The 57,671-nt window shown below is 49.7% G+C and carries 52 protein-coding genes and 2 pseudogenes (2 of these 54 only partly in view); 29 read left to right on the top strand and 25 right to left on the bottom strand.

Going from position 1 to position 57,671, the window contains the following annotated elements; all coding sequences use genetic code 11:
* The 3 genes in view from EO763_RS12055 to EO763_RS12045 are tightly spaced (at most 45 nt apart) and all read left to right on the top strand, a layout consistent with a single transcriptional unit that may run on beyond the window.
* Positions 1-863 carry the 3' portion of a ubiquitin-activating E1 FCCH domain-containing protein gene (locus tag EO763_RS12055; RefSeq protein ID WP_161529084.1) on the top strand. 556 nt of this gene lie to the left of the window's left edge, so only the last 863 of its 1,419 coding nucleotides appear in the window; its start codon lies off the left edge, out of view; the stop codon is at positions 861-863.
* A gap of 1 nt (position 864) precedes the next feature.
* Positions 865-1,569: a hypothetical protein gene (locus tag EO763_RS12050; protein WP_161529083.1), complete on the top strand. Its 705-nt coding sequence runs from the start codon at positions 865-867 to the stop codon at positions 1,567-1,569.
* Between the two features lie 45 nt (positions 1,570-1,614).
* The gene (locus EO763_RS12045; RefSeq protein WP_161529082.1) at positions 1,615-2,241 is read left to right on the top strand and encodes a hypothetical protein; all 627 of its coding nucleotides are present in this window, start codon (positions 1,615-1,617) and stop codon (positions 2,239-2,241) included.
* A gap of 29 nt (positions 2,242-2,270) precedes the next feature.
* On the opposite strand, the gene EO763_RS23615 is transcribed toward EO763_RS12045, so the two are convergent.
* Positions 2,271-2,549, bottom strand: a complete 279-nt coding sequence (locus tag EO763_RS23615) for an Arc family DNA-binding protein (protein WP_244321985.1) — start codon at positions 2,547-2,549, stop codon at positions 2,271-2,273.
* A gap of 110 nt (positions 2,550-2,659) precedes the next feature.
* Here EO763_RS23615 and EO763_RS12035 point away from each other — a divergent pair, with 110 nt between their 5' ends.
* From EO763_RS12035 to EO763_RS12020, 4 genes are all read left to right on the top strand, one after another.
* A complete protein-coding gene (locus EO763_RS12035; protein WP_161529081.1) occupies positions 2,660-2,833 on the top strand; it encodes an Arc family DNA-binding protein in 174 nt (57 codons plus the stop codon).
* Positions 2,823-3,722 carry a phage antirepressor N-terminal domain-containing protein gene (locus EO763_RS12030; RefSeq protein WP_244321984.1) on the top strand — a complete coding sequence of 300 codons (900 nt, stop codon included), beginning with the start codon at positions 2,823-2,825 and terminating at the stop codon, positions 3,720-3,722. Before EO763_RS12035 ends, EO763_RS12030 begins: the two co-directional genes overlap by 11 nt.
* Positions 3,723-3,999: 277 nt before the next feature.
* Positions 4,000-5,283 carry a tail fiber protein gene (locus tag EO763_RS12025; RefSeq protein ID WP_244321983.1) on the top strand — a complete coding sequence of 428 codons (1,284 nt, stop codon included), beginning with the start codon at positions 4,000-4,002 and terminating at the stop codon, positions 5,281-5,283.
* The gene (locus EO763_RS12020) at positions 5,283-5,897 is read left to right on the top strand and encodes a tail fiber assembly protein (protein WP_161529079.1); all 615 of its coding nucleotides are present in this window, start codon (positions 5,283-5,285) and stop codon (positions 5,895-5,897) included. The genes EO763_RS12025 and EO763_RS12020 overlap by 1 nt, the downstream gene beginning before the upstream one ends.
* Here the strand turns inward: EO763_RS12020 and EO763_RS12015 are convergent, their stop codons facing one another.
* The gene (locus tag EO763_RS12015) at positions 5,898-6,119 is read right to left on the bottom strand and encodes a hypothetical protein (RefSeq protein ID WP_161529078.1); all 222 of its coding nucleotides are present in this window, start codon (positions 6,117-6,119) and stop codon (positions 5,898-5,900) included.
* A 578-nt stretch (positions 6,120-6,697) separates the two neighbouring features.
* Between EO763_RS12015 and cspE the strand changes: the two genes are divergently transcribed.
* Together cspE and EO763_RS23295 are read left to right on the top strand one after the other, a co-directional pair.
* Complete coding sequence (gene cspE / locus EO763_RS12010) at positions 6,698-6,910, top strand: transcription antiterminator/RNA stability regulator CspE (protein WP_005967874.1); 213 nt, start codon at positions 6,698-6,700, stop codon at positions 6,908-6,910.
* A gap of 480 nt (positions 6,911-7,390) precedes the next feature.
* Positions 7,391-7,540 carry a hypothetical protein gene (locus tag EO763_RS23295; protein WP_167521825.1) on the top strand — a complete coding sequence of 50 codons (150 nt, stop codon included), beginning with the start codon at positions 7,391-7,393 and terminating at the stop codon, positions 7,538-7,540.
* A 42-nt stretch (positions 7,541-7,582) separates the two neighbouring features.
* On the opposite strand, the gene EO763_RS12005 is transcribed toward EO763_RS23295, so the two are convergent.
* Complete coding sequence (locus tag EO763_RS12005) at positions 7,583-8,065, bottom strand: cupin domain-containing protein (protein WP_161529077.1); 483 nt, start codon at positions 8,063-8,065, stop codon at positions 7,583-7,585.
* Positions 8,066-8,519: 454 nt separating this feature from the next.
* On the opposite strand from EO763_RS12005, the gene EO763_RS12000 reads away from it, so the two are divergent.
* Positions 8,520-9,215: an extensin-like domain-containing protein gene (locus EO763_RS12000; protein WP_161529076.1), complete on the top strand. Its 696-nt coding sequence runs from the start codon at positions 8,520-8,522 to the stop codon at positions 9,213-9,215.
* Positions 9,216-9,234: 19 nt separating this feature from the next.
* Here EO763_RS12000 and EO763_RS11995 read toward each other — a convergent pair whose 3' ends face one another.
* The 4 genes from EO763_RS11995 to yebS form a co-directional block, all read right to left on the bottom strand.
* Positions 9,235-9,426, bottom strand: coding sequence for a YdfD/YebW family protein (locus tag EO763_RS11995; protein WP_010302631.1), 192 nt, complete (start codon positions 9,424-9,426; stop codon positions 9,235-9,237).
* Positions 9,427-9,548: 122 nt separating this feature from the next.
* On the bottom strand, positions 9,549-11,003 hold the full coding sequence (gene rsmF, locus EO763_RS11990; protein ID WP_161529075.1) for a 16S rRNA (cytosine(1407)-C(5))-methyltransferase RsmF: 1,455 nt from the start codon (positions 11,001-11,003) through the stop codon (positions 9,549-9,551).
* A gap of 143 nt (positions 11,004-11,146) precedes the next feature.
* Entirely contained in the window at positions 11,147-13,786 is a 2,640-nt protein-coding gene (locus EO763_RS11985) for a PqiB family protein (protein ID WP_161529074.1), read from the bottom strand.
* A gap of 2 nt (positions 13,787-13,788) precedes the next feature.
* On the bottom strand, positions 13,789-15,069 hold the full coding sequence (gene yebS, locus EO763_RS11980; protein ID WP_161529073.1) for a membrane integrity lipid transport subunit YebS: 1,281 nt from the start codon (positions 15,067-15,069) through the stop codon (positions 13,789-13,791).
* 405 nt (positions 15,070-15,474) lie between these two features.
* On the opposite strand from yebS, the gene EO763_RS11975 reads away from it, so the two are divergent.
* The 3 genes from EO763_RS11975 (at position 15,475) to prc (ending at position 18,874) form a co-directional block, all read left to right on the top strand.
* On the top strand, positions 15,475-15,981 hold the full coding sequence (locus EO763_RS11975) for a GAF domain-containing protein (protein ID WP_039489695.1): 507 nt from the start codon (positions 15,475-15,477) through the stop codon (positions 15,979-15,981).
* Between the two features lie 84 nt (positions 15,982-16,065).
* Positions 16,066-16,839 (top strand): RNA chaperone ProQ, encoded by a 774-nt coding sequence (proQ, locus tag EO763_RS11970; protein WP_044202343.1) that lies wholly within the window; start codon positions 16,066-16,068, stop codon positions 16,837-16,839.
* A gap of 19 nt (positions 16,840-16,858) precedes the next feature.
* Complete coding sequence (prc, locus tag EO763_RS11965; RefSeq protein WP_044202347.1) at positions 16,859-18,874, top strand: carboxy terminal-processing peptidase; 2,016 nt, start codon at positions 16,859-16,861, stop codon at positions 18,872-18,874.
* A 129-nt stretch (positions 18,875-19,003) separates the two neighbouring features.
* On the opposite strand, the gene EO763_RS11960 is transcribed toward prc, so the two are convergent.
* The 6 genes from EO763_RS11960 to potA form a co-directional block, all read right to left on the bottom strand.
* The gene (locus EO763_RS11960) at positions 19,004-19,870 is read right to left on the bottom strand and encodes a helix-turn-helix transcriptional regulator (protein ID WP_161529072.1); all 867 of its coding nucleotides are present in this window, start codon (positions 19,868-19,870) and stop codon (positions 19,004-19,006) included.
* A 44-nt stretch (positions 19,871-19,914) separates the two neighbouring features.
* Positions 19,915-20,547, bottom strand: coding sequence for a YbhB/YbcL family Raf kinase inhibitor-like protein (locus EO763_RS11955; protein WP_161529071.1), 633 nt, complete (start codon positions 20,545-20,547; stop codon positions 19,915-19,917).
* 454 nt (positions 20,548-21,001) lie between these two features.
* Entirely contained in the window at positions 21,002-22,045 is a 1,044-nt protein-coding gene (potD, locus tag EO763_RS11950; RefSeq protein ID WP_161529070.1) for a spermidine/putrescine ABC transporter substrate-binding protein PotD, read from the bottom strand.
* Positions 22,046-22,278: 233 nt separating this feature from the next.
* Positions 22,279-23,055, bottom strand: a complete 777-nt coding sequence (gene potC, locus EO763_RS11945) for a spermidine/putrescine ABC transporter permease PotC (protein ID WP_039277487.1) — start codon at positions 23,053-23,055, stop codon at positions 22,279-22,281.
* The gene (gene potB, locus EO763_RS11940) at positions 23,052-23,912 is read right to left on the bottom strand and encodes a spermidine/putrescine ABC transporter permease PotB (protein ID WP_039489688.1); all 861 of its coding nucleotides are present in this window, start codon (positions 23,910-23,912) and stop codon (positions 23,052-23,054) included. Before potB ends, potC begins: the two co-directional genes overlap by 4 nt.
* Entirely contained in the window at positions 23,896-25,011 is a 1,116-nt protein-coding gene (gene potA / locus EO763_RS11935) for a spermidine/putrescine ABC transporter ATP-binding protein PotA (protein WP_161529069.1), read from the bottom strand. Before potA ends, potB begins: the two co-directional genes overlap by 17 nt.
* A 370-nt stretch (positions 25,012-25,381) precedes the next feature.
* On the opposite strand from potA, the gene pepT reads away from it, so the two are divergent.
* Positions 25,382-26,614 (top strand): peptidase T, encoded by a 1,233-nt coding sequence (pepT, locus tag EO763_RS11930; RefSeq protein ID WP_161529068.1) that lies wholly within the window; start codon positions 25,382-25,384, stop codon positions 26,612-26,614.
* Positions 26,615-26,692: 78 nt separating this feature from the next.
* Here pepT and EO763_RS11925 read toward each other — a convergent pair whose 3' ends face one another.
* The 8 genes and pseudogenes from EO763_RS11925 to rluE all read right to left on the bottom strand — a co-directional run bounded on the left by EO763_RS11925 (position 26,693) and on the right by rluE (position 35,124).
* On the bottom strand, positions 26,693-27,814 hold the full coding sequence (locus tag EO763_RS11925) for a ribosomal protein uL16 3-hydroxylase (RefSeq protein WP_103860811.1): 1,122 nt from the start codon (positions 27,812-27,814) through the stop codon (positions 26,693-26,695).
* 339 nt (positions 27,815-28,153) lie between these two features.
* A pseudogene (gene phoQ, locus EO763_RS11920) lies at positions 28,154-29,607 on the bottom strand (two-component system sensor histidine kinase PhoQ).
* Positions 29,604-30,293 carry a two-component system response regulator PhoP gene (gene phoP, locus EO763_RS11915; protein WP_161529067.1) on the bottom strand — a complete coding sequence of 230 codons (690 nt, stop codon included), beginning with the start codon at positions 30,291-30,293 and terminating at the stop codon, positions 29,604-29,606. Before phoP ends, phoQ begins: the two are co-directional and overlap by 4 nt.
* 348 nt (positions 30,294-30,641) lie before the next feature.
* Positions 30,642-32,012 carry an adenylosuccinate lyase gene (gene purB, locus EO763_RS11910; RefSeq protein WP_161529066.1) on the bottom strand — a complete coding sequence of 457 codons (1,371 nt, stop codon included), beginning with the start codon at positions 32,010-32,012 and terminating at the stop codon, positions 30,642-30,644.
* Between the two features lie 129 nt (positions 32,013-32,141).
* Positions 32,142-32,780: a high frequency lysogenization protein HflD gene (gene hflD / locus EO763_RS11905; protein WP_161529065.1), complete on the bottom strand. Its 639-nt coding sequence runs from the start codon at positions 32,778-32,780 to the stop codon at positions 32,142-32,144.
* Positions 32,781-32,782: 2 nt separating this feature from the next.
* Positions 32,783-33,889, bottom strand: a complete 1,107-nt coding sequence (mnmA, locus tag EO763_RS11900) for a tRNA 2-thiouridine(34) synthase MnmA (protein WP_161529064.1) — start codon at positions 33,887-33,889, stop codon at positions 32,783-32,785.
* 139 nt (positions 33,890-34,028) lie between these two features.
* Positions 34,029-34,475 carry an NUDIX hydrolase gene (locus EO763_RS11895; RefSeq protein ID WP_039489671.1) on the bottom strand — a complete coding sequence of 149 codons (447 nt, stop codon included), beginning with the start codon at positions 34,473-34,475 and terminating at the stop codon, positions 34,029-34,031.
* Positions 34,468-35,124 carry a 23S rRNA pseudouridine(2457) synthase RluE gene (rluE, locus tag EO763_RS11890; protein ID WP_161529063.1) on the bottom strand — a complete coding sequence of 219 codons (657 nt, stop codon included), beginning with the start codon at positions 35,122-35,124 and terminating at the stop codon, positions 34,468-34,470. Before rluE ends, EO763_RS11895 begins: the two co-directional genes overlap by 8 nt.
* A gap of 100 nt (positions 35,125-35,224) precedes the next feature.
* Between rluE and icd the strand changes: the two genes are divergently transcribed.
* On the top strand, positions 35,225-36,478 hold the full coding sequence (gene icd / locus EO763_RS11885) for an NADP-dependent isocitrate dehydrogenase (protein ID WP_010297897.1): 1,254 nt from the start codon (positions 35,225-35,227) through the stop codon (positions 36,476-36,478).
* A gap of 139 nt (positions 36,479-36,617) precedes the next feature.
* On the opposite strand, the pseudogene EO763_RS23605 reads toward icd, so the two are convergent.
* Positions 36,618-36,818 (bottom strand): annotated as a pseudogene (locus EO763_RS23605) (site-specific integrase); the annotation flags it as partial.
* 441 nt (positions 36,819-37,259) lie between these two features.
* On the opposite strand from EO763_RS23605, the gene EO763_RS11880 reads away from it, so the two are divergent.
* Positions 37,260-38,138 carry a cell envelope biogenesis protein OmpA gene (locus EO763_RS11880; protein ID WP_161529062.1) on the top strand — a complete coding sequence of 293 codons (879 nt, stop codon included), beginning with the start codon at positions 37,260-37,262 and terminating at the stop codon, positions 38,136-38,138.
* A gap of 194 nt (positions 38,139-38,332) precedes the next feature.
* Here EO763_RS11880 and EO763_RS11875 read toward each other — a convergent pair whose 3' ends face one another.
* From EO763_RS11875 to EO763_RS11865, 3 genes are all read right to left on the bottom strand, one after another.
* The gene (locus tag EO763_RS11875; RefSeq protein WP_161529061.1) at positions 38,333-39,442 is read right to left on the bottom strand and encodes a 4Fe-4S binding protein; all 1,110 of its coding nucleotides are present in this window, start codon (positions 39,440-39,442) and stop codon (positions 38,333-38,335) included.
* Positions 39,443-39,901: 459 nt separating this feature from the next.
* Positions 39,902-40,252: a Mor transcription activator family protein gene (locus EO763_RS11870; RefSeq protein WP_039489660.1), complete on the bottom strand. Its 351-nt coding sequence runs from the start codon at positions 40,250-40,252 to the stop codon at positions 39,902-39,904.
* 475 nt (positions 40,253-40,727) lie between these two features.
* On the bottom strand, positions 40,728-41,462 hold the full coding sequence (locus EO763_RS11865; RefSeq protein WP_039489657.1) for an XRE family transcriptional regulator: 735 nt from the start codon (positions 41,460-41,462) through the stop codon (positions 40,728-40,730).
* Between the two features lie 482 nt (positions 41,463-41,944).
* Here EO763_RS11865 and EO763_RS11860 point away from each other — a divergent pair, with 482 nt between their 5' ends.
* From EO763_RS11860 to thrS, 13 genes are all read left to right on the top strand, one after another.
* Positions 41,945-42,121 carry a hypothetical protein gene (locus EO763_RS11860; RefSeq protein WP_244321982.1) on the top strand — a complete coding sequence of 59 codons (177 nt, stop codon included), beginning with the start codon at positions 41,945-41,947 and terminating at the stop codon, positions 42,119-42,121.
* A gap of 388 nt (positions 42,122-42,509) precedes the next feature.
* Complete coding sequence (locus EO763_RS11855; RefSeq protein WP_161529059.1) at positions 42,510-44,678, top strand: sensor domain-containing phosphodiesterase; 2,169 nt, start codon at positions 42,510-42,512, stop codon at positions 44,676-44,678.
* 162 nt (positions 44,679-44,840) lie between these two features.
* Positions 44,841-46,586, top strand: a complete 1,746-nt coding sequence (locus EO763_RS11850) for a sensor histidine kinase (RefSeq protein ID WP_161529058.1) — start codon at positions 44,841-44,843, stop codon at positions 46,584-46,586.
* Positions 46,583-47,332, top strand: a complete 750-nt coding sequence (locus EO763_RS11845; protein ID WP_039489650.1) for a LytR/AlgR family response regulator transcription factor — start codon at positions 46,583-46,585, stop codon at positions 47,330-47,332. The genes EO763_RS11850 and EO763_RS11845 overlap by 4 nt, the downstream gene beginning before the upstream one ends.
* A 184-nt stretch (positions 47,333-47,516) precedes the next feature.
* Positions 47,517-48,740, top strand: a complete 1,224-nt coding sequence (locus EO763_RS11840; RefSeq protein ID WP_161529057.1) for an L-lactate MFS transporter — start codon at positions 47,517-47,519, stop codon at positions 48,738-48,740.
* A gap of 259 nt (positions 48,741-48,999) precedes the next feature.
* On the top strand, positions 49,000-49,260 hold the full coding sequence (locus EO763_RS11835) for a hypothetical protein (RefSeq protein WP_244321981.1): 261 nt from the start codon (positions 49,000-49,002) through the stop codon (positions 49,258-49,260).
* On the top strand, positions 49,257-50,105 hold the full coding sequence (locus EO763_RS11830; RefSeq protein ID WP_161529056.1) for a glycerophosphodiester phosphodiesterase family protein: 849 nt from the start codon (positions 49,257-49,259) through the stop codon (positions 50,103-50,105). The genes EO763_RS11835 and EO763_RS11830 overlap by 4 nt, the downstream gene beginning before the upstream one ends.
* 163 nt (positions 50,106-50,268) lie before the next feature.
* The gene (gene htpX, locus EO763_RS11825; RefSeq protein ID WP_010297866.1) at positions 50,269-51,150 is read left to right on the top strand and encodes a protease HtpX; all 882 of its coding nucleotides are present in this window, start codon (positions 50,269-50,271) and stop codon (positions 51,148-51,150) included.
* A 355-nt stretch (positions 51,151-51,505) separates the two neighbouring features.
* A complete protein-coding gene (gene ogl / locus EO763_RS11820; protein ID WP_039489644.1) occupies positions 51,506-52,672 on the top strand; it encodes an oligogalacturonate lyase in 1,167 nt (388 codons plus the stop codon).
* Between the two features lie 214 nt (positions 52,673-52,886).
* On the top strand, positions 52,887-53,678 hold the full coding sequence (gene kdgR, locus EO763_RS11815) for a DNA-binding transcriptional regulator KdgR (RefSeq protein WP_161529055.1): 792 nt from the start codon (positions 52,887-52,889) through the stop codon (positions 53,676-53,678).
* A 256-nt stretch (positions 53,679-53,934) separates the two neighbouring features.
* Complete coding sequence (locus EO763_RS11810; protein WP_161529054.1) at positions 53,935-54,192, top strand: YebO family protein; 258 nt, start codon at positions 53,935-53,937, stop codon at positions 54,190-54,192.
* A gap of 127 nt (positions 54,193-54,319) precedes the next feature.
* On the top strand, positions 54,320-55,741 hold the full coding sequence (locus tag EO763_RS11805; protein WP_161529053.1) for an amino acid permease: 1,422 nt from the start codon (positions 54,320-54,322) through the stop codon (positions 55,739-55,741).
* A gap of 257 nt (positions 55,742-55,998) precedes the next feature.
* A protein-coding gene (gene thrS / locus EO763_RS11800; protein WP_044207761.1) for a threonine--tRNA ligase crosses the window boundary here: on the top strand, positions 55,999-57,671 show its 5' portion. The gene runs 256 nt beyond the window's last position; the window shows 1,673 of its 1,929 coding nt (coding positions 1-1,673); it begins with the start codon at positions 55,999-56,001; the stop codon falls past the right edge of the window.

Genomic DNA, 57,671 nt, shown 5'->3' with positions numbered 1-57,671 from the left:
CTGAAACATTATATGAATTCCGCGAACGTGTATGGGAATCGCAAATGTCCACGGTTCAGGGCTATCCGGGATTCATTCGCCAAAAGCTGACAGATCTGGAAAACGTTCAGGCACGTCTCGTTTCCATCGTGCAGGATGGAAATTATTGGGTTGTGATGTGTGGCGGTGGCGATATTTACGACATGGCTGGAGCAATCTATAAATCTGCAGGGGATATCAGCAGACTGAGAGGCAGTTCCATTAACATCACGGGGATAACCAATGCTAATCCCGGGGTTGCGACGACGGACATTACGCACGGGTTCACTAGTGGGCAGGTAATCCGCATTTCTGGTGCAAACGGAATTTCCGGTATTAATGACGTTAATCTCATCATTGACGTGATCAGCCCACACTCATTCTCTATTGGCCTGAACACAACGGGGGCAGGTACGTGGACGGGGGGCGGCATTGTTAGCCCAAACCTGAGAAATAATGTTGTCACAGTTAATGACTGGCCGGATAACTACATCATCCCATTCGTTGTGCCGCTACAGCAGCAAGTGACGGTGACATTCAACTGGGCGACCAAAAGCGTTAATTACCTGACGGATGCTACTGTAGCATCTCTGGTTTCATCTCCTGTGATTCAGTACATCAATGGAATATATGCAGGTAAACCACTCAATATTAACAACCTGAAGGATGCATTTTTACAGGCGGTTAATAGCGTTCTTGATATGAGCCTAATCTCTACGCTGAGCATAACTGTAACCGTAAACGGAATTATTACAGAGCCAGATGCGGGAACGAATATTATTAGTGGTGACCCGTATAGCTACTTTTACGTATCACCTGAGGGTGTGATTATCGACGGGGATTAGCATGCTGGATAATATAATTAAATCCTATCTCTACACGCAATATAATGACGATGAAAACCTACAGGCTTTTTTTTCTGCATACAACGAGATGTCGCAAGATATTTATGATTGGATGAAAAACTCCAATCTTCCTGTTTTTTCTGGCGGGTATAATGCTGGCGATCAGTTGAAATGGATCGCTAGGGGGATTTATGGCGTTAAGCCTCCTGTTTTAATTAGTGGGAAACAACAGATTTTTGGTGCCTATAATGCACTGACCTTCAATCAACTTCCGTTTAATGGGAGAGAGGTAGTCAATCAGTCAGAACAGGTTGTAGCCTCTGACGACATATTCAAGCGGATAATGACGTGGAACTTTTACAAAGGCGACGGATTCACTTTCACGATACCATGGCTGAAACGTAGGATTATGCGCTTTATTACCGGCCCCGATGGTGTTGATGTAACGAATGATCAGCGGTGGAGCGTGTCTGTTTTGTTCTCTGGTGACGGGGCGAGCATATCGATCGTCAAAGGATATCGTCGCCTGACCAATACGGCGATGTACAACTCGCAAGCGTTCAACACGCGGTCATTTAATCAGAGCGACAGCGTTCTGATAAAGAGCGGCGAGTATGAGTACGCCGCTCTGTTTAAGCAGGCTTTTGATAGCGGCCTGCTGCACATGCCGTTCTATCAACCCGTGAGCGTGACTATCGTTGGTTGAATGATGTACAATCATTTGTGCTTTCATATAAGGATGGTGGTTAAGGTGATTAAATACGGCATGGTTTTAATATTATTATTATCGGGTTGCGCGGAACCAAGTATCACACAAAAACGTGACATTCTATTAAAAAGAGCCCCTTCTGATTATTTTGAGTACAATGGGAATAAACCACTGAGCATAAATTTAATTAGAAGCGAGCTAGTATCAAATGGATGGGAAAATCAAGATTTTCTAAATAACCTATCAAAAAAATGCTATGGGCTTTCTTATTCAAATTCAGGTGAGTGCACTATATATTTTTACAATGAAGAATTAAAAAATAAAAAAAGAGATAGAGATTATGATACTTGCAGCAAGAGCGTTGATTGCTCAAAAGAAAGAGAAACAAATAATGCGATTAATGAGTTAAATAGTAAGTATTACATAGCCATGGCAAGAAATAGATACACACAAAGCGCTTTGGATTTTGAAATAAGAGAGATGTGCAAGGCGGTGGGAGTAGGTCAAAGAAGGGGATTGACTAGAGAGGATATCTCGAATCATATCAATCAAGTTCCTGGTGTATCACCAGAAAATAGATATTATTTAAGGGATATAGCGGACTCATGCTGGATTTTGAGTAAGAATGGAATTAAAGATGGTGCAACTAGAATAAAGAATACTTATTAAAAGAGATAGCCACCTCTTCTCCAGCCCACTCAAGTGGGCTTTTTGTTGACCGCATAATCGACTAATGCCTTTAATCCAGCAACTAGTGAGTTTATGTCGTCGGTGTCTATTTCGATTGCCTCACCTTCTTTTAGCTTGATTTGAAGGTTTTTAACCTTTCCCTCATCTAACGCATCCTCCAGTATCTGTACGATCTCCGAATTCATCGAACGCCCGTTAGCTTTAGCTCGTTCAGCTATGGCGTCGCGCATTCCGTCAGGGAAGCGAAGATTGAATTTGTCTTGCATTTGGCTTGGATACTTTGCCATTACGGTAACCTCTAACTATTTTTTTTATTATGGTGTGTACTTGACACCATGTGCAATGGTGTTAAATTGACATTAATGGTGGCAAGTTAATCCCAATGAAGGAGATAAAGATGCAAGATGTGATTTATACAGGCCGTAAAAATGTAGTGTTCAATCTGCGCCTGCCGGAGCGTATGGATGGTGAAATCCGCAAATTAGCTGAAATGGACGGTATATCCATCAATTCAGCGATTGTTCAGAGATTGGCTAAGAGCCTGAGAGAGGAAAAGGCGAATGGTCAGTAAAAGCAGCGAAGCCCAGCAGTGCACTAACACTAACCGGGCCTCTATCGAAAATAACCGACTGGGAAATATCGACATGAATAGTATAGCAACAACACCATGCGCCATCAATGTGCCGTTTTATGGAACAGATCTTTATGTCATCAATCATTGTGGCGAACCGTACACACCAATGAAGCCTATCATTGAAGGTATGGGAATGGATTGGGCATCACAATTCACAAAGCTGAAACATCGGTTTAAAGCCTGCGTTGTGAAAATAACAATGCAGATCCCGGGTGACGATCAGCGTCGAGATGTCATTTGCCTTGCTTTGCGTAAGCTGGCCGCATGGCTGAACACCATCAGCCCGAATAAAGTTAAAGCCGAGATCCGCGAGCGCGTTATCCGCTATCAGAATGAGTGCGATGACGTTCTCTACGAATATTGGACTAAAGGGCAGGTGACCAACCCTCGGAAAGCTCGTCAGTCCACAGCCAAGCAACTCACCCCGTTACGCCAGGCTGTTGAGCGACTGATTGCCACTGGCATGGGTAACATCTACGGCGACATTTGGAAACTGGTTCACAAGCGCTATGAAATCGACACCATCAATCAATTGCAGCCTGCGCAGATTGGTGAAGCAGTGGCCTATCTAGATGGGCTGGAGGGGGAATACATCCAGCGCGGACAGCAGACAGCGAAAACCGCCGTTGCTCCAGTTGGTGCCCGCCGCGTTCTGCTGTACCTCGACGCCAACGGCTCCGTGACGGGTTCACTGCCCATCGCACCTGATGAGCTGGTGGCGAGTTGGGATACGTTCGCGCAGTTGGCACGACGCGAGGGCTGGATTGTCATGCACAAGAATGAGGTGTTCGAAAAAATGACCGGAGCAATAAAGAATTTACAGTAGTGCAAAACAACCAATCTAACCCGCCATTGAGCGGGTTTTTTAACGCCTAAATATTGGAGGAATAATGGCTCTATCACTTTTGGCCGCCAACAACGCACAGTCAGTTCTGGCGTCAGGGATAAGCGCAGCGTCCACCACCCTGACTGTTAACACAGGAACGGGAGGGCTTTTCCCATCCCCTACGCCTGGTATCAGTTTTTTCAAACTGACGCTAATTGACTCTGCAACCGGTACTCTCACCGAGATCGTTCACGTCACACAACGAACTGGTGACACGATGACTATCGAGCGTGGGCAGGAGGGGACGGCAGCGCGGATCTGGTCAGCGAACGATATTGCAGCGAACATGATGACCGCGGGCACGCTGTCGTATTTGAAGGGGGATATAGACGGTAAGCTGGCTAAAGACCAGAACGGCGCAGACATCCCAAACAAACCGCTATTTCGGGAAAACGCGGGCATTACTGCGTTACTAAATGAAAAGGCGAACAGCAACTCTGTGTTGTTGCTGAAGGGGCCTATCGGCACTGCTGATTTAGATACGCTGGGGGGGCCGAGTTATCAAGGTCGCTGGACGCAGGGAGCTACAGCTAACGCGACAATCGCAAGACACTACCCAATTGTTTCTGCTGGGTCTCTCGACGTCATTTATAACGCCGTGGCTGGGTACGGCACTGTTCAGATATATACAACGCATATATCAAATAGAATATTTATACGCAGCAAACCATTAACTGCAGACCCGTGGTCTAACTGGGTTGAGGTTTGGACATCTGGAAACCTCCCCAACCCAGCAACGCTGGATACTGCGCAAACATTTTTAGCGATGCAATTATTTAAATCAAACCAAACTCCTGTGAGGATTTTAGCCCCAAACCCCGGCGACCCTGTTTTTATTCCGTTCTATGACTCGAACGGAGCGTCAAGAAAGGGGTGGCTAGGGCGTGGCTCTACGAACATTGACACGATTGAATTAGTAAATGATGTTGCAGCTAGCGGATTGGTGTTATTGCACACTGGTGTAGTGAGATTAACGCCTGGAACAGGAGCAAATGCAGTTGTGCGCCGTAATGGCGTAGATCATCAAATATGGGATGCTGGGAATCTACAAAATCCATTAAATGGCGACGTTCTCGCGGGTATACCTCTCCCATTCCCCGCCGCAGTAGCCCCATCTGGCTGGCTCAAATGCAACGGGCAATCATTTGATAAAACCCTGTATCCTGTTTTAGCGTCACGCTATCCGTCTGGCATATTGCCCGATTTGCGCGGAGAATTTGTACGCGGTTGGGATGACGGGCGCGGGGTCGATACGGGTCGTGCGCTGCTGTCAGCACAGAGCGACGCAATCAGGAACATAACGGGGCGGTTTAATCCGGGGGGGAACGGAGTCAGTGCGGATAGTGAATTGTTCACCGCTGGCCCGTGGGGGCAGGCATCAAATGGTGGCGCAGCAGGTGACTCTGCGCTCATTACATTTGACGCATCAAAAGTCGTACCTACAGCTAACGAAAACCGCCCCCGCAATATCGCCTTTAACTACATCGTGAGAGCAGCATAATGAGCAACTATTCAACACAAATTAAAAACGCAGAACTGAACGAACGCGGATTAGCCATCAATACGGGCTGGATTACGGTTTATCACGTTAATCCGACTACGCGGGAATATCAGAGCGCCAGCTATGAATATGTTATGCAAGGTGTTGGCCTGCCCGCCGACAGCTACGCAGACGAACCGCAATTGCCGCCTGTCGGCCAAGCCTTGCGCCGTAGTGCAGACGGTAAGGCATGGGAACCAGTGCCAGACCATCGCGGCCAGACGGTTTACAGTACGGAAACACGACAGGCGCAGACGGTTACGCAGTTCGGCGGCTTACCTGAAGGTGTTACGCTGCTGAAACCCGCGTCAGAGTTTGATGTTTGGAACGGGGAAAAATGGGTGCTCGACAAAGAAGCGCAAGCAGCAGCGGCAGTAAAAACTGCACAGAGCGAGTTAGCATCACGCAAAACGGCGGCAACGTCGCGCATCAACGAACTGACGTATGCAGTTAACCTTGATATTGCGACAGACGCAGAGAAAGCCTCGCTGACAGAATGGCAAAAATACGCGGTGCTACTGAGCCGCGTTGATGTGAATGCTACTGATATCGAGTGGCCCGATCAGCCCCAGTAATCACGCAAAAAACGACAACCTCCCCGCAATAATATCTAGCGCATCCTCGAGCGTTGGCACAGGGTCAATATGAATCGCTGGCGCGTCAGTTTCTCCGACGCGTACAGCGACATAAAACCCTGAATCCCCGATCACTGCGTATGAGCCGACAGGGCAATCAGTCAGCATGTCGCTGTCGTCCAAAATGCAGATCGTCGTTCCGTTATAGTTAACTATTTCCATTTTTTACACCCGAAATTTACCCGTCCATGTCCGAAAAATATAGCATGTGTTTGATTTAAAAGGATAGGAAAGGACGGTGTTTTTGATGGGTTTTTAATCTGCGGGTTTGTTTTAATTGTTATTTTTCAGTTGTTTAGTTATTTTATGGCGACTAAAGGAATCGTACTCGGTCTTTTTTTTTGATTTAAAAATCGATTAATAAAATTATGCCTCTCATCTGCTATGCCTTGGTTTATCCTTCACTTCAGGATCGTACATGAAACAGCGTGGGTTGATTCCTGTTTGGTGGGTATTGGTTGGCGAATCTATTGCTAATGAACGTGTGGAGTGAGGCGGATTTCTTGTCAGTCCGGCTTTTAAAGACTTTTAAGAATAAATGCTTGCTAAAGATTGTTATACATGCGTTAATAGGTGGTCGGTTTGATTCGCAGACCTAAAAAGCAGTTTAGTAAAGCAGTTCTCATTTCAAAGTGTTATCCATAGATATCCCTTCTTTTTGAGCCTCCTTATCGTTGCTAATTAAATTCTGTGCACAGGCCCTATTTGCCGGAAGGCGCTATAAAATTAAGGTAATTTCTATGTCTAATAAAATGACTGGTTTAGTAAAATGGTTTGACGCTGGTAAAGGTTTTGGTTTCATTACTCCTGACAACGGCAGCAAAGATGTATTCGTACATTTCTCTGCAATTCAGAGCAACGATTTCAAAACTCTGGACGAAGGCCAAAAGGTTGAGTTCACCATTGAAAATGGTCAGAAAGGCCCATCAGCTGGCAATGTTGTCGCACTGTAAAAAGTCGCGCCACAATAAAGCCAAATGAATTAATGTTTCTCTTGCGATAGCGATGATGGTTTAAGCCGGAGCAGTCAAGGAAAGCACTAAGAATCCCTAGCGTAAAGCTGGGGATTTTTGTTTATATAACATGCCGAATTATACGGTTTATAATATTCAGACCTCGCCGACTCATATTGTTTTATTACTAACCATCTATGGACGTTCAATTTTATTTGCTACGACATCGTGAACGGACATATTTATTCTCCTTTCATGATAAAAATACCTTTTATCACAGCCCAATTGACAAGAAGACGCGTAACTATTTTTACAATGATGGGCAGGACTCTTTTTCCTGCAATGAAATCATGGTTTTTATTTGATGACTAAACCTAAAAATGGCTTTTTTGTTGATGGTTTTTTAACGTGATTGGTGAATTTATATCTCAGTAATAAAAATTATCGACTAAATTTATAGAACACGATGGATGAGAGAAAATGATGACTGAGAAAAATACGGACGCTAAGCACAAGGGTGAACACGACCATCGGGCAAAAGACGCGCCGAAAGATCAGGGTGAAATTCCGCGCAAACGTGATGACAGCAGGGATGATGTCGAAGATCCGTTTGATGCGAATCAGGATTAATAGGTTGGCGACAGGTTTCTGTCGCCAATGTACAACGAAAGATTAGTGCGCTTTAGACGTTACGGTGACTGCTGAATTGGGAGTGAAATAATCGCTTTCATCCACAATCGGAATATAAATCCTGACCCATTCAGATCCTTCAACCATCTCCCAGCTATGTCCTTCTCCCTGCGTATCGGCGGCAATCAAGACAGTCCCAGGAGAAAGCAGAAAAGTGGAACCATCGCTGACCCGAAATTTCAACGTGCCTTTCAGCGTGATGACATATTGTTTGCGCGGTGCCGGGTGAACGTTCATCTCCCAGGCTTCAGTGGAATTACTAAGCCAAAATTTTTGTGCAGTGATTTTTTCCAAAGCTGGCACACTACCTGTGACGAAAGCTGAGTGATTGTCTGATGTATTGATCAATTTGATGGCTGGTATCCGAGTTTCCTCCGCGTGAAGTGAGGGGGGAACGGTGGAATAAGCAGTAACAGAAACCAATAGTCCAGCAAGCGCCAGAAGAAAACGCGATGTTTTTTTCATTTAAATAAAATCCATATTATTTATGTCTAATAAACAGGTAACCCTATATATGTCAGCTGTTTATGCGTACATCTTACAATGCCGGAGGATAGTACTGCTGAGGCTTACCTTTCACCAGATGGTTAAAGCAATTGCAGTGATTGGTATGTCGCTTGATTTGTTTATATTTTATTCATTATGTGATGGTGTGCCGGAGAGTTTGGACGGTGAAATTGCTGAGCAAAATACGACAGAGTAGCCCTGAGGCTCCTTGCCGTCTGGTACGAAGAGCCGCAGTGCCGTGTAACTGATCGCGCCCGGTAGCGAAAACGATACGATATGACGACGCGCCGGCTATATTGTTCTTTATCGGCTATGCCATCCACATCAGTTCCGTAATCAGATGAGTCCGGCCGAATTCGCGTTAATAGCATAATATTATTCAGGAGAAGACAATAATCGGGAGACGATGCTGATGCGGGGATGGGTAATCGTTGTGGTGATACTGGGGGCGTTAGTCGCTCTGGCGCCCTGGATCCAACGTCAACTCCCGCCCGGCTACGATCCCCTTTCTCCGCTGTCTGTCGATGACCCACCTACGTTTATTACCCGGCTAAAAATGAAGTCTGTCGCCAACGATCCTGAAGCCTGTCTGGCTGTGTTAAAGCAGGCGCAGGAGAGCGGGCGTCTGCGATTCTCCGAGGCCAATGACATCAATGGACAATGTCCGGTTGTGTCACCCGTGCGGATACAAGGTTTTGGTGCTGTCACGCTCAGTTCCAGTTTTCTTGCCAGTTGCTCGCTGGCGCTGAGTAGCACCATGTTTGTGGCGCAGGTCGCGGTGCCGCAGACGCAGTCGCTTGGCACGTCGCTAGCGCGCATCGACCATATGGGCAGCTACGCCTGTCGAAATGTTTATCACCGACCGGAAGGGCGTTTGAGTGAGCATGCGACGGCAGACGCGTGGGATATTGCCGCTTTTCGTCTCTCTGACGGTCGGCAGATTAGCGTCCTGAATCAGTGGTCAGAAGCGGGCGATCGCGGCAGTTACTTGCGTAACACATTCAGGGAAAGCTGTCGTTTTTTCGGTAACTCGCTAGGGCCGGAATACAATGCTGCACACGCTAATCACTTTCATTTTGGCATGCGCGGTTTTGGCGTGTGTCGATGAGAATACTCAGGCGGGAAAACTAAAAATCAGCGTACTCCTGGGCGGGGATCCAGAAGCCATCAATATACTCTTCAATGGGGAAGCAACCCGCGCGACGCAGGCGCTGTTCATCCATCGCTTGCAGACATTGCGCTTCGGTGTTGTAGGCACCGACGACCAAATCGTCACAGCCATGCCCGAGATAACAAACAAATATCACTAACGCAAACATGTCGCTCTCCAGACATTACCGATTTTCTTCTGTCAGGATAATTGTAGATGAAAATCAGTGAGGAAAGGGAGAATGGGCGGTTCATCAGGTGGTTTTATCGCCACCTGATGTAGAAACCGCATTTATTCTTTAGAAAGAGGCTGGGCGGAGGCTGCGCCATCCCGCACTAAGTCGCGCGGCAGGCTGTTTTTTATCCGGCTGCTGATGCGTTTTGCCAGACCGACCGGTGTGTTCTGGTAGGTTAAAATCAGCTCACCCGCAGCAGGAAGCGGCTCCGGATAGCTGTCTTTCCCCTGAAACCACTCGCAGGCGATGCGATCGGTCAGCGCGTAGGCATTCTTCGCGTTCGGATCGGCCAGCGCGACAATCGCTTCATGCTGCCAGCGGAAACCTTTAGGGAAGCGTTCAGCAAGCTTAATGCCTATACGTGAGAATTTGATATTGCCAAAAGCGGAGGTGAGCGCCGCAGGGAAGAGCCAGATCTCGCTATCACGCTGCCACAGTTGAAGTAACGCCTCATCCCAGTGAATACCTTGTTTACCTGCTGCCTGTGCGAGTAACGCAGCCTCTTTGGGGGCAACGGGAGAAAACGGAAATTTACCGACTTTATAGCCCGGACGCGGCAGGGGGGGCACGCTGGCGGTTTTTCGTAAGCGGGCAACAAAGAAGCCTTCGCTGTCATAAATCTGTGGGAAGACGTGCAGGAAGCCTTCTTCCGTTGTGGCGCGTTCGGCGTCGGCGAAGAGATCGTGTAACGATTCAAATTCGCACGCATCAGGAAACTGCGCCTGTAGCCAATGGCAGACCTGCTGGTTTTCATACCGATTCAGCGTACAGGTAGAGTAAATCATCACGCCGCCGGGCTTCAGTGCATGAAACGCGCTCATAATCAGGTCGCGCTGTGTGGCCGCAATATCGATAATGCTTTCTTGCGACCAGTGGCTCATCGCCGCCGGATCCTTACGTACTACACCTTCACCCGAGCATGGCGCATCCAGCAGAATCGCATCAAAATATTCCGGCAGCGCCGCGCCGAAAACCCGCCCGTCGAAGTGTGTAATCGCGGTATTGCTGACGCCGCAGCGGCTGATGTTGGCATGCAGCACCTTTACCCGGCTGGCTGAATACTCGTTGGCGACGATAGCCCCTTCATTATTCAGTCTCGCCGCAATCTGCGTTGTCTTGGAGCCCGGCGCAGCCGCGACGTCCAAGACCGTTTCCAGTGCATCGTTACGATGAAACAGGGCGCTGACGGGCAGCATGGAGCTGGCTTCCTGAATATAAAACAGCCCACTCAGGTGCTCCAGCGTATTGCCTAGCCGCGTGTTTTCCTCTTCTGCATTCAGCAGCCAGAAACCTTCCTGACACCAGGGAATCGGCTCAAGCTGCCAGCCATAGGGTTGCACGAGCTGAAGAAAGGCATCGACGCTGATTTTTAACGTATTAACGCGGATGCTCCGACGCAGCGGACGCTGGCAGGTGGCAATAAAATCCTCCATCGAAAGCGATGAAGGCATGATATCCCGCATTGTGTCGAGAAATTCAGCAGGCAGGTTGGCTGGGGTAAATTTTGCCACGGCGTGGTTCCGTACAGGTTATTCAGTAAAACGAGGGGAAGAAGCGGCGAAGTGTAGCACGGATCCTTCATACATCATGTGAAAACGGCAAAACGACGCGTGAAAACGACAGGGCAACGATCGCTGCCCTGTCAGGTTATAGGTTAATTATTTGGTGTCGGAATCGCCGTACCCCATTGCCGCCACTCTTTGGGCTCTTCGTTTCTCAGCAGGAAATGCTTTCCTTCCTGTGCTTTGGGGGAGAGTGGCGTGCTGGGTGGCGTCGCAAACGCGATACCGCCGCGAATGAACTGCTGGAAGGTTCCACTCTTGATGACGCCCCCCGTCAGGCCGAATTCCAGATTGTAACCCGAAGCCAGCCAGAAGACGGAATTGTCGCGCACCAGATGCTGATAGCGTTTGCTGATGCGCAGCGACACCGCGATACGATCCGAAAGCGTGCCCAGCGACAGCCCGGTTACCGTACCAACTTCAATGCCGCGGAACAGCACTGGCGTACCGACCTGCAATGCGCCCGCTTCCGGCGCATCAACGCTGATATTCAAGCCGTCCTGATAGCGAGAATCAGAGATGGTGGCCTGTTGCAGCTCAAAACTCCGCGTTACGCTGCCGTTACCCGGTTCGACGTTGATATAAGGCTGGAATAGCGTCTCCAGATGATTCACACCAGCGGCGGAAATTTCTGGCGTAACGACGGAAAAACGTGTCCCAGATCGAGCGAAATTACGCACAAATTCAGGGTAGAGCACGGCCTGCACCAGCACTTCGTTACGCTGCTCGGACAGCTTCAGCGAATCCAACTGACCGATATCGATTCCCAGATAGCGGATCGGCATGCCCGGCGCGAGTTTGCTGGCATCGTAGGTGCGCAGAATGATGCGGCTCCCCACGGCGCGCGCCGCCGTTTCGTTGTTGTAGAGGACGCGTTTACCGCCTTTAATTTCTGGTGCACCTTCCAGATTATCAAAACTGATCGCACCCTTAAGCGCTCGGTTCAGCGGGGAAGCTTGCACGGTCAGGCCCGACGTATTCAACTGCACACGGGCACCACCTTCCGCCCAGAACACGCTGTTTTCTGTCAGCAGTTTGCGGTGTTCAGGGCGAATGTAAACCTCAACTTCAAAGGTATCCGCCTTCGGCCGCACTCGCATGATTTCGCCTACCTGGAATTTACGGTACAGCACGATGGAGCCGTCCTGAATATCCGGCAGACTATCGGTCACTAAGGTGAGAGTCGGAGAGGGCGTGGCACCGCGAATGCCTTCCTCGGCTTTTTCGAGATCGCTGAACAGCGGATAGCGCGCCTGAACGTCACCTTTGCTGCCCGGTAAAACCTGAATACCGCCGCTGACCCATTCTTGCGCGCTGGCACCCAGAACTTGAATCCCATCCAGCCCCATCTTCACATTCACACGGCTGTTAACGATGAATTTGCTGTCGCGGTGTAATAGCTGGCGATATCGTGGCTCGATCACCAAAAGGAAGCTGACACCTTGTTCGTCCAGCGTGCGCTTCACGACCTGACCGACCTGCACGCCGTGCAACAGCACGGGTTGACCGCTATCAATGCCATAGCTTTGTGCGGCTGTGAGCTGAATAGAAAGCGCGCCGGGCTGGGTGAGCTGCTGTTGACCGCTATCCAGCACGTCAAAATGCTGGCGTGGTTCGCCTTCACCGGGGATAAGCGTCAGCGTTGGGCCGCTCAGCAAACGCGAAACATTCAGGTCGCTGAGCGAAAGCTGAGGTTTACTGAGTTCGATACGCGTACCTTCCCGCATCAGCGAAACCACGGAAGGATCGATGATGAGCTCCCCGCTGACCTTGCCGTCGTCCGGGGTCAACGTGATTTTACTTAGCGTGCCGACCTCCAGCCCCTGATACATCAGCGGGGTGCGGCCTTCGGATAGGCTGTCGCCAGAAGGTAAACCCAGCGTAATTTTCACACCGCGCTGGCTCTGTGCCAGATCGGGGTAGAGGCGGTAGGATTGCTCGGCGCCGGCATCCTCGCTCTCTTCCGGCGAATCGAACGCGATCGCACCGTTCACCAACGCCGCCAGATTCTCCATTTCAATTTTTGCGCCGCTGACGCTGATGTCGGCATTAAAACCAGAGACATTCCAGAAGCGGCTATTCTTCTTCACCAGATGGGTAAAGCGGCGTTCAACCAGCACGTCAATCATCACACCGCGGCGATCCTGAGAAACCGTGTAATCGTAGACTTTTCCTACCGGAATTTTACGATAATAAACCAGTGAGCCGGTATTCAGTGAGCCCAGATCGTCCGCATGGAGATGAATCAGCAGTTCCCCAGTATTCACGCGGTATTTGGGCTGCGTATCCAGCGCGGAGAAGTGCTCTTGCGGCTCGCCAGAACCGGGCATCATCCCGATGTAGTTACCACCCACCAGCGCATCCAGCCCTGAAACCCCAGCGAGAGAGGCTTTCGGGGTAACCAGCCAGAACTGCGTGCCGCTACGTAACGCTTCCTTCATATCGCTTTTGATACTGGTTTCGACCTGTATGGTGCGCAGATCTTCACTTAGCTTGATATTTTGTACGGTACCGACTTCAACCCCCTGATAGCGCACGGGCGTACGCCCAGCGACAATGCCGTCAGCGGAGACAAAATCGATGGTGACCGTGGTGCCGCGCTCCTGCTGATTGGTGTAAATTAGCCAGCCGGCAATCATCAACGCAATCAGCGGTAGCAGCCAAAAGGGCGACAGGCGACGTTTGTTCTTCACGGTAGCTTCAGTTGGTGTCCCTGGCGTATTATCTTGCATTGTTATTCCACATCAGTGTTATCCCACATCAGTCGGCTATCCAGCCATTCAACGGCAAGGATAGTGAGAATCACCGCCGCGCCAAAGTAAAAAGCAGCAGGCCCCATGGTGAAAGCGAGTAATTGATCGCGGTTGACGAGCGACATCGTCAGAGCAATCACGAATAAATCGAGCATGGACCAGCGGCCGATCCAACGGATAACGCGCAGCATCTTCATGCGCATCATTATGTTGCCTTCCGATCGGAAATGGATACTCACCAGCAGCCCGAAAAGCACAATAACCTTAGTAAACGGCACCAGAATACTGGCGATAAAGACCACCAGCGCAATCGGAACATTGCCTGACGCAAGCGAAAGAATACCGGAAAAAATTGTGTCCTCCGTACGCGCACCGTTGACATAAATAATCGATATGGGCAACAGGTTAGCGGGGAACAGTAAAACGATAGAGGCAATGAGCGCTGCCCAGGATTTTTGCAGGCTTTGCCGCTGACGCAAGCGAAGTGGAATATGGCAACGGGGGCAGCGACCCCGGTTGTCGGGTGAACTGGTGAAATGGCAGGAAAGGCAGATTCGGTAGCGATCCGGCGAAATCAACGGCCTCATGCGCGGATAAAACCGCTGCCAAAGCTGGTCGGTATTTAGGTGAATCAGCGTCAACAGGCTTAAGATCATCAGCGCCAGAAAGGCGACCAGTCCGATTCCCGCCTGAACATCCGCAAATTCACGGACTTTGATTGCGGCAACGGCCATGCCGACCAGATAGATGTCCAGCATCATCCACTCTTTTAGCCGTTGTAGCATGAGCAGAATGGGGCGCAGGTTCATCCCGATGCGGGGAGCAAAAAACAGGTAGAGCAGAGAAAAAACCAGCGTCAGCGGTGCGCCAACGGTACAGAAGGCGACCATGCTTGCCGTGAGCGGATGTCCCTGTCGGGTGATTTGCCAAATGCCTTCAAACAGACTGGCATTGATGGTGACGCCCAGCAATCGAATACTGATCAACGGTTCAGTGAAGGCAAACGGCATCAATACCAGCATGGCGACGGCCATCGCAGCCAGCCGAGAAATGTTCCAATCTCGGCCTGAACTGACTTTGGCATCGCAGCGTGGACAATTCGCCGTCTGGGTTCGCTTCAACGGTGGCAGCGCAAAAAAGGCATCGCATTCCGGGCAGCGATGATAGCGATCGACCGCAGGTACGGTACTTTTCGATCCCCCGGTTAACGGCGGCCGGGGAGAAGGAAACGGCGCAGGGCTGGCTATACTCTGTATTTTCATCTTTCCTGCGATCCGATAGAAAGTGTTAGTCTACGATGGATAACGTATTCACCGCTATTCAGTGTAACTGAAGGCTAACTGAATGATAAATTCATAAAAGGCTCTACCCGCCATCTTTCAAGTTGCAGATGTGTTGGCTTCCCTAACTCACCCCAGTCACTTACTTGAGTAAGCTCCTGGGGATCCTGTGGTTGCCGCCTTCCTGCAACTCGAAATCTATAGGGAATCTGATCTCTGACCGATATTATTTTACAGGTGGAAATAGCACGATATGCACGACAGCGTTACAGTAAAGCGGATGATTCTTCGCGCGAAGGCGCTAATCTTATGGCATTCTGTAACCGATGCTAATGCAGTCTGTGCGGGAATGGTTCGCACTGTTTTGAAAAGACAACGATATACTTTATGAATAAACCAGAATTTTATCAGGATCTCATTCGCGACCTGTCATCGCTTATCGCGGATGAAAACCGTTTTATTACGATTTTATCAAACAGTAGTGCGCTGCTGTTTGAGCGTTTGGATGGGGTTAATTGGGCAGGGTTTTACCTGTTGGATAACGACACGCTTTTCCTGGGACCGTTTCAGGGCAAGGTTGCTTGTGTGCGTATTCCGGTTGGCAAAGGTGTATGCGGTGCAGCGATAGCCGAAAATCGCATTCAGCGCGTGGATGATGTCCATGCGTTCCCTGGTCATATCGCCTGTGATGCCGCGAGTAATGCTGAAATTGTGCTACCGCTTGTCGTTAACGGGCAACCGATTGGCGTTCTGGATATTGACAGTACCCTTTATCAGCGTTTTGACGCGGATGATGAAGAAGGGCTGAAGGCCGTGGTGAGCGTACTTTGTGCTCAACTGGAAGCGAGCGATGTGATGACATTCATCAATTCTCTCACGTTGAGACAAGGTTAACGTGGCAATTGCCGATGGCGTCATTATAATGACGCCTGTTCATGCCTGCGCCGGTTGGCAAACCCGTTGTAATCAGGAAATTTCATGGAAAATCAACCTAAGTTGAACAGTAGTAAAGAAGTCATTGCCTTTTTGGCAGAGCGGTTTCCGCTTTGTTTCACCACTGAAGGTGAAACTCGTCCGTTAAAGATCGGTATTTTTCAGGATCTTGTTGAGCGTGTGCCGGAGTCCGATAACGTCAGTAAGACGCAATTACGCTCTGCGCTGCGTCTTTACACCTCAAGCTGGCGATATCTGTACGGTGTAAAATTGGGTGCCCAACGTGTCGATCTGGATGGTAACCCATGCGGTGAGTTGGAACAGCAGCATGTCGATCATGCTCGTAAGCAGTTGGAAGAAGCGAAAGCACGAGTTCAGGCTCAGCGTGCTGAGCAACAGGCGAAAAAACGTGAAGCGGCCGGAGAATCGGCAGAAGCAGCGCGTACCCCTCGTCCCGCTCAGAAACGTGCGCCGCGCCGTGATGCTTCAAACAATGCATCCCAAAACCGTGCATCCCAAAACCACGCGTCTCAAAACCATGCACCGCGTAAACCACGTCAGCCTTCTTCCGGCCAATCGCAGTCCTCTTCTCAGCAATCCGCTAATGCTCAATCTCGTCAGGCAAAGCCTGCTAGCAATGAGCGTCAACGGGTAGCGGTTACGGATGTTTCCAAACTGCAAATCGGTCAGGAAATCAAAGTCAGAGCCGGCAAAGACGCCATGGATGCCACCGTGCTTGAAATTGCCAAAGGCGAAGTCAGAGTACAATTGGCTTCTGGACTGGCAATGATTGTACGCGCAGAACACTTGCAGTTCTGATACGGAGGCCAACCTGGGCATGAACAACTTAGTCAGAATAACCGCCATCGCAGGCTTACTGCTGGCGGGCTCTAGTTTTGCAAATGAAAACATTACGCGTGTTGAACAGATTCCTCAGCTACATCAGGAACCTCAACATGCTACCGTTAGCGACAGGGTGGCCTCACGTTTCCTGCGTTCGCACTATCGCCAGTTTATGCTGGATGCGCAGTTCTCTGAGAAAATTTTTAACCGCTACCTCAATATGCTGGACTACAGTCACAACGTGCTGTTGGCCTCTGATGTAGCACAATTTTCCGGGCAAAAAGCCCAGTTGGGCGACGCGCTGAAATCCGGTCAACTGGATGTTCCGTATGCGTTGTACAATCTGGCGCAGAAGCGTCGGTTTGAGCGCTTTCAATATGCACTGTCGCTGCTGGATAAACCGGTTGATCTGACGGGCAATGAGACGTTCGAGCTCGATCGCAGCAAAGCCCCTTGGCCGCAGAACGTGGGTGAACTTAACCGCCTGTGGGATGCCAAGGTAAAATATGACTGGCTCAGCTTGAAGCTGACCGGTAAAGATGATAAAGACATCAAAGAGACGCTGACCAAGCGTTACCAGTTTGCCATTCGCCGTCTAGCGCAGAGCAACAGCGAAGATGTTTTCCAACTCGTCATGAACGCCTTTGCGCGTGAAATTGACCCGCACACCAGCTACCTGTCACCGCGTAACACCGAGCAATTTAATACCGAAATGAGCCTGTCGCTCGAAGGGATTGGTGCGGTGCTGCAGATGGATGACGACTACACCATGATCAATTCCATGGTGCCTGGAGGTCCGGCAGCGAAAAGCAAAAATATTACCGTCGGTGACCGCGTGGTTGGCGTAGGCCAAAACGGCAAGCCGATGGTGGATGTTATCGGCTGGCGTCTGGATGATGTCGTTGCGCTGATTAAAGGGCCGAAAGGCAGTAAGGTACGCTTGGAAATCCTGCCTGCTGGTAAGGGGACGAAAACCCGCATTGTTACGCTGACGCGTGAACGTATTCGCCTTGAAGACCGCGCGGTGAAAATGTCCGTCAAGACGGTCGGCAAGGATAAAGTCGGCGTGCTGGATATCCCCGGTTTCTATGTCGGCCTGACGGATGACGTGAAAGTTCAGCTCCAGAAGCTGGAAAAACAGAACGTCAGCAGCATTGTGATTGACTTACGGACTAACGGCGGCGGTGCGCTGACGGAAGCGGTAGGGCTTTCTGGTCTGTTTATCCCTGGCGGCCCTGTGGTCCAGGTGCGTGATAACAATGGCAAAGTGCGCGAAGACAGCGACACCGACGGCATTGTGTATTACAAAGGCCCGCTGGTGGTGCTGGTAGACCGCTTCAGTGCTTCCGCTTCTGAGATCTTCGCAGCGGCAATGCAGGATTATGGCCGTGCTTTGATCGTGGGTGAACCGACGTTTGGTAAAGGCACCGTGCAGCAGTATCGCTCGCTGAATCGGATTTACGATCAGATGCTGCGTTCTGACTGGCCAGCGCTGGGTTCTGTGCAATATACCATTCAGAAGTTCTATCGTATTGACGGCGGCAGCACGCAGATGAAAGGCGTGACGCCTGACGTGATGATGCCAACCGGCACGGAAACGGTAGATACCGGTGAGAAGTTTGAAGATAATGCGTTACCGTGGGACAGCATCAAAGCGGCCAACTACACGAAGAGCGGCGATCTGAAGGCGCTGATTAGCAAACTGAATGAACATCATCAGGAGCGTATCGCCAAAGATCCTGAATTCCAGTATGTGGCGCAGGATATTGCCCGCTACAACGCGATGAAGGATAAGCGTAACATCGTGTCGCTCAATCTTGCTCAGCGCGAGAAAGAGAATGACGATGATGAAGCAATGCGTCTGAATCGGATTAACGACCGACTGACGAGAGAAGGTAAAAAACCGCTCAAATCGCTGGAAGATCTGCCGAAAGACTATCAGGCACCTGATCCTTATCTGGATGAAACGGTGAAAATTGCTAACGATTTGGCACTGGAAGAGAAAGAGTAATACGCTAAAATCGTTCTGATCATCTGAGATCATCAAGCGCCTTGCGGGGTTATCCGACAGGGCGCTTTTTTTTGACGATGATTGTTGTTGAGTGTTGCAGGATGACAGCGCTGTACTGTCAATGACAGATTAACGAATCTTGGTTGGCGAACAGCCAAAACGGGTTTTAAACCGTTCGGAAAAGCGCGCTGAGGATTTATACCCACAGGCTTCGGCCAGACGCTGCATACTCCATGATGTCGTCTGTACCAGCATCATCGCGTGTTGCATGCGCGTCTCCAGCAACAGCACTTCAAAACGTGTCTGCTCGGCGGATAACCTCCGGCGCAGCGTAGCCTCGCTCATCGCCAGCCGCCGACCCGCAGACTGCGCGGTCCAGTGGTGGTCCGGCTCTTCGCTGATAAGCGTACGTAGCTGAGCGGTAACGCCGGGCTGTGGCGGTACGCCAAAGCGGTATCCCCGTTCTGACAGCACAAGCAGCATATCCATCAGCCGCAGTTCGAGACGTGATTCATTGAGCTTGTTGCCCGTTATCCCTTCAATCAGATGTTGTAATGTGCTGATAAGATCGTCATCCAGCGCGAGAGTAGTGAAGGGGCGCGGAGGATAAGTCGGAACGCATTCATCAGGATAGCGATGATAAAAACGCGCCAGAAGCGTGGGCGAAAAGGTCAGAAAGATCGACCGGAAAGCGGAATCGTGACCACCGGGCATTTTTGTCAAATCGGCACTTGCGTCAGGTGTAATCAGGCAGAGCTGAGAAGGCGTATCGATAACTGTCGCTGTATCCTGCTCAAGAATGGTTAATTGGCCAGAGAGAACCAGCAGAAGCGTGGCTTCATAGAAATGGAAACACGTTGTCTTCTGCGGTGTACGCAAGTGGGGCTGAGCGAGAGCGCACAGGCCATACCGTTGCAGCGGCTGGCCTGATGGCAATCGCCAGTCCGCCTCTACAATGAGAGACGGGGAAGCGGGGCGTAAAGCGGTCACGCTCATAGCCGGCCATTCTTATAACGAGGCATTATCATAACTTATTGTTATCACAACAATGCGGGATTCAGCGTATACAGCCCGGTGAGTGTCGCTTCTGCCAATACTGGCGCGTTAGCCAGTGCAGCGCGGACATTTTCCCCATTAAGTTCACCTTCTATCGTTAAAGCAGGCGTCGCGAGAGCGTAGAGAGTGAAGATGTAATGATGGACGATTGCATCGTTCCACGGCGGACAAGGGCCATCATAGCCATAGTAGGTGCCATTCATCTGCTCATCGCTGGCGAACCAGACGGTGTAATCATTAATGCCGTGTCGGAGCCCTGTCGGTGCATCCGGGCCTGCTTTCCCACGTGGCGTGATGCCAGTGGAGTGTGAGGCGGCTGGAATTTCATTGACGCTGGCTGGAATATCCAGCAATAGCCAATGGTAGAAATCGACACGCGGCAGAGAGGCGCTCACCTCGCGGCCTTCCTGATTCACATCGTCACCGCGGCTGGGTACATCTGGGTCGTGGCAGATCAACACGAAAGACTGTGTCTCTTCGGGCGCGCCGTGCCAGGCAAGGTGGGGATTGTGGTTAGAAGACAGCGCAATGTGGCTAGTTGCATCTGGTACGGCAAAGGCAAATTCGCCCGGGATAGTGTCGCCGTCCTGAAAACTGTGACTAGAGAGTTGCAGCATGGTGGTGATCCTTATCGTGATTCCGGTGGGTGTGGAATCATTATAGAAGAAGCTGCGCACAATTATTTTCCTAATACCGTCAGGATAATGCTTTTAGCTGTCAATTTGAGGGCTTGAGATGATATTTGTAATCAGAGTAGAAACATAGTTTATGGTAATGAAAACTAGAGGTTGCAGACAAATCACGTCGAGCGGTAGTAACGGATAGATCGTAAAGACGCGGCAAGTACGTCCATGTAAGCTCGGATTGCGCAGATATGAATCTCATCCCTGAGATTCACCCTTTCAGGGCCGTCGCTAGCGACGTTCAAAAACGTTCCTGACATTTTTGTCCCTGGCGCAAACGCTTTACTCTTCTATTCCGTTACCACCGTTCTTGTTCGGCAAATAGGTTTGCCAACGGTCTGCCGATTCCGATAGAGAAAGCCGATCTGCATCGCGATAGCGTGCGCGATTAACGACCCGCTTTTAGCTGCTGGAAGTAGGTTTCATACAGCGTGCTGGCGCTGCCGACGTCGTTCTGCCATTCGCCTTTCGCGATGGTTTCATCATCCGGGTATAGCGTTTTGTCCCCTGAAACCTCCGGCGGCAGTAATTTTTTCGCTGCCAGATTCGGCGTCGGGTAGCCGATGGTTTCCGCAACCTGTGCTGCTATTTCTGGGCGAAGCAGGAAGTCGATCAGCTTCATCGCGCCGTCAACGTTTTTGGCGTTGGCCGGAATCGCCAGACTGTCCATCCAGAAGATACCGCCTTCTTTGGGCCAAATGACATCCAGCGGGGTACCTGCCTGACGCGCCACGTAGGCAGAACCGTTCCACACCATACCCAAATTGACTTCACCTTCGATGAACGGGTTGCCGGGGTTGTCTGAGTTGAACGTCAGCACGTTCGGCATCAGGGCTTGCAGCTCTTTATAGGCCGCCTCAATCTCTTTAGGGTCGGTGGTATTCGCGGAGTAACCCAGTTTACGCAGAGCGATTTGGAACACCTCACGCGCGTCGTCCGTCAGCAGCAGGCTGTTTTTGTACTTGGTATCCCACAGGTCGGCCCAACGGGTGACGCTGGCAGGATCAATCATTTCATGATTAATGCCAATCGCCGTTGCGCCCCAAATATAGGGAATGGAGTAGTCGTTATTTGGGTCGAAGGATTTGTGCAGCAGGTTCGGATCGAGATTATGGAAATTGCTGAGCCTGCTGGTATCAATCTTTTGCAGCATGCCTTCCTTGCTCATCTTAGAGATGAAATAAGTTGAAGGCACGACCAAATCGTAAGCACTATCCTTATAGGTCTTCAGCTTGGCGTACATACTCTCGTTGGATTCATAGGTGGAGTAAATCACCTTGATGCCCGTTTCTTTAGTGAACTGTTCCAACAGGCCCGGCGGCACGTATTCGGTCCAGTTATAGAAATAGAGCGTTTTGCCGTCGTTGGCGTTGGCGGTGCTGATGCCAAACGCCATCGCGCAGGCTGCCAGTAAATGTGGCCACTTTTTCATTATGTTTACCTCCTTACGAGTCCCAAAGGAAATACCCGCCTGGAACCTATCCCATTAGGCTATTTTGTTTGCCATTTTGAACCAGGGCAGTGCTCGAAATCCTCACGTACTACGTGTACGCTCCGGTTTCTGTGCGCTGTCCGTGTCCAAACTGGCTGCACCAATAACGCCTACTGGAATAGGTCCTTACAAGCAGATATGAAAAAACGATATTTATCGTGCTTGCCGCCACCTTACTTTCCGGTGCGGTCGCGTAAAATCAGCTGGCTACTGAGCACCAGCACGAGCGACAGAATCAGCAAAATTGTTGCCAGCGCGTTGACTTCAGGGGAGACGCCGACCTTCACCATCGAGTAAATCTTCAACGGTAGAATCTCATACGCGGGCCCGGTGACAAATGAGGACACCACCACGTCATCCATCGACAGCGTAAAGCTGAGTAGCCAACTGGCGGCCACGGCCGGCATGGCCAGCGGCAGAATGATTTTGCGCAGAATAATCACTTCGCTGGCGCCTAAATCGCGCGCGGCTTCCAGCATCCGTACGTCAAAACCTTTCAGACGTGAATAGACGGTGACCACCACAAACGGCAGGCAGAAAGTAATATGAGAAAACAGCAGTGACCAGAATCCGAGCGATATGCCCAGCAGCATGAAGAGCACCAGCAGTGAGATCGCCATCACGATATCCGGTGACATCATCACCACGAACAGCATACCCCCGACAAAAGGCTTGCCGCGAAAGCGGTAGCGATATAGCGCGACGGCCGTCAGGGAGCCAATCAGCGTGGCGAACGTCGCGGAAAAAACGGCCATCGTCAGAGAGTGCTGTGCGGCCTGAAGCAGGCTGTCGTTGTTTATCAGCAGCCGATACCAGTCCAGTGTAAATCCCTGCCAGTTGATGCCAAAACGCGCCTGATTAAACGAGTTAACGATCAGAATGATGATCGGGATGTACAGGTAAGCGTAAATGATGGACATAAATCCACCACGGATTAAGCGTCCGGTCATTCCAGCGCTCCTTTTTTATTCAACAGGCGGGCCGTACGGTAATAGATAAAGAGCATCACGCCCATGACCAGCGTCAGGCCGATGCTGGTGGCGGCACCAAACGGCCAGTCGCGGATATTGAGGAACTGGCTTTTAATGACGTTACCGATCAGCAAATTCTTGGCACCGCCCATCAGATCGGCAACGAAGAACAATCCCATCGCGGGCAGCAGTACCAGCAGGCAGCCCGCGATAATTCCCGGCATGGTCAGCGGGATGACGACGCGAATGAAGGTTTGCCACTTATTGGCACCCAGATCGCGGGCAGCTTCAAGGTAGGATTTATCGAGTTTTTCAATGCTGGAGTAGAGCGGCAGCACCATGAACGGTAGCAGGATATAAATCAGGCCGAGAATCACCGCTTCAGAGGTATACATAATCCGCAGCGGCGTATCGATAAGGCCCGTCCAGAGCAGAAATTCATTCAGATGGCCGCGTGTACTCAGAAAGATTTTCAGGCCGTAAATGCGGATTAGCGAGTTGGTCCAAAACGGCACAATCAGCAGAAACAGCATCAGCGGCTGAATTTTTTTCGGTAAGCGCGCCAGAATAAAGGCAAACGGATAGCCGAGCAGCAGACAACAGAGGGTGGCGATAACCGCCATGTTCAGCGAGTGCAGCAACACAGAGGCATAAAGCGGATCGGCCAGTCGCGTGTAGTTTTCCAGCGTAAAGACCAGACTGACGAAATGGGTGTCATCGCGTGTCAGAAAACTGGTTCCGATGATCATCAGGTTGGGCAGGAAAACAAACAGCACCAGCCAGGCCACGATGAGTGTGATAATGATGTTTTGAAAGCGTTTACGCGACTTCTTCATCGTGCAGGACGACCTCCCAACTTTCCACCCAGGTGACGTCTACTTTCTGGTTGAGTGAATGGTCGAAGTCGGGATCGTCTTCGTTAAAGAACTCGCTAACCATGACCATCTTGCCGTTTTCCAACTCGATGTTGGATTCCAGCGTCATGCCTTTATAGTTGCGCTCGCGCACGTAGCCCACCATTCCTTCCGCCTGCATGCTGTCGCCAAGCTCTTCGACGCGTAAATCTTCCGGTCGCAGCAGTACGTTGAGGTGTTGGCCGACGTTGACTGGAAAACTGACGGTGATAACGCAGTCGTGTCCTTCGACCTGAGCACGCACCCGCTGTTCGTCCAACAGCTCCAGCACCACAGCATCAAAGATATTGATTTCACCGATAAAGCTGGCGACGAACAGATTTTTTGGCTCTTCGTAGATTTCACGCGGTGTGCCGTCTTGCTCTACGCGCCCATCGCGCATTACCACGATGCGGTCGGACATGGTCAGCGCTTCTTCCTGATCGTGCGTGACGAAAATAAAGGTGATACCCAGCTTGCGTTGCAGCGCCTTCAGTTCGTTCTGCATCTGCTTGCGTAGCTTATAATCAAGCGCAGACAGGGATTCATCCAGCAGCAGAACCTTCGGCTGATTGACGACGGCGCGGGCGATGGCAACGCGCTGTTGCTGGCCGCCAGACAACTGGTGTGGGCGACGCTGCGCCAGCTCTTCCAACTGCACCATTTTCAGCGCTTCAATCACGCGTGGCGCAATATCTGCGGCGGGCGTTTTCTGCATGCGCAGGCCGAATGCCACGTTCTCAAACACGCTGAGATGAGGAAACAGGGCGTAACTTTGAAATACGGTATTAACGTGCCGCTGTTCAGCGGGCTGGTGGGTAATGTCCTGCTTTTCCAGCATAACGTTGCCGCTATCGACCGTTTCCAGACCGGCAATCAAGCGCAGTACGGTGGTTTTTCCGCAGCCGGATGGCCCGAGGATCGTCAGAAACTCACCGTTATTAATAGTGAGATTAAAATGTGAAATGATGTCTTTGCCATCAAAGCCTTTATGGACGTTGAGCAATTCAACGACCGGCACAGTCAGGGAGTTTTCTTTCATTAAGGTATAGCTCTATGTCCTGATTTGGCCGATCAACGGAATGTCCGTTGCGATCGTGCCAAGGGTTATCACCTTTCAGACAGCGTGCGCAGTTAAGGGCGGCATTTTACGGGAAACGCTGCCTGACGCCAACTTGTGTGACCCACTTACTGCCGATTGGTAAACGAATAAGGGAGATTCAGCCAATGAATTAGGGGGTATGTTTCCTGATTGTTACCTGATTTAGATGTTCTTCGTGACTCGGTTGCTGCTTTTTGGCCTGAGTTCTGGTCTGGCAGTTTGTTAAATCGGGAAAAAACTGACCTGACGCAATATTTACCGGGGTAGCCCTATCCATAATGCCTTTCAGGGTTCTGGGGGCATAAATAAGATGGATAAATTACTCGACAGATTTTTGAATTACGTTTCATTTGATACACAGTCTAAATCCGGTGTTCGGCGGGTGCCGAGCACCGACGGTCAGTTGAAACTGGCGCGTGCGTTGCAGCAGGAACTGCTCGAACTGGGATTTGAGCAAGTTGCACTGAGCAAGCAGGGCTGTCTGATGGCGACGCTTCCGGCAAACGTTGCCTGGCCCGTTCCGGCCATCGGCTTTATTTCACATATGGATACGTCACCGGATTTTAGCGGCAAGAATGTTAATCCGCAGATTCTGGAAAACTATCGCGGTGGCGATATTGCCTTGGGGGTGGGGGATGAAGTGCTGTCACCCGTGATGTTCCCAGTGCTGCACCAGCTACTGGGGCACACGCTGATTACCACAGACGGCAAAACGCTGTTGGGGGCGGATGATAAAGCGGGGATCGCGGAAATTATGACCGCGCTGGTGCGTTTGAAGAAAAGCCAGCTCCCGCATGGCGATATTCGCGTTGCCTTTACGCCTGATGAAGAAATTGGCAAGGGCGCTCAGTTTTTTGATGTCAAAGCGTTTAACGCGCAGTGGGCCTATACCGTGGACGGTGGTGGTGTCGGCGAGCTGGAGTATGAGAATTTTAATGCCGCGTCGGTTCAGGTGAAAATCGTGGGTAACAATGTTCACCCCGGTAGCGCCAAAGGCGTGATGGTGAACGCGCTGACGCTGGCCTCGCGCTATCACCAGCATGTGCCGGAGAGTCAATCGCCGGAGCAGACGGACGGTTATCAGGGGTTCTATCATCTTCACAGCATGAAAGGCTCTGTGGAGCGCGCAGATTTGCATTACATCGTCCGGGATTTTGACCGCAACGGCTTTGAACAGCGTAAACAGATGATGCTGGATATTGCGGAAAAGGTTGGCGTGGGGCTGCACCCAGATTGCTATATTGAAGTCACGATTACCGATACCTATTACAACATGCGTGAGCAGGTTGAGCAGCATCCGCACATTATCGCGTTGGCGCAGCAGGCGATGCGGGATTGCGACATTGAGCCAAATATGAAGCCGATCCGAGGCGGCACCGACGGCGCACACCTGTCATTTCAAGGGCTACCGTGCCCAAATCTGTTTACCGGCGGCTACAACTATCATGGCAAACACGAATTTGTCACGTTGGAAGGCATGGAAAAGGCGGTGTCTGTGATTATGCGCATTGCCGAACTGACGGCACTGCGCGCGAAGCCGTAAGTGCTTCCATTTTCCAGAGAGGAATAAGGCGGGACATTCCCGCCTTATCATTGTGCTAACAATGATTCAAGATTGGTTTTAATCCGCGAAGTACCAGTAACCGCTGTTGATCAACACCGTGAGCTGTGCGAGGAAAGAGGGATCTTCCAGCGCGTCGCCCAGCAGTTCTGCACCAATAGCCGGGTGCTCAGCCAGCGCAAACAGCGCCGCTTTGTGTGTACTGTTCACTTTTTCCCCGTTAACGAAGCAGCTATCTCCGACGCAGATGACACGCAGGCCACCTAAACGACGCAGTGGTTCACCCTGTTGCAGATATTCATACACTTCGCCAGCTTGGTAAGGCGGCTCTGGCGGTGAAAGGTCGAGTTCATGACGGGACTGGGAAATAAATTCGCCAAACCAGTTCTGGAAATGCTCCGGCTGCTGCACCAGCTCTAACATCATTTTTTGCAGCGCATCCAGCTCTTGTGGCAGTACGCTGGCGATATGATCGCGGGAGGGGATCTCGGGATCGCTATAGCGATAGCTGCCGAGTTCGCGGGAAAGTACATAATCCGCAAAGCCGCTCACCAACTCGCGAGCATTCGGCGCACGGAAACCCACCGAATAGTTCAGCGAGTTTTCCAGCGAATAGCCTTCGTGCGGGAAACCCGGTGGAATATAGACGATATCGCCCGGCTCCAGTTCCTCATCAATAATGGCGTCAAACGGATCGACCTGAAGCAGATCGGGATGCGGACAGTGCTGTTTCATCGGTATTTTTTCACCGATGCGCCATCGGCGACGCCCCGTTCCCTGAATGATGAATACATCATACTGATCCAGATGTGGTCCTACGCCACCACCGGGAACGGAAAATGAAATCATCAAATCATCGGTACGCCAGTCCGGCAACTGTCGAAAGGGCTGCATCAAGGCTGAAGAGGGCTCATGCCAGTGATCGACGGCCTGCACCAACAGCGACCAGTTACTTTCCCCCAGATGATCGTAGCTCTCGAAAGGACCGTGGCTTACCTGCCAGCGTCCGTTCTGATGACTGACCAGACGGCTATCAACCTCATTTTCCAACGCCAGCCCTGCGAGTTCATCGGGTGAAATCGGGTCGATAAAATGTGTGAAACCGCCTTTAATCAGGAGCGGACGTTTTTGCCAGTAGTTCGCTAAAAAATCCTGCCAGTCGAGATTGAGCTGATAGTCCATACTGTTTTCCAGAAACGTGTTTTTTTGAGGAAATGACTGTTCTTGAAGATATGATTTTTCTTGAAATAATCAGTATTTTAAAACAATCAGTATTTTGGCGATAAATATATACTCTAAATAATTCGAGTTTCATGCAGGCGGCAAGAGAAGGAGTCCCGATGAGCTTACTCAGGTAAGTGATTCGGGTGACTGACAAATCTGCCAGAGGCAGGTTTGAACGCTGCTTGCAGCAGCCCCAACGGGGCGAGGTCCACGCGAGTGGGCCGAGTAGCGTCGCCAACGTACATGCAACTTGAAGTATGACGAGTATAGCGGAAGCATCGCGCGCTGTACTGCCTTTCATCCCTCATTCTGGCTCAGGTTCTGGCGGGAGAAAATAGCTTCGACTCGGGCACCACCCAGTGCGCTGTCGCTGATGAGTATCTCCCCCTGATATTGTTCGATAATTTCGACGGCAACGGCAAGGCCGATACCTTGTCCGGGGCGCATACGGTCGGCGCGTTGCCCACGCAGGAAGATCATTTCACGCTTGCTTTCGTGGATGCCGGGGCCATCGTCATCGATAATCAGATGCAGTTTGTGATCGGAGTATTGCACGCTAATTTCGACAAATTCCAGGCAGTACTTACAGGCGTTATCAAGAATATTGCCCATGACTTCCATAAAGTCATTCTTCTCGCCCACGAAGGTGAGTTCTGGTGGAATATCGAGCGTCAACACAACGCCCTTGCGCTGATACACCTTATTTAATGCAGAACACAGGCCATCCAGCAGCGCTGGAACTGAGTGTACTTCACGTATCAGTAGATTATGTTCGGAGCGTACGCTGGCGCGATGCAGGTAATAGCCAATCTGCTGAGAGATGCGGCTGATCTGCGACAGCATAATAGGCTCAGCCTGATCGATAGTGATCTCTTTGCCGGTTCGCAACGCACGTAACGTGGTTTGTAAAACCGCCAGTGGCGTTTTTAAACTGTGGGTGAGATCGGTGAGCGTTGTACGATACTTATGGTAGCGCTGGCGTTCGTTATTCAGCAGGATATTCAGGTTCTTTACCAGACTGAATAGTTCGCGTGGTGGATTTTCATCCAGTTGATCGCGCGTCCCTTTTTCCAACTCGGCGATCTGTTTTACCAGATGCTGAATAGGACGCAGGCTCCAGTGAGCGCCCAGCCACAGCAGGGGCAGCACCAGCAGAAGGTTGGCGATCAACACATAGCTGAACCATTCCCACACCATGTCTTCCTGCTGGAGTTCTTGAGGGATGCGATCGACCACAACAATCGTGATGGAAGGGAGATGCTCGGTCTTCGGGTAAACGTTCACGGCAATAGAGTGCGTTAACGCATTGCTTTGCGCGCCATTCAGTTCCCGCAGGCTGCTCAGCAGTAAGGTATTGCCCGTTAATACCGCACTGCTGGTATCGGTGTCAGTATCCAGCTCGTGATAGGCCGTCTTGTTCAGCCATTCCGGCTTGATTAGCGCTTCCAGCTCGGGAACGTGCTTTTCGCGCCAGAGCATGTTGCCATGCTCATCGTATATCAACACCAACGTGGGGAAATTGATGTCAACGTCGGGGGGGTGACGATATTCAGCTGGTTATCACGCCACTGTGCGAGGCTGTAGTAGAGGTTACTTTCGCCGCGCAGCAAGCGGAATGAGGTTTTATCAAAGTTGACGCTGTAACCGATAATGGCGACGACGCCATAGGCGAGCGACAGCGCTAGTACGATGGCCGCTGTCGCGAGTAAAAAGCGAATACGAAGCGAAAAGGGCTGCTTCTTATTGCTCATGCTGAGCCTGAGGGGGTATCAATATCAAAGCGATATCCTTGTCCGCGCACGGTAGTGATCACATCCGGTGCCTCTGCCTGCTGAATTTTCTTGCGTAATCGCCCCATCAGCACGTCAATGGTATGGCTTTCCCGCAGTTCTGCATCTGGGTACAGCTGTAACATCAGCGACTCTTTGCTGACGACTTTTCCTTTGTTGCGAATCAACGTCTCGATAATCGTGTATTCAAACGCGGTGAGCTTGATAGGCGATCCGTGGATCATCAGCTCGCGGCGCGATAAGTCGATCTCAAAGGGCGGCAGGCTGATGACTTGCGATGCCAGCCCGCAGTTACGCCGCATCAGTGCCTGCAAGCGTGCTACGACTTCTTCCATATGGAACGGCTTGGTTACATAATCGTCCGCCCCCGCTTCCAGCACCGCCACTTTGTCCTGCCAGCTTTCACGTGCCGTCAGCACTAGAATAGGAAGCTTGACCTGATGAGTGCGCCAGCGACGGATCATGCTCATGCCGTCTTCATCGGGCAACCCGAGGTCGACAATGGCGATGTCCGGCATATTCTCATGCAGAAAATAATCCGCTTCTTTGGTGTCAGACGCTGCGTCAACCTGATGCCCCATTTCGTTCATCTGAACGGTTAAATGGTGGCGCAATAATACATTATCTTCAACGACCAAAATTCGCATCGCTATATCCTCTGTCAAATAAAAATGGCCATGTTTATCGAAATACTGCTATGCGCCATGTCTTTCATGCATGTCTCTTCCGCGTATCAACATTATACGCAGAGAACGTTATTTATTTTATTTGTTAAATTATCCACAGAGAGGGTAAACCGAGTATAAACAGGCTGGAAATGGTCATACCCGTCATACTTCAAGCTACATGTGCGTTGGCTGAGTTCACTCACACGAATCACTTACCTGAGTAAGCTCGTCTGCCTGAAACTCGAATTATTTAGAGAGAATGTGGTGAGTTTTAGACAACTGGCGGGCAAAATGCCCGCCAGAGAGTGTAAATAGACGTGAGAGTACTTATTTCAGGTCATCGACCATTGCGATAGCACGGCCGATATAGTTGGCTGGTGTCATCGCCTTCAGGCGCGTTTTTTCCGCTTCTGGCAACGCCAGATTATCGATAAATTCCTGAATACCGGCAGCATCAACGCGTTTGCCCCGCGTCAGCTCTTTCAGTTTTTCGTACGGCTTTTCAATCCCGTAGCGACGCATCACGGTTTGGATCGGCTCTGCCAACACTTCCCAATTGTGATCCAGTTCGTCAGCCAGACGATCGCGGTTCACTTCCAGTTTGCTGATGCCTTTCATCGTGGCCTGATACGCAATCAGCGCATAGCCCACGCCCACGCCCAGATTACGCAGTACGGTAGAGTCGGTGAGATCACGCTGCCAGCGGGAAACCGGCAGTTTGCTAGCCAAATGCCCCAGAACGGCGTTCGCCAGACCCAGGTTGCCTTCCGAGTTTTCGAAGTCGATCGGGTTAACCTTGTGCGGCATGGTGGAAGAACCGATTTCGCCCGCAATGGTTTTCTGCTTGAAGTGATTCAGTGCAATGTAGCCCCAAATATCACGGTCAAAGTCGATCAAAATGGTGTTGAAACGCGCGATGCAGTCAAACAGCTCGGCGATGTAATCGTGCGGCTCGATCTGCGTGGTGTACGGGTTCCAGTTGATGCCCAGTGAGGTAACAAAGCTTTCGCTGAATTGGTGCCAATCCACTTCCGGGTAGGCCGCCAGATGGGCGTTATAGTTACCGACGGCACCATTAATCTTGCCCAGAATCTCAACCTGTTGCAGCTGGCGATATTGGCGATCCATACGGTAAGCCACGTTAGCGAACTCTTTACCGATAGTGGATGGCGTGGCGGGCTGGCCGTGTGTACGGGAAAGCAGCGGGATATCGCGATATTCCTGTGCCAGCGTTTTCAGCGCATCAATGATTTGACGCCAGTGCGGCAGGATGACGTCGCGGCGAGCGGTATCCAGCATCAGTGCGTGAGACAGGTTGTTGATGTCTTCTGATGTACAGGCAAAGTGGATGAATTCGTTGACGGCGTGCAGTGCCGGAATAGCGGCAACTTTCTCTTTCAGGAAGTACTCAACGGCTTTCACGTCGTGGTTGGTTGTACGCTCGATAGTTTTAATGCGGGCAGCATCTTCTTCACTGAATTCGGCGACAATTTTATCAAGGAAAGCGTTTGCGTCAGCGTCAAATGCAGGAACTTCCTGGATCTCTGCACAGGCTGCCAGTTTTTGCAGCCAACGTACTTCAACCTGCACACGGAATTTCAGCAAACCGAATTCGCTGAAAATGGTGCGCAACGTGCTGACTTTATCGCCGTAGCGTCCATCAATAGGGGAAACGGCGGTCAGTGAGGATAATTCCATCGCAAGCAACTCCTGAGATTAGTTTCAATAACGATTAATTTCTATAAGGACAATGAATTATTAACAATAATCAATTTCGTGACGCTGGCGTTAATCACACCAGCGTCGATCATGGCGGCAAGAATACCATCAAACGGATGGGCAACGTGCCAATATCTGCTTCGCTTCTTTGACCAACTGGCTTCGTGAAAACATCAGTTGTAAGCGTCCGCCGCCAATCTGTTGCCAGAGCACCGTAGAGCGAATGCCGGTCAGCAGCGCGGCACGCACTTTAGCCTGCACCTGGCTGTTTTTCAGCACGTCCGGTGAACCGGTAACCTGAATCCGTGGCCCCAGCGTGCTGATGACATCCACATAAATCGCGGCCAGCGCGCTCACAATCGTCTCGGAAAGCAGCTCGAAATGCTCCAGTTGGCGCTCCAACTGCCCGATGCGTTTGCCCAGTTCGTCAAGCGCGGCAGACTTCGCATTCAGCTTGCGTTCTAACGCAATCAGGCTGAAAGCGTAGCGTGATAGCTCTGCACCCGTGCCTTTACTGCTGCTGCTATTCAGAATGCCGAGCAGCGTTTCCAGACCAACTTTCAGGTTTTGCTCGTCATTACCGTAAACGGCCAGCGTAGACGCTGGATTGAGATTCAAAACGCTGTTCAGCGAGGTATGCAGCACATCGTTATTACAGTTCCCCGTGTGGGCCAACTGTTGGACTAAGTGTGCCGACTGACAAACGCCCGCTAGTGCTAGCGTGATTTCATAATAGTTCTTAGCCACGGTTACTCCTGTAAGCGTTCTTCGATGATGCCGCCGCCAAGGCAAATCTCGCCCAGATAAAACACGGCAGATTGGCCCGGAGTCACGGCTGCGACGGGCTCATCAAAACGCACGGTAATGCGATCGTCGCCAAGTGGCGTGACGGTGCAGGGGATATCCGCCTGACGGTAACGGGTTTTCACCGTACAACGTAATTCAGCGGTGAGCGGCTGACGGTCGACCCAGTGTAGCTGCTGTGCGATTAAACCGTACGACATCAGGCGAGGGTGTTCGTGACCCTGCGCGACATACAGAATATTGTTGGCGACATCTTTATCCACCACGTACCAGGGATCTTCGCCGCCATCTTTGACGCCGCCAATACCCAGACCTTTGCGTTGCCCCAGCGTGTGGTACATCAGCCCCTGATGCTGTCCCATCGGTTTGTTGTCGTCGACGGATAGAATCGGACCGGGCTGTGCGGGTAGGTAGCGCGCCAGAAAATCAGTGAATTTACGTTCGCCGATGAAGCAAATGCCGGTAGAGTCTTTCTTCTTCGCGGTTGCCAGTTCAAGCGCTTCGGCAATTTTACGTACCTGCGGTTTTTCCAGCTCACCGACCGGGAACAGACTTTGTGTGATCTGTTCATGGCTCAGCGTATAAAGAAAATAGCTCTGATCTTTGTTGCCGTCCATGCCGCGTAGCAAACGGCTTTTACCGTCAACGTCGTGACGACGGACATAGTGGCCCGTCGCGATATAGTCTGCGCCGAGATCCTCGGCGGCGAATTCCAGGAAGGCTTTGAATTTAATTTCTTTATTGCACAGGATATCAGGGTTGGGGGTACGGCCTGCTTTGTATTCTTCAAGGAAGAGTTCAAAAACGTTGTCCCAATATTCGGCGGCAAAGTTGACGGTATGTAATTCGATACCCAGCTTGTCGCAAACAGCCTGCGCATCGGCAAGGTCTGTGGCCGCTGAGCAATATTCCGTGTCATCATCCTCTTCCCAGTTCTTCATGAACAGGCCTTCAACATGATAGCCCTGTTGTTGTAACAGGTAAGCGGAAACGGAGGAATCAACACCGCCGGACATACCGACAATCACTTTTTTCTGGCTGTTATCTGACATGGAAGTCTCACGAACTGAAATTTACTGACGCATTGATGCGAAAAACAAACGGCATATTTTAGCATGTTGAACCGAGGGCTGCATCGCTATTCCTGCCGTGCGGTGGCTAAGTCCGCTTACGGCAGGAATAGCAAGATGCCTAAAATGGCCAGTTAAACGCGCCCAATACAGTTAACGGATAGCGCTCTGGCTGCTGGTAGCAGCGAATACTTTCGGCCACCAGCGGCGAACGAAGCTGATGCGAATGCAGAATGTCCTCGGCGGTCAGCCAGCGGCAACACTCGATGTCGCTGTCGTGCGGCTGGGTGTCGACTCGTGCTGGCAGATCGAGCGCAAAACAAAAGCGTATGAACGGCGTGTTGTCGGGCGCGATCCATTGGTGCAGACGCAGGAAACTTTGCGGCGTGGCCTGAATGCCGGTTTCTTCCCACAATTCACGGCTTGCCGCCTGAATCAACGTCTCGTCGGCTTCCAGATGACCCGCGGGCTGATTCCACAATAATTTATCGTTAATTAACTCTTCTACGACCAGAAAATGGTTTTCGGCCTGTACCACACAGGCGACTGTCACATGAGGTTTAAACATCCGTTATCTCCTTCCATTCTCCGGGTAACAGGTTTTCTACGGTCTGATTGGCCATGCCGTATCGAATCAGACGCAATGTAGGATACCCGATATTCGCTGTCATACGGCGGACTTGCCGATTACGACCTTCAAGCAGCGTGATTTTTAACCAGCAGTCGGGAATGTTTTTACGCTCGCGTATGGGCGGATTACGCGGCCACAGCCAGTCAGGTTCCGGTACGATCTCCGCACCGGCGGGCAGCGTTTTGCCGTCATTTAGGTCCAGACCCGTACGAAAGCGCGTCAGTGCGGCGTCGTCAGGAATACCTTCGACCTGAACATAGTAAATTTTGGCCGTTTTCTTCGTTGGCTGGGTTAGCTGTGCCTGAAGCTTGCCATCATTGGTGAGAATCATCAGGCCTTCGCTATCGCGATCCAGACGCCCTGCGGCATAAATACCGCTAACCGGAATGTAATCTTTCAGCGTCCGGCGTCCGGCTTCATCTGTGAATTGCGGCAACACATCGAAGGGTTTATTGAACAAAACGATGCGGCACGGCGCGTTGTCAGGCTGTCTTTTTCTTGCCGGCTGTGAGCTGAATCGTTTAACTTTGTGATTTTTAACAGAGAATTTATTCATCATCTTTATAGTCGCGGATAACAAAAGCATTATACTCAAATGGTTTGCGATTGGCGCGGGCTAAATATTCAAGTAGTATTGACACGCATCTTACAAGTCATTAACAAAATTGCGCTCGAAGGAGAGGTTAATGGAAAGCAAAGTAGTTGTACCGACAGAAGGTCAGAAAATCACGGTTGATGCTCAAGGCAAACTGGTTGTTCCAAACAACCCGGTCATTCCGTTTATCGAAGGCGACGGCATCGGTATCGATGTAACGCCAGCCATGATCAACGTCGTTGACGCCGCCGTGAAGAAAGCCTATCAAGGCAAGCGCGCGATTTCCTGGATGGAGATCTATACGGGTGAAAAATCCACGCAGGTCTACGGTAAAGATGTCTGGCTGCCGGAAGAAACACTGGATTTGATCCGTGAATATCGTGTGGCGATTAAGGGCCCGCTGACAACGCCAGTCGGCGGTGGTATCCGTTCTCTGAACGTTGCACTGCGCCAACAGCTGGATCTGTACGTTTGCCTGCGTCCGGTACGCTACTACGAAGGTACACCTAGCCCCGTTAAACAGCCTGAGCTGACCGACATGGTGATCTTCCGCGAAAACGCCGAAGACATCTATGCAGGTATCGAGTGGAAAGCGGGTTCTGCTGAAGCAGACAAAGTGATCAAATTCCTGCGTGAAGAAATGGGCGTTAGCAAAATCCGTTTCCCTGAGCAGTGTGGTATCGGCGTGAAGCCGTGTTCCGAAGAAGGCACCAAACGTCTGGTTCGCGCTGCTATCGAATACGCGATCACCAACGACCGTGATTCCGTCACGCTGGTGCACAAAGGCAACATCATGAAATTCACCGAAGGCGCGTTCAAAGACTGGGGCTACCAGTTGGCGCGTGAAGAATTCGGCGGTGAGCTGATCGATGGCGGCCCGTGGGTGAAAATCAAGAACCCGAACACCGGCAAAGAGATCGTGGTAAAAGACGTGATCGCTGATGCCTTCCTGCAACAAATCCTGCTGCGTCCTGCTGAATACGATGTGATCGCTTGTATGAACCTGAACGGTGACTACATTTCTGATGCCCTGGCGGCACAGGTTGGCGGTATCGGTATTGCCCCAGGCGCGAATATCGGTGACGAATGCGCACTGTTTGAAGCCACGCACGGTACAGCACCGAAATATGCGGGTCAGGATAAAGTGAACCCAGGTTCCGTTATTCTGTCTGCTGAAATGATGCTGCGTCACCTGCAATGGTTCGAAGCGGCTGACCTGATTGTTAAGGGCGTTGAAGGCGCGATCAAGAACAAGACCGTGACTTACGATTTCGAACGTCTGATGGAAGGCGCTAAGCTACGGAAATGTAGCGAGTTTGCGCAAGACATCATCGATAATATGTAATCCAGTGTTAAGTGTGGGTTAACAATAGGGGCCACGATTGGCCCCTTATTTTTTGTGCTAAAAACCTTTCCCCAAAACTCTCCCTAAAACCGTTCAAAAACCAGGCTAACTTTGTGCCGATAATCACCCAATCTTTACCTCAGTCATCGTTATATTTGTCAGTCATTTTCCTCGATCTGTGACCTGGTAGTTTCTGAGTGTCGATCCTTTGATCGCGATAAAGTCTTTCTGAAAGAGAGCGTTGTTCGTGAAATGTTGGCTCAGTTCCCGCATCCCATTTCGATCTGCTTTTATCTCGTGATTTTTTGAATGCAGAAGTCAGCGTTTTTGTTGATACGCGTTGCGTATACGGACGATGGTTGGAGAAAAATGGTGTTATGCGGAGTTTTCACACTAGCGGTGATTTTCGCTCTGGAATATCACGACGTCCACAATGAGATTGCCCCATCAGGACAATCAGCACAGCACAAATATTAAAGTGAATTCAGATGAAATGCAGATCGTTTACTGGACAATTATCAAACGTGACCCAGTCGTCAGTGCGTTAGCGATGATGTTGCGGATACACGTACCGTTTACGCGCCAGCACAATACGTCCCGTTACAAGCGGAACTGACTTTCACTGCCACCGGTTGCAAACTGACGTATGCGCAGGTTGTTTATTGGATTGATCCGTTGCTGACGGCAATTGATCAAGCTAACAATCAGCTTTATGGAATACGTAGAACGGAATCCATTTATTCCTCGCAATAGTGGGGATCTTTTATCAAGAGGAAGTGAAATGAAAAAATACGCTATTGCGTTAATGTGCCTGTTTTCGGTTTCAGCATTTGCCGAGACCTATAAAGGCTATCCTGATATCCCAGGCAATGCAGTTGGTTTTGCTACAGAGGTCGTCAGTTATACTCCAGGGAAAAATGTAGACTCAAATCGTAAAGTGCCAGAGCGGGTTTTGGGGGAGCCTACTGTTTACAGTACCGGTAATGCGTCATTATCTCTTGGTTCAGCAGGCAGTATGGTTGTCGGTTTTGCTCCGTACGCTATTAAGAAAAGTGGCACAGCAGACGCTGATTTTTATATCTATGAAGTTGGGATTTACGAATCATGGGATGCTTATGTTTCTAATGATGGCAATTTATGGATCAAGGCTACTGCGGTATTTACTGAGATTAATCCTGAGCCGGACAGTATCGTCGCAACTCGTGGTTCAGTTATTGGCTATGATGTTGACGTTATTGATTCGACAGAAGATTCATTTGCCTACCTAAAAATCGTAGACACGAGCCTATCATCCTATACAGGGTCAGCCGGTTCAGATATTGATTCTATTGTTATTACGAGTGCTAAAGCACTCGGCACTGAAATATTTGTCGACACCGACTCACGGAACGGCAAGGTTTACAATCTGTATCAGAATGATGTCACTGGAGCAGTAGGCGTCAAAATCATTAATAAAGATAACGTTGTGTCGTATGTCCCTTTCTCTACCGATGACTCTTTGAAGGCTATGGCATTATCGCTACAAGGTGATTTCAATTGTGATGATGAAAAAGATATTAACGTCTTGGCAGCGCGTAAATCTGATAACACCCACTTAAACATCATCAAGCAGCAAAATGGCACAGCCATTAGGACTATCGATAACTCAGTTATCAAATAAGGCATTACAGCAGGCATTCACTGAGTGCCTGTGATAATGACTGACCTCAATGCAGCGCTTCATCAGCACCAGTGGTAAATGTAACACCGTTCCTCCTATAGCGAGCCTAGACGGGTTGTATTTTAACCAAATAACGCCATTAATCGGTAAGTCTCAATTCAGGGGAAACTACACTGGGCCGATTTGGCCACTTTTTACGGATGACCAATCCCCTGTGAGTCGGGAATGAGCCGGAAGTACATGTGCTCAGGGATCGGGCTGTCCCAGCCGCCGATGTACATCGCAAAGCCGATCATGCCAAAAAGAATGCTGAGCACCAGTACTGTCATCGTGATACCGGACAGTGCAGTTTGTCGCCATAGCGGTTTGGCTGTTTCGCTGCCTTTTGCCTGCGAGCCTGAGGGCTTCATCAACGAGAAATGGAGCGTTGATGCCACTGGGCAGGATTCGACGCAGGTCATGCAGGCGGTGCATTCCGCCGTTCTCACCTGAATGAGCTTATCCACTGGGATGTTAGACGGGCAGGCTTTCGCACACTTGCCGCAGTCGATACAACGGGTGGCGTTGCGACGAATCTTGAAGGGCGACAGCAGCGAAAATATCCCCAAAAGTGCACCGTAAGGGCAGAGGTAGCGACACCAAAAATGGTGGATAAACAGGCTGGTAAACGTAAAAAGAAAAACGCTGACCGACGTGATAGTGCCGATATTGCGGAAAAAACCGAGCATTTTGACGTCGGCGATCAGACCGTAAGGCGACATCAGGAACATATAAATGCCCTGTGCTGGCATCGATAAAGCGATATAGAGGAAAAAAACTAGTAATAGATATTTCAGGCTACGCAGCGGAATATCCAGCCACTTCGGAAGAATGAAATGACGTCCAAATATCTTTTTCCCCACAGCACCCACCCACTCGGAAATCGTGCCGATAGGGCACAGCCAGGAGCAGAACGATTTCTTCAGTAACAGGCTGATAAAAATAAATGCGACAAGTAATAGCATTGACGCAAGGTGGATAGGGGGAAAATCACCTGTTTCCCAAGTGAACTTCACGTTCATCAATCCGGCAATTGGCAGCCAGCCTTCAATACCACCGGGCCTCGACATATAAAGGCTTGTGCCGCCGGTTTCAAAGTAGCGTACCCAAAAGTAGAAGGTGATGCCGATATAAACGTTGATTGTCAGTAGCAGGATTTGCGTCGCTCTGCGCCAGGTCAGCGCGTTGCGCCAGTCATTCCAGGGAAGTTTACCGCCAGTGGTTCCGGGGCGGCGTTGCCACCGCTTTCTTGCTTTCTCGCTCATTGCTCTCAATTGCTCCCATTTATTTTTTCCACTCGGCGCTTTCAATACACCGAAGGGATCGTGGAACAACGTTATCACGCTCGGAATGGTTAAAAATTGATTTGTGTATTGCAAATGCATGTTTGTGATTTTTTAGCTGATTGATTTGAATAAGAAGCTCGGAAAGCGTGCGGGAGGGCGATCTTTATAAGTGAAAAACGTTAGATATATAAAAAAGAATGGATACGCAAAAGTACCCATTCTATTAATTACCAGACGGTATTATCTTTAAATATATCTTTTATTTTTCAACTTCGTATGTTGCCAGACGTTAGCGTATAGGAATATCTTGCTACATTTGCACAATTCTTATGATTTAGGTTATTTTTATTGAAAGTAAAAAATATAGATTTTATTAAATCATCTGTTTCTATTTTTTCTTTTAATTAGCACCTGAGGTTTTAATTCATAATTTTTACATTATGCCTGAGTGTGCTGTTTTGCCAGTAGTTCCTCTTTTCGCATCGTTCTGACAATTTTATAAATCCATTGCAATGAGACGTTATATTTTTTAGCCAGCGCGCTGTGATTGCGCCCGTCAAATTCTTCATAGATTTGAAGATCGCGTTGAGAAGCTCGCCAGGAAATTCCCATAGGGAAATAAACATTTTGCCCTCCCCATACGGTCATCATATGTTTGGCAACGGCATTGCCGACCAGCTCGGCGGTTTGTGGATCTAACTCCGTAACATTTTTGACCGTATCGGCAACGTGTTGAGAAAGTTCGACCAGAAGCTCAGGACCTTTACTGCGAAATTGTGGTTCAGTCATAAATCACCCTATTGTTATGTGTGTTGTTACTGACGTGAAAACTGGGTTGTTACCTTTGCAGGGATACCCTGCTGCCATGTGCCTATTTAAAACTATAGTTGTTTTTGTGTCAACACCTTTAGTTTTAATTTGAGTTGTTTTTGGTTGTAAAAAGAAATGACAACCCGCGAGGCTACACGCAAAAGAGGCCAGATGAGGGGCAAAAAAAATCCCGCCACAGGGCGGGAAAGGAACAACATAGACAGGATGAATAACACAACATCAACAAGGGTTGATGAAACAATAGCACGGGGATTGTATAAAATTGTTGCGCGTAGGTAAGGTTACTTGGGCGGGGGTAAACGTTTTTTAGCGCTGAAACGTTTGATTACTGGCAACACTTTTATTGGCAAAACAAGCCGGTGTCCGTATCGGTCCACCGGTCTTGATGAGAGAAAAAGAGAGAGCTATGGCGTGGAATACCGCTAATTTCGTGTTACAGCAGAACTGAATACCAGAACACGCGGCCAATGATCTCGACTTCGGACTCGTAGGCTTCTTCGTCAGTCTCGCGATTGAAGCTATGGATGACGAGAAGACCGCCAGGCTTGCGGTAAAGTTGTTTGATCCGTTTTAGTTTGTCGTTGCCGCCGCCTTCCTGAGCGATGGCGTAGAGCTTTCCATCAATGATGCGTTTGTTGTTGGTATCAACCGCGACGGTCGTTCCATCAGGAATGATGGGTTCCATACTGTCACCCGCAGCCGGGAAGCAAAGAACGCCTGAACCGTCCGTATTTGCCCCAACCTTACGCAGTGTAGCTTTAGAGAAACGGAGCTTAAAGCCGTTGTAATCCTCACTTTGAATGCGTCCGTCGCCGCAGGCAAACTCAATATCCTTTAAAAAGGGCACTTCCACCTCGTCCTCTGATAGTTCTGTCGTGCTGTCCCAAGCTGATACGGTGCCCCATTCTGATTTTGGCGGAATGCTGGGTTCCTGGAGCGAACGAGCTACTTCGCTGCTACGCATTGGGTCTTCGCCGTTTGCCAACCATTCAGGACGAACATGTAGTGCATTGGAAAGCTCAACAATCTTGGTTGTCTGCGACGCTTTCCCCACCTCGATCTTCTGTATGGCGGCCTGAGATACGCCAATCATGTCGCCAAGTGCTTTTTGACTAAGCCCTTGGGCAGTTCTGGCGGTCTTTAATCGTTCTGCAAGTGTCGTTTTCATCCGGTCAATATACAACCTAGGTTGTCATTTATCAAGCGGGTATTAATCTTGTTTAAAAAAAACCAACGCCATTCGTCATTAGTACGTGTGAAAATCGCGCATAAATACAACTTAAAATACGACTTAAGTTGTTATGTTGTAAGGCTAACCTTGTGTAGATGGATGAGATAGCGTCGACATCCCTAAACGCTATCGCTCAATTATCAAAAATCCTAATAAGTATCAGGCAGCCATAGTATCGTCTTATTCCACCCCTGATTTGCTTTAAACGTGAGCGTCACTTGATCTAAATCACAATCTGAACGTATGCATTTTGCTTTTATGGAAATCCCGCTGTGGGAAATATAACCAATAAATTCGTTTCATTAAGCATACGCATGACTGCGTGTCTCGGAGGATGTATGTCTGTAATTCGCACGTGTTTAAGTCTGTTTGGGGGTGATACGGTAATTGTCCGGTGTGCTAATACATTTGAAGTGCAAATGAGCAATGGTAAACAGGAAACCATGACCGAAGAGAATAGTGCTACGCAGGGTTTCATTTGCCGTCATGCAGAAGGCGAAGTGTATTTAACGGTGCCTTACACAGGGATTTGGGATGTCGTGATTCGAGCAAAAAACGGTGCACCTGAGCATTCAATAACCTATTTTCCCGCCTAATGATTATCTGGTTGGTTATATTCTGTTAATAACTTGATAATATGTTGTCGTTATCCGGTCGTGAGCACTTGAATATACCAACCATTCTCCTTTCTTTTCTGACCTTATCGCTCAACGTTGTGAGTGCGTCGGTATCTTTCTATTTCGCTTTTCATCTATTATCTTAATTCATGTTTCCACTTGTTATTATTCATGATTTGCAGGGAGGATAGAGTCTGGATCTTTTGCCATACTCATACACCACGCATTTTGATTTTTGGCAAGATAGGGGGCTGTGGTTTGCTAACGTTGGCTTGCTGTTCTTATCGTGCTCATTGCTGCAACATTTTGGATTTATCGCTAAATTTTTGTCTAATCTGAACATTAATACGGTGGGAGGGGGGAACCCATGAGTCGTGCCCCAATAAGCAAAGATGAAGACAAACGTCTTGCTGCTCTTCGTGAGTATGAAATTAAGCACGTATTATTTGACCCAGGTCTGAGTAACCTGATTAGTCTGGCCGCTAACATCTTCAGCGTGCCTATCGTTTTGGTGTCATTGGTAGAGGCAGAGCGCCAACTGTTTGCTGCCAACGTGGGCGTTCCTTTTTGCGAAACGCCTCGCGATATCTCTTTTTGTGCGCATACGATCCGAAAGAAAAAGATCATGGTAGTGCCCGATGCACTCAAGGATGCGCGTTTTAAAAATAACCCACTGGTTGTGGGCGTTCCCTACATTCGTTTTTATGCGGGTATTCCATTAATTACGCCGTCGGGGCATGCCATCGGCACCTTGTGCATTATCGATTTAAAACCCAGAACGATATTCACAAAACGCGATGAGCACAATTTGCAGGATCTGGCTTCATTAGTCATGGACAAGCTGGAAATGCGACGTCTGGAACTGGCGCGTAAAGCTAGTCAGGTACGTTTTGAAAATATTGCCAATACCTCGCCCGATACCATTTTGTGCGTTAATGAGAAGGGGATGATCACCTTCTGGAATACCGCTGCGGAACACATGCTTGAATATACTGACGAGGAAATTATTGGTCGCAGTATTAATACCATCGTGCCCGATGCCTTTGTCGTACAGCTCAATCACCTGGTCACCGATCGGGATTCGCTGATGAAAGGCGTGACGCTGGAACTGAACGTACAAGCTAAAGGCGGTAGCCTGGTTCCAGTCGAATTGTCGGTTTCGATGTGGGAAGACAACGACAATGTTAGCTATGGCGCGATATTGCGTGATATTACAGAGCGGCGACGCAATGAAGAGCGGTTGTTTTTGCTGGCGCATCTGGATCCACTAACCGGATTGGCAAACCGCACGTTGCTGACATCCCATCTGGAAACTGCACTAAAGAATGAACCTGCGGTTTGTATCATGATGGTCGATCTGGACGGGTTTAAGGATGTGAATGACAGTCTGGGGCATTCCAGCGGCGATAATATTTTGGTTCATGTCGCCAAAAAAATAAAAGCCACGGTTCGCTCCGGTGATGTTGTGGCGAGAATGGGGGGGGATGAGTTTGCGCTGTTGTTTCCTGGTCTGAATGACAAAAAGGTCGCAGGCAAAATCGCTGAGCAAATTATTCATGAAATTTCTCAGGCGATGATTATTGACGATCATCAAATCAATATTAGTGCCAGTATTGGTGCGGTGCTATACCCAGAATACGGGCTGACCGTGCAGGATCTGTTGACCAGTGCGGATTTAGCACTGTATCAGGCGAAGTCTGAAGGTCGAAACTGCTACCGCTTTTTTACGCGCGAGCTGCTTGAGGTCTTTCAGGCTAAGCATGCCTTCCAGTTAGAATTTGTGCGCGCTTACGAGCAGCATGAATTTGAGATGTTCTACCAGCCACAGGTCAAACTGGCGACAAATGAGATTGTTGGTGCAGAGGCGCTGCTGCGCTGGCGTCACCCGGAAAGAGGGCTGCTGAGCCCTGCCGCATTTCTTACCGCACTGGAAAACGGTCCGTGGGCAGAACGCGTCGGGGATTGGATCGTCGAAACGGCATGCAGGCAGGCGGCGGAATGGTGCCAGGCGAGCGACAGCTATTTTCGTATCAGCATTAATCTTTTCAGCGCACAGTTTCGTACCGGTATGTTGGCGCAAAAGATTATGGACATTCTTGCGCGTACAGGGCTACAGCCAAGCTCGTTGGAGCTGGAAATCACGGAAAATATCATCCTGCGTTACGATGAAAGTATGCTGCAACCGTTAAATATGTTGCGTGAAGCGGGAATCGGTATTGCCTTTGATGATTATGGGACGGGCTATGCGTCGCTCAGTATGCTTAAAAATTACCCAGTGACTCGGCTGAAAATCGATCAAACTTTTGTCAGAACGATGTGCGAGTCCCCGCCGGATGCGGCTATTGTCCGGGCGATCCTGTATCTCGGGAAAAGTTTCGGTCTGGGGGTGATCGCAGAGGGTGTGGAAACATTAGAGCAGAGCGAGCGTCTGCGGGGTAAAGGATGCGAGGAAGCGCAGGGATATCTGTTTGGGCATCCAATGCCTGCGGAGGAATTTACCCAGTTACTGAAACTGAATAAGCCAATAGACGTTTAAGCAAGATAGACGAGTAACGGTTGTACCATCCTGCCTTCCCAGAAAGCCAGCGATCGCTGGCTTTCATACTTTGCGCTCTCCGCGCGGTTAACAGACTAAAAAGTGGAATCCGGATCACATTTTTTCTATAGTGCTGGCTCGTAACCTTGTACCGGATGTCCCGTGCACGAAATATTTGAGATGCTCCTTGCGGTCTTTGACCGCGCCGCGCTGATGCTGATTTGTCTGTTTTTCCTGACCAGAACGCGCCAGTTCCGGCAATTACTGCAAAAAGAGCAGCATTCGCCAGGAGAGCGGGTGACGGTGACGGCCATCTTTTCGCTGTTTGCGCTGTTTGGTACGTATTCCGGTATTAATGTTGAAGGGTCGCTCGTCAACGTTCGCGTGATTGCCGTGATGTCCGGCGGTATTCTCTTCGGTCCTTGGGTAGGGATTGCGACTGGCATCATTGCGGGGGCACATCGTTATCTCATTGATATCGATGGCATCACCTCCGTACCTTGCCTGATTACCAGCATCATCGCCGGTATCACTTCTGGTTACATCAATAAGAAAGTCAAAAAAGAACAGCAGTGGAGCATCGGGATTCTGGGCGGCATGCTGTGTGAGTCGTTAACCATGCTGCTGGTTGTGGCATGGGCGACGCCAATCGAGTTAGGGCTGGATATTGTTTCAAAAATTGCGGTGCCGATGATTCTTGGCTCCGTTTGTATTGGCCTGATCGTCCTGCTGGTGCAAAGCGTGGCGAATGAAAAAGAGGTCATTGCCGCCAGACAGGCCAAACTCGCGCTGGATATCGCACATAAGACACTACCGTATTTCCGCAATATCAACAGCGATTCACTGACGGCTATCTGTAGAATCATTCGGACTGAAATTAATGCAGATGCGGTGGCAATAACGAACACGCAGCACATTCAGGCGTATGTGGGGATTGGGGAAGAAAAGTATAATATCGGCCACGACATTATCAGCCCAATGACGCAGCAGGCGATTCATGACGGGAAAATCATCATTAAAAATAATGATGAACAGCACCTGACGCCGGAAATCCATTCGATGATCGTCATCCCGCTGTGGGAACATGGGCAGGTAACCGGCACGCTGAAAATCTATTATCGCCATGCGCATAAAATTACTTATTCACTACGCGTGATGGCCGTCGGTTTATCGCAAATCATGTCAACGCAAATTGAAGTGTCCCGCACCGAGCAACTGCGTGATATGGCAAATAAAGCGGAGTTGAGAGCGCTGCAAAGTAAAATCAATCCGCACTTTCTTTTTAATGCGCTGAATGCGATCTCCTCGTCTATTCGTATTAATCCCGATACCGCGCGCCAACTGGTGATCAATCTGTCTCGCTATTTACGCTATAACCTCGAACTCAACGACGATGCGCTGATCGATATAAAGAAAGAGCTGTACCAAATTCAGGATTATATCGCGATTGAGCAGGCGCGGTTCGGAGCCAAACTAACGGTGATCTATGATATCGACGACGATTTAGCGTATAAAATCCCCAGCTTATTAATTCAGCCGCTGGTAGAAAATGCGATTGTGCATGGTATTCAGCCTTGCAGAGGCAAAGGAACCGTTGTGTTATCCGTGAAGGAGCAGGGCGATAAGTTGCTGGTCGCGGTAAAAGACACGGGTAATGGCATTAGTCAGGAAACGATAGATCGCGTCGCGCGTAACGAATTGCCAGGGAATCGAATTGGTCTGCTGAATGTCCATCACCGGGTCCGTTTGCTCTATGGCGATGGTTTGCATATTCGCCGTCTGGAACCTGGGACTGAGATTTATTTCTACATTCCACGAGAAGATAAACCCCCGTCGGCGTTGCCGGATGCCGTTCAGGTACCGCAGCCGGAATATTCTGCTGCTAAACAAACAGGAGGCAACCCATGAAAGCCATTATTGTTGAAGATGAGTTCCTCGCGCAGCAAGAGCTGAGTTACCTTATCAAACAGCACAGTGGTATTACGATTGCGGCGACATTCGATGACGGGCTGGATGTACTGAAATATCTGCAACATAACGACGTCGATGCGATCTTTTTGGATATCAATATTCCTTCGTTAGATGGCGTCTGGTTGGCGCAAAATATCAGCAAGTTCGCGCATAAGCCTTACATTATTTTTATTACGGCGTACAAAGAACATGCGGTTGAGGCGTTTGAAGTTGAGGCCTTCGATTACATTCTCAAGCCGTATCATGAATCGCGCATCATCACGATGTTGCGTAAATTGGAAACAACCTGGCAACAGCGGCAAATGGCACCGGCTGTTGAAACGGGCGCGCAGGCGGGTGCACCGAGAGGCGCACAGCAAACCATTAATTTGATGAAGGACGAACGGATTATCGTCACGGATATTAACAATATCTACTATGCGGCCGCGCAGGAAAAGGTCACGCTGGTTTATACTCGGCGTGAGGAATTCATCATGCCGATGAACATTACGGAGTTTTGCAGCCGCTTGCCAGAAGACTACTTCTTCCGCTGCCATCGTTCTTACTGCGTCAACCTGACGAAAATCCGTGAAATTGTGCCGTGGTTTAACAATACCTATATCCTGCGATTGAACGACCTGGATTTTGAAGTCCCAGTAAGCCGAAGCAAGATAAAGGCGTTCAGGTCATTGATGCGTCTTTAACGGCATTTCATTCCGCGTTTCAGGCATCTCATTCCCCATTCGATCAACCACTGTCAGCCCGCTTGTATACTGGCCTCAGCCCATAAGCTGACAGTGTTTTGATGGATTTTCTCTTCTCCACATCAGCTTATATTTTTTAGCGTGCCGAGTGAATCGGACCAATTTTTGATGTAGGGGAAAGCCCATGAATACCAAACCAGTTAACCGGGGATTGATTGTCCTCGGTACGATCATCACCCAAATGGGACTCGGCACGATTTACACCTGGAGTTTATTCAACCAGCCGCTGGTGGATAAATTTGGCTGGACGCTGAGTTCAGTGGCGACGACATTTTCCATTACCAGTTTCTGTCTGGCCTTTGCCACGCTGTTTGCCGGTAAATTTCAGGAACGTATTGGCCTGCGCCGCTTAACGATGATCGCCGGTATCGCGCTGGGTGCGGGGCTGATGGCGAGTGCAGCAAGCCCGTCACTGACGCTGATTTATCTGCTGATGGGCGTTGTTGTCGGTTTTGCGGACGGCACGGCTTACATCACGACCCTGTCCAATTTGATCAAATGGTTCCCTAACCGCAAAGGGCTGATAGCGGGTATTTCTGTTGGCGCATTTGGTACCGGAAGCCTGCTGTTCAAATACGTAAACAGCTTTTTGATTGCGGAAGTCGGTGTGTCAGAAGCCTTTTTCTACTGGGGCATTATCGTCATGGCAATGATTCTGGTCGGTAGCTCACTGCTGAAAGAACCTGCTGCGGCGCCGGTTCAACAGGCTTCAGTTCAGGGGCAGACGCGTGATTTCTCGCTGGCTGAAATGTTGGCGACCAAAGAATCGTATTTGCTATTTATTATCTTCTTCACTGCGTGCATGAGCGGCCTGTATTTGATCGGCATTGTGAAGGATATCGGTGTGCAAATGGCCGGAATGGATATGGCGACGGCGGCTAACGCCGTATCTGCGATTGCGATTTTTAATACTGTTGGACGTATTGTGCTTGGCGCACTTTCCGATAATGTCGGACGTATGCGGGTGATCAGCTTTACGCTGTTTGTGACGATTCTGGCAGTATCCGTGATGAAGTTCCTGCCGCTTAATCCGATTCTGTTCTTTGCCTGTGTCAGCGCCATTGCCTTCTGCTTTGGTGGCAATATCACCGTGTTCCCAGCGATTGTTGGCGACTTCTTCGGCTTGAAGAATCACAGCAAAAACTACGGCGTGATTTATCAGGGGTTCGGTATCGGTGCGCTGTCTGGCTCGTTTATCGCCGCACAGTTAGGGGGCTTCCAGGCCACCTTTATGGCCATCATCATTATGTCGGTCATCTCGCTACTGATTACCCTGTGGGTGAAACCACCGAAACATCAACCCGTTGAGGCCTCAATGCGTACGGATATGGCACACGCACAGAGCTAATCGAATACCGTGGCGGGCAGTTGAAAGACTGCCCGCCACCGCATTTTTCTGACATAAGGTGTTTCTGCCACACGATTTATCCTCTCTTACCTGCTGAAATATCGCGATACAGTTCATCACCTCTCCAGTCATCTACGTGTCACAGGCGAACCTTAGCGTCGTTATCAGCACGGTTTTATTCCTAAAACACGTTTTCCAAAATGAATTTTCCTAAAAAAACGCGACTTTCCTAAAAACAAATCGTACCGGAGAAAACATCATGATGATTCGGTTTGGGTTCACGTCTGTTTTTTTGATGCTGTTAAGTGTGGTCTTGTTCATTCCGCTGTCTGCCAAGGCGGCTGTTGAGCTGACGTTTTGGCATGGCATGGACAGCAACCTGAACACGGAATTGATACGGTTGGTCAATCGGTTTAACGAGTCTCAGACGAGGTATCACGTTGAGCCTATCTATAAGGGCAGCTATGAACAGACGCTGGCTACTGGCATTGCGGCTTTATTTGGAGCTTTCGACAGATGACAAAGCAAAATAGAGGCATAACTCAGGACGTGATTGCGGCGCAAAACGCGACGGTTCTGGCAGTAGCGCATCGCGGCGTTTGGGCATCGGCACCGGAAAACTCGCTGGCGGCGCTGCGCGAGGCGATTCGTCTGGATGTGGATATCGTGGAGATTGATGCGCAATTGACGGTAGATAGCCACGTTGTTGTGATTCATGATGACACGCTCGATCGCACGAGCGATATGAGCGGTTGCATTGGCAAGATGACGCTGGCGGAGATTCGTCGGGCACGTCTACGCGGGAGCGACGGTGGTTCAGCATGGCCATTGAGTAACGAAAATGTCCCGCTGCTGTATGACGTTCTTGAAGAGGCGCGAGGGCGTATTGTCATCAATGTGGATGTCAAACATGAGCACGAATTTGGTGCGATCGCCCGCAATATTCGCGATAACGGCCTGAGTGCAGGCGTGATCATGAAAAGCCCGGTTGATCTTGCCTCTGCCCGTTTTCCCCTTGTATCACCGTCGCCGGATACCCAAATACCCTATATGCCGATGATCCACCTCAAACGGGGGGATACCGTCGATATTTTGCGACAGATTGATGATATTGGCGTCGCGATTGTGGAAGCCAACTTTGATCATATTGATGCGGTGACCGAAGCGTATGCCGAGTTTCAACGTCTTGGGGTACGGATTTGGGTGAACACGCTAGATTGCTCGCATTCCCTCAACTATAGCGACACGCGAGCCTTAGCCGAACCTGACGCCGTATGGGGCGCATTAATTCGTGCTGGGGTGGGGGCGATCCAGGTGGATCACGCCGCCGAATTTATCGAATTTCGTTCAACGCTGTCGCGTTAACATATGGAGATTGACAGCCGGCAGGATGCCGCTTTCCTTTTGAAAAGTGTAAAGTTATGTGGATTTAGTAACTGAAAAGTTAAGAATGCTTGAAAATGCCACGGCAACCCATACGATGTATGGGTGCAAACTTTATCTTTCTGCAAGAGGAAATCAGACCTTTATGATGCGTATTGCGCTTTTCCTGATCACCAACCTGGCGGTGATGTTGGTTTTCGGGCTGGTACTCAGCCTGACGGGAATTCAGTCCAGCAGTGTCCAGGGCTTAATGATTATGGCTGGGCTGTTTGGCTTTGGCGGTGCGTTTGTTTCACTGCTGATGTCTAAATGGATGGCGTTACGGTCCGTTGGCGGTGAAGTCATTGAACAACCACGTAACGAAACTGAACGCTGGCTGATGGAAACGGTTCGTTCACAGTCACAGCAGGCTGGGATCGCGATGCCACAGGTGGCAATCTACCATGCACCGGACATCAATGCGTTCGCGACGGGAGCACGCCGTGATGCATCGCTAGTGGCGGTGAGTACCGGTTTGCTGCAAAACATGAGCCGTGACGAAGCAGAAGCGGTTATCGCGCATGAAATTAGCCACATCGCGAATGGCGACATGGTGACGATGACGTTGGTTCAGGGGATCGTCAACACCTTCGTTATCTTTATCTCTCGTCTGATCGCGCAGGTCGTTTCCGGCTTCCTGTCCGGCAACCGTGACGAAGGTGAAAGCAGTAATGGCAACCCGCTGGTTTACTTTGCTGTCGCGACCGTGTTGGAACTGGTGTTTGGTATTCTTGCCAGCATCATCACCATGTGGTTCTCACGCTACCGTGAATTCCATGCGGATGCCGGTTCGGCCAAGCTGGTGGGGCGTGAGAAAATGATCGCTGCACTGCAACGCTTGAAGACCAGCTATGAGCCGCAGGAAGAGAGCAGCATGATGGCTTTCTGCATTAACGGGAAATCGAAATCCTTCAGCGAACTGTTCATGTCACACCCGCCGTTGGATAAGCGTATTGAAGCGCTGCGCTCCGGCGAATACCTGAAGTAATTCAGGGTACTGTCTTCCCAACACTCTCTTCCCAAAGGCCCATTCGGGCCTTTGTTATTTCTGCGTTTATGGGTTCATCGATCCTGCGTTTTCTCCGCCCGAATGTTTTCATTCGATCTGAAACAGGTGGTGAAAATATGAAGAATGTTTTATAAAATAAAACCACGATCACGGAAAAATGAAACATTGTTTCTATAATGCCGATATAACAGGCGTCTCGCGTGAGATTGGTGGCCTGATTTTTGAACAACCGGTGTCGGGATGACCGATTTATCGGGCGATCGAAATGTCAGGTTATCGAAGAGTATGCGCGTGTGGCGTCAAATTCTTCATGATAAGTTCTAAGGATTTACGGATGGCCAAAGGTAACAAGATCCCCCTAACGTTTCATACCTATCAGGATTCAGCAACCGGCACCGAAGTTGTGCGCTTAACCCCGCCCGATGTTATCTGCCACCGCAACTATTTCTATCAGAAGTGTTTCTTCAATGACGGCAGCAAGCTGCTGTTTGGTGCTGCGTTTGATGGCCCGTGGAATTACTATCTGCTGGATTTAAAAGAGCAGAGCGCCACGCAGTTGACGGAAGGCAAAGGCGACAATACTTTCGGTGGCTTCCTGTCTCCGAATGACGATGCGCTGTATTACGTTAAAAATACCCGTAATCTGATGCGTGTCGATCTGGCTACGCTGGAAGAGAAAACGATTTATCAGGTGCCTGACGACTGGGTCGGCTACGGTACTTGGGTTGCCAACTCTGATTGCACCAAAATGGTCGGTATTGAGATCAAAAAAGAAGACTGGAAGCCACTGACCGATTGGAAAAAATTCCAGGAATTCTATTTCACTAATCCTTGCTGTCGTCTGATCCGCGTCGATTTGATAACGGGCGAGGCTGAGACTATCCTTCAGGAAAACCAGTGGTTGGGTCACCCAATTTACCGTCCAGGTGATGACAACACGGTTGCGTTCTGCCACGAAGGTCCGCATGACCTGGTTGATGCCCGTATGTGGTTCATCAACGAAGATGGCACCAACATGCGTAAAGTGAAAGAGCATGCGGAAGGCGAAAGCTGCACTCACGAATTCTGGGTTCCAGATGGTTCAGCGATGATTTACGTCTCTTACCTTAAAGACGATACCAACCGCTACATCCGCAGCATCGATCCCGTTACGCTGGAAGATCGTCAACTGCGCATCATGCCGCCGTGTTCTCACCTGATGAGTAACTATGATGGTACGCTGCTGGTGGGTGATGGTTCCGATGCACCAGTCGACGTGCAGGATGATGGCGGCTACAAAATTGAGAACGATCCGTTCCTGTATGTTTTCAACCTGAAAACCGGCAAGGAACATCGTATTGCGCAGCACAACACCTCTTGGGATGTGTTGGAAGGGGACCGTCAGGTTACTCACCCGCACCCGTCTTTCACGCCAGATAATAAACAAGTCCTGTTCACTTCTGACGTAGATGGAAAACCTGCGCTGTATCTGGCGAAGGTTCCTGATTCAGTCTGGCACTAATAATACTAATAAATCCGCGTCACATTTTATGGCGCGGATTATTTTAAAATATTTTCTTACATATTATTTTGTTAAGTCTCTGACGCGGTTATTTCTCAAACTTAACTTGATTATCGTTATTGCTCCATTGCCATAATCAAAGCGTTCCCTTTATACTAAAACCATTGTTCTATTTTTTTTAAAACAAAAAAACCTGAGTAGGGTAACCACAAAAATGGCTAGTGCAGATTTAGATAAACAACCCGATTCCGTGTCGTCCGTTTTAAAGGTTTTTGGTATTTTACAGGCATTAGGTGAAGAGAGAGAAATTGGTATTACCGAGCTTTCTCAGCGAGTCATGATGTCCAAGAGTACCGTTTACCGCTTCTTGCAGACGATGAAATCCCTGGGCTATGTTGCGCAGGAAGGTGAATCAGAGAAATATTCGCTAACGCTCAAGTTGTTTGAACTTGGGGCAAAAGCATTGCAGAACGTAGATTTAATCCGCAGTGCGGATATACAGATGCGTGAGTTGTCTGCACTAACGCGAGAAACAATCCACCTTGGCGCGTTGGATGAAGACGGCATCGTTTATATCCACAAGATTGATTCGATGTATAACCTGCGTATGTATTCACGTATTGGCCGCCGCAATCCGTTGCACAGTACCGCAATTGGTAAAGTGTTGTTGGCATGGCGCGATCGTAGTGAAGTGGAAGAGGTTCTGTCGACCGTCGAATTCACTCGCAGTACGCCACACACGCTGTGTTCTGCTGAAGCGCTTCTCAATCAATTGGATGTCGTGCGTCAGCAAGGCTACGGAGAAGACAACGAAGAGCAAGAAGAAGGGCTGCGTTGTATCGCCGTGCCAGTCTTTGATCGCTTTGGCGTAGTGATTGCGGGCCTCAGTATTTCTTTCCCAACGATTCGTTTTTCAGAAGAAAATAAACACGAATATGTCGCGACGCTGCACACCGCAGCCAGAAATATCTCTGAGCAAATGGGCTACCACGAATACCCTTTCTAATATTTCCTATCGATTCCTGAGCCTGTCCTTGTAGACAGGCTTTTTTATGGCGTGCTATCCCTGGCCGCCATCCTGCGGGCAGTCGCAAGCGACGTTGAAAAACGTTCCTCACGTTTTTTGTTTTTGCACCAATACGATAGCGATGCGTATCAACATGATGTGGGTAACGGATAGGGTTGGGTATCGAACTTGGCTATGCCACGGTGGTAAGATAGCCCACAGGTACCTGTCATAAGTGGTTATAACTGGAGTCGTTGTGAACATATTAGAAGTGGTTTTTGTCTTGCTGGTTGCGCTGCTGGCTGCACTGGTCTGGTTTTTTGTTAATCGGGCGAGTGTCAGGGCGAATGAGCAAGTGAAATTGCTGCAGGAGATCGTAGAGCAGCAACGCCAGCAGTTAGTGTTATTGAAAAAATTGCTGCCCCAGAATGCAGAGAAAAGCGAGCCTGAGGCGCTTGCCGCTGAGCGCGATGATGTGGAGTTAACGTTTAAAAGTGTCATTCCGGAACGTTAATGACTCAATCACTGTGTAACGCGTAAAACATCTATCCCTTTGCTTGCTTACGTCATCCTTCATGCTGATGGTGTGAGCAGGCATTGTTATAAAATGAAGAAGGCTTTACAGGAAGCACAAAAATAACATGGCAAATGCTCAAAATGACATACCAAATCATCAAAAAAATATAGCAACGGATCAACAGGAATTGGTTTTAAAGCGAGGGTTAAAGAACCGACATATTCAACTGATTGCGCTGGGTGGCGCGATTGGTACCGGATTGTTTTTAGGGATATCACAGACTATTCAAATGGCAGGGCCGTCCGTTTTATTGGGCTATGCGATTGCTGGAATGATTGCATTTCTGATTATGCGACAACTGGGTGAGATGGTGGTGGAAGAGCCGGTAGCGGGTTCGTTTAGCCATTTTGCCTATAAGTATTGGGGCGATTTTGCGGGTTTTCTGGCTGGCTGGAACTACTGGGCGATGTTTATTCTGGTAGGGATGGCTGAGTTGACGGCCGTGGGGATTTATATCCAATACTGGTGGCCTGAAACGCCAACCTGGCTGTCCGCTGCGATATTCTTTGTGCTGATCAACCTTATCAATCTGGTTAATGTGCGGATGTTTGGGGAAACAGAATTCTGGTTTGCCCTCATCAAAGTGCTTGCCATCGTTGGGATGATTGTCTTCGGCAGTTGGTTGCTGCTGAGTGGCAATGGCGGTGAAACGGCAACAGTGCGTAACTTATGGATCCACGGTGGATTCATGCCGAATGGCGCAAGCGGATTGATCATGGCGATGGCAGTGATCATGTTTTCATTCGGCGGTCTGGAATTGGTGGGTATTACCGCTGCCGAAGCGGCCGATCCGAAACGTTCTATTCCGCAGGCGACTAATCAGGTGGTCTATCGCATCCTGATTTTCTATATCGGCGCGCTGTCTATTTTGTTATCGCTTTATCCGTGGGGAAAGGTTGTCGATGGCGGGAGTCCGTTTGTCCTGATTTTCCAGGCGTTGAATAGCAATATAGTGGCAAACGTACTTAACATTGTGGTACTCACGGCGGCATTATCGGTCTACAACAGCGGCGTGTACTGCAATAGCCGGATGTTGTACGGTTTGGCAAAACAGGGAAATGCGCCAAAATCTCTTGCGAAGGTCAACGCGCGTGGTGTCCCCGTTCGTTCTATCGTGCTGTCCGCATTAGCGACATCGTTCGGTGTAGCGATCAACTACCTGATGCCAGGCAAAGCCTTTGAGCTGTTGATGGCGCTGGTGGTATCGACGCTGGTGATTAACTGGATCATGATCTGCTTTGCGCACCTGCGTTTTCGTCAGGCGATGATAGAGAAGGGGATTGTCCCTGCGTTTAAAGCCTTCTGGTATCCGTGGGGCAACTACCTGTGTCTGGCGTTTCTGGCGGGGATTCTGGTGATTATGCTGTTGTCGCCGGGGATTCGTATTTCGGTCATCTTAATTCCGTTCTGGATTGCCGTTATTTGGCTTGGCTTCCGATTCTCCCGCAAAAATAATACAGCGCTGAAGTCGGTGCAGACACCGTAAACACCCCGTGGCCTGTTCATCATGATGCAAAGATGAACAGGCTACCCATCCAGCTTTAACACGCAAGTTATAAGGTGTATTATTGCCCCGACGTTATCCATGTCACGCTAATGCGCTCCTTTAGTGTTCGCATCATGTGTATATATTTCACAGAGTAAAGAGAAATAGCATGGTTAACACTTTTGATTTTCAATTGATATGCGATTTTTTGCATGTGAGCTTTCGTGTGGCTCACCACTGTAAATAAGGGAATTATAATGCCAGTTATCACCCTTCCTGATGGAAGTCAGCGTCATTACGACCATGCCGTTTCTCCCCTCGATGTTGCACTTGATATTGGTCCCGGTTTGGCAAAAGCCTGTATTGCTGGACGTGTCAATGGCGAGCTGGTTGACGCTAGCGATAAGATCGATACTGATGCGCAGTTAGCCATCATCACCGCCAAAGATGAAGCCGGTCTGGAAATTATTCGCCACTCCTGTGCGCACCTGCTGGGTCACGCGATTAAGCAACTGTGGCCAGATACCAAAATGGCGATTGGTCCCGTTATCGATAACGGTTTTTACTATGATGTTGATATCGATCGTACTCTGACTCAGGAAGACATTGAGCTGCTCGAAAAGCGTATGCACGAGCTTGCTGACACCGACTATGACGTCATTAAGAAAAAAGTCAGTTGGCAGGAAGCGCGCGATGCGTTCGCTGCACGTGGTGAGACCTACAAAATTGCGATTCTGGATGAGAACATCAGTCGTGACGATCGTCCGGGTCTGTATCACCATGAAGAATACATCGATATGTGCCGTGGTCCGCACGTACCGAATATGCGTTTTTGCCACCATTTCAAATTGCAGAAAACGTCCGGCGCTTACTGGCGTGGCGACAGCAAAAACAAAATGCTGCAACGCATTTACGGCACCGCATGGGCAGATAAAAAACAACTGGCTTCTTACCTGCAACGTCTTGAAGAAGCGTCTAAGCGCGACCACCGCAAGATCGGCAAACAGCTTGACCTGTACCATATGCAGGAAGAAGCGCCAGGTATGGTTTTCTGGCACAACGACGGCTGGACGATCTTCCGCGAGTTGGAAGCGTTTGTACGCATGAAGCTGAAATCGTACCAGTATCAGGAAGTAAAAGGTCCATTCATGATGGATCGCGTGATGTGGGAAAAAACTGGTCACTGGGAAAACTACAAAGAAGCGATGTTCACGACGTCATCAGAAAACCGTGAATACTGTATCAAGCCGATGAACTGCCCAGGTCACGTACAGATTTTCAATCAGGGATTGAAGTCATACCGCGATCTGCCGCTGCGTATGGCTGAGTTCGGTAGCTGTCACCGCAATGAGCCGTCAGGCTCTCTGCATGGCTTAATGCGCGTGCGTGGCTTCACTCAAGACGATGCACACATCTTCTGTACGGAAGAGCAGGTTCGTGATGAAGTGAACAGCTGCATCAAGATGGTGTATGACATGTACAGCACCTTCGGTTTTGAAAAAATCGTGGTGAAACTGTCTACGCGTCCTGAAAAACGTATTGGCAGCGATGAGATGTGGGATCGCGCTGAAGCCGATTTGGCCGCCGCGTTGACTGAAAATAACATCGAATTCGCCTATCAGCCGGGTGAAGGGGCGTTCTACGGCCCAAAAATTGAATTTACCTTGCATGACTGTTTGGATCGTGCGTGGCAGTGTGGTACGGTGCAACTCGACTTTTCATTACCGGGTCGTCTGAACGCGTCTTACGTTGGCGAAAGCAACGAGCGTCAGGTTCCGGTTATGATTCACCGGGCTATTTTGGGATCAATGGAGCGTTTTATCGGTATTCTGACCGAAGAATTCGCCGGTTTCTTCCCGACCTGGTTAGCCCCGGTTCAAGCGGTGATTATAAATATCACCGATAGCCAGTCTGATTATGTCAACGAATT

It is taken from the genome of Pectobacterium odoriferum (genome assembly GCF_009931295.1).
Taxonomy (GTDB): domain Bacteria; phylum Pseudomonadota; class Gammaproteobacteria; order Enterobacterales; family Enterobacteriaceae; genus Pectobacterium; species Pectobacterium odoriferum.
The sequence above is the reverse complement of the archived record's forward strand: the minus strand, read 5'-3'. Positions and strand labels throughout refer to the sequence as shown.

Excerpts from the sequence above, each read along its gene's own strand:
- EO763_RS12050 (WP_161529083.1), top strand. The coding sequence starts at position 865 with ATGCTGGATAATATAATTAAATCCTATCTCTACACGCAATATAATGAC.
- EO763_RS23615 (WP_244321985.1), bottom strand. The coding sequence starts at position 2,549 with ATGGCAAAGTATCCAAGCCAAATGCAAGACAAATTCAATCTTCGCTTC.
- EO763_RS12035 (WP_161529081.1), top strand. The coding sequence starts at position 2,660 with ATGCAAGATGTGATTTATACAGGCCGTAAAAATGTAGTGTTCAATCTG.
- EO763_RS12030 (WP_244321984.1), top strand. The coding sequence starts at position 2,823 with ATGGTCAGTAAAAGCAGCGAAGCCCAGCAGTGCACTAACACTAACCGG.
- EO763_RS12025 (WP_244321983.1), top strand. The coding sequence starts at position 4,000 with ATGACTATCGAGCGTGGGCAGGAGGGGACGGCAGCGCGGATCTGGTCA.
- EO763_RS12020 (WP_161529079.1), top strand. The coding sequence starts at position 5,283 with ATGAGCAACTATTCAACACAAATTAAAAACGCAGAACTGAACGAACGC.
- EO763_RS12015 (WP_161529078.1), bottom strand. The coding sequence starts at position 6,119 with ATGGAAATAGTTAACTATAACGGAACGACGATCTGCATTTTGGACGAC.
- cspE (WP_005967874.1), top strand. The coding sequence starts at position 6,698 with ATGTCTAATAAAATGACTGGTTTAGTAAAATGGTTTGACGCTGGTAAA.
- EO763_RS23295 (WP_167521825.1), top strand. The coding sequence starts at position 7,391 with ATGATGACTGAGAAAAATACGGACGCTAAGCACAAGGGTGAACACGAC.
- EO763_RS12005 (WP_161529077.1), bottom strand. The coding sequence starts at position 8,065 with ATGAAAAAAACATCGCGTTTTCTTCTGGCGCTTGCTGGACTATTGGTT.
- EO763_RS12000 (WP_161529076.1), top strand. The coding sequence starts at position 8,520 with ATGCGGGGATGGGTAATCGTTGTGGTGATACTGGGGGCGTTAGTCGCT.
- EO763_RS11995 (WP_010302631.1), bottom strand. The coding sequence starts at position 9,426 with ATGTTTGCGTTAGTGATATTTGTTTGTTATCTCGGGCATGGCTGTGAC.
- EO763_RS11985 (WP_161529074.1), bottom strand. The coding sequence starts at position 13,786 with ATGCAAGATAATACGCCAGGGACACCAACTGAAGCTACCGTGAAGAAC.
- yebS (WP_161529073.1), bottom strand. The coding sequence starts at position 15,069 with ATGAAAATACAGAGTATAGCCAGCCCTGCGCCGTTTCCTTCTCCCCGG.
- EO763_RS11975 (WP_039489695.1), top strand. The coding sequence starts at position 15,475 with ATGAATAAACCAGAATTTTATCAGGATCTCATTCGCGACCTGTCATCG.
- proQ (WP_044202343.1), top strand. The coding sequence starts at position 16,066 with ATGGAAAATCAACCTAAGTTGAACAGTAGTAAAGAAGTCATTGCCTTT.
- prc (WP_044202347.1), top strand. The coding sequence starts at position 16,859 with ATGAACAACTTAGTCAGAATAACCGCCATCGCAGGCTTACTGCTGGCG.
- EO763_RS11960 (WP_161529072.1), bottom strand. The coding sequence starts at position 19,870 with ATGAGCGTGACCGCTTTACGCCCCGCTTCCCCGTCTCTCATTGTAGAG.
- EO763_RS11955 (WP_161529071.1), bottom strand. The coding sequence starts at position 20,547 with ATGCTGCAACTCTCTAGTCACAGTTTTCAGGACGGCGACACTATCCCG.
- potD (WP_161529070.1), bottom strand. The coding sequence starts at position 22,045 with ATGAAAAAGTGGCCACATTTACTGGCAGCCTGCGCGATGGCGTTTGGC.
- potC (WP_039277487.1), bottom strand. The coding sequence starts at position 23,055 with ATGACCGGACGCTTAATCCGTGGTGGATTTATGTCCATCATTTACGCT.
- potB (WP_039489688.1), bottom strand. The coding sequence starts at position 23,912 with ATGAAGAAGTCGCGTAAACGCTTTCAAAACATCATTATCACACTCATC.
- potA (WP_161529069.1), bottom strand. The coding sequence starts at position 25,011 with ATGAAAGAAAACTCCCTGACTGTGCCGGTCGTTGAATTGCTCAACGTC.
- pepT (WP_161529068.1), top strand. The coding sequence starts at position 25,382 with ATGGATAAATTACTCGACAGATTTTTGAATTACGTTTCATTTGATACA.
- EO763_RS11925 (WP_103860811.1), bottom strand. The coding sequence starts at position 27,814 with ATGGACTATCAGCTCAATCTCGACTGGCAGGATTTTTTAGCGAACTAC.
- phoP (WP_161529067.1), bottom strand. The coding sequence starts at position 30,293 with ATGCGAATTTTGGTCGTTGAAGATAATGTATTATTGCGCCACCATTTA.
- purB (WP_161529066.1), bottom strand. The coding sequence starts at position 32,012 with ATGGAATTATCCTCACTGACCGCCGTTTCCCCTATTGATGGACGCTAC.
- mnmA (WP_161529064.1), bottom strand. The coding sequence starts at position 33,889 with ATGTCAGATAACAGCCAGAAAAAAGTGATTGTCGGTATGTCCGGCGGT.
- EO763_RS11895 (WP_039489671.1), bottom strand. The coding sequence starts at position 34,475 with ATGTTTAAACCTCATGTGACAGTCGCCTGTGTGGTACAGGCCGAAAAC.
- rluE (WP_161529063.1), bottom strand. The coding sequence starts at position 35,124 with ATGCTTTTGTTATCCGCGACTATAAAGATGATGAATAAATTCTCTGTT.
- icd (WP_010297897.1), top strand. The coding sequence starts at position 35,225 with ATGGAAAGCAAAGTAGTTGTACCGACAGAAGGTCAGAAAATCACGGTT.
- EO763_RS11880 (WP_161529062.1), top strand. The coding sequence starts at position 37,260 with ATGAAAAAATACGCTATTGCGTTAATGTGCCTGTTTTCGGTTTCAGCA.
- EO763_RS11875 (WP_161529061.1), bottom strand. The coding sequence starts at position 39,442 with ATGAGCGAGAAAGCAAGAAAGCGGTGGCAACGCCGCCCCGGAACCACT.
- EO763_RS11870 (WP_039489660.1), bottom strand. The coding sequence starts at position 40,252 with ATGACTGAACCACAATTTCGCAGTAAAGGTCCTGAGCTTCTGGTCGAA.
- EO763_RS11865 (WP_039489657.1), bottom strand. The coding sequence starts at position 41,462 with ATGAAAACGACACTTGCAGAACGATTAAAGACCGCCAGAACTGCCCAA.
- EO763_RS11860 (WP_244321982.1), top strand. The coding sequence starts at position 41,945 with ATGAGCAATGGTAAACAGGAAACCATGACCGAAGAGAATAGTGCTACG.
- EO763_RS11855 (WP_161529059.1), top strand. The coding sequence starts at position 42,510 with ATGAGTCGTGCCCCAATAAGCAAAGATGAAGACAAACGTCTTGCTGCT.
- EO763_RS11845 (WP_039489650.1), top strand. The coding sequence starts at position 46,583 with ATGAAAGCCATTATTGTTGAAGATGAGTTCCTCGCGCAGCAAGAGCTG.
- EO763_RS11840 (WP_161529057.1), top strand. The coding sequence starts at position 47,517 with ATGAATACCAAACCAGTTAACCGGGGATTGATTGTCCTCGGTACGATC.
- EO763_RS11835 (WP_244321981.1), top strand. The coding sequence starts at position 49,000 with ATGATGATTCGGTTTGGGTTCACGTCTGTTTTTTTGATGCTGTTAAGT.
- EO763_RS11830 (WP_161529056.1), top strand. The coding sequence starts at position 49,257 with ATGACAAAGCAAAATAGAGGCATAACTCAGGACGTGATTGCGGCGCAA.
- htpX (WP_010297866.1), top strand. The coding sequence starts at position 50,269 with ATGATGCGTATTGCGCTTTTCCTGATCACCAACCTGGCGGTGATGTTG.
- ogl (WP_039489644.1), top strand. The coding sequence starts at position 51,506 with ATGGCCAAAGGTAACAAGATCCCCCTAACGTTTCATACCTATCAGGAT.
- kdgR (WP_161529055.1), top strand. The coding sequence starts at position 52,887 with ATGGCTAGTGCAGATTTAGATAAACAACCCGATTCCGTGTCGTCCGTT.
- EO763_RS11805 (WP_161529053.1), top strand. The coding sequence starts at position 54,320 with ATGGCAAATGCTCAAAATGACATACCAAATCATCAAAAAAATATAGCA.